Origin of the sequence: Ruegeria arenilitoris (genome assembly GCF_013031355.1) — a bacterium.
GTDB lineage: Bacteria > Pseudomonadota > Alphaproteobacteria > Rhodobacterales > Rhodobacteraceae > Ruegeria > Ruegeria arenilitoris_C.
This window is the reverse complement of record NZ_WPZO01000005.1, coordinates 287,248-344,918: the sequence shown is the minus strand read 5'-3', so window position 1 is coordinate 344,918 and position 57,671 is coordinate 287,248. Positions and strand designations below refer to the sequence as shown.

The window sequence follows — 57,671 nt, the reverse complement described above, 5'->3', positions numbered from 1 at the left end:
CGGACTGCATCCCGGACAGGATCGAACCCGAAATGATCCGGGCGATACCGTCCACATCGACCTCATCACGGGTCAGATCATCGGTCGAGGCGCCCATGACGGTACGGATCAAACGCGGTTGCCGCGCACCGGGGCCGCTGAGCGCAATCACGACGTTGGGGTCCAGGTGCCCGGTTTGGAACAACCGGCCAATCGCGATCACGTCCTGGTAGCCGATGGTCCAGACCTGCTTGTCTCCTGCCAGCGGCTCGAGGAAATGAATATGCGTGCCTGCCAGACCTGCAGGGTGCGGGCCGGAGAAGGCCGCGGCCTCAACGCCAGTCACATCTGCGCCTGGAATGGAATCACCGTCCTTTTGGCACAGATAGGTTTTGCCCTCGGTCAGCTTGGTGAGCACGCTCAGACCCGCGGCAAAAGCTTCACCAGCGTCGGCGATGATCACCGCCGCATCGGCTGCCAGCGGCTCACTGTCCATCGCGGTAACGAAAATCGCTGCCGGTTTGCTGCCCGGCACCGGCATCTTCGAATAAGGCCGCGTGCGGAAGGCCGTCCACAGACCCGCTGCGCACAGCTTTTCGGTCACACCTTCGGCGCTGTCCGCGTTGCCGATGCCCGAGAAGTCGATACCGCTGTCGTTGGGGTCCGAAACCTCGATCACGACGCTCTGCAATACACGCCGGGCACCACGGTTGATGGCTACGACTTTACCGCCAAGCGGGGCGACCATCATCGCCTCGGGTGCGTCTTTGTGACAGAACAGCGGTGTACCGCGCTGGACCTCGTCACCTTCCTGAACCAGCATACGCGGCTTCAGTCCAAGGTAGTCGCCCCCCAACACCCCGACGGTGTTAAATTCTGGTCCCGGATGGATGGTTTGTTCCGGCGCGCCCTGCACCGGCAACTCCAACCCTTTTTTCAGTTTGAAAGTTTGCATGTCGCTACTGTCTTCCAAGCCTCTTTACCTGCGCCAGCCTTGCCGACACCTTTTCAGGGTCAGACAATAACGCGGGATTTCTAAACAGTCGTCGCAAAAGCGTCGAAATGCGTCCGAATTCCGCGGGCGTAATTCTGATTGGGGGTCCTTTACGCGGGGATGATGCTAAAAGCAAACCTGTTACCGCCAAAACTGCACTTTGAATGGCACTTTCCTGTGAAGACTTACGTTTTGTCGCAGCTCAATTTGCGTGTCGCACCCGGAATGCTTCCAGTGTAAGCACATCCAATGGAACAGACGAGCGATCTTGAGATTTTTCTGGTGGCCACCCCGGGGCTTGAGGCGCCTTTGCACGCCGAAGCCGTCGAAAAGGGATTCGCGGCTGCCAATATCGTGCCCGGCGGTGTCAGTTGCCGAGGAGGTTGGCCCGAGGTCTGGCGCGCGAACCTGTGCCTGCGCGGGGCCAACAAGGTTCTGGTCCGTTTGGGCAGCTTTCCTGCGGTCCACCTGGCGCAGCTCGACAAGCGGGCCCGCAAGTTTCCGTGGTCAGATGTGCTGCGCCCCGATATTCCGGTCAAGGTCGAGGCCACCAGTCGCAAGTCGCGTATCTATCACGCGGGCGCAGCCCGTCAGAGGATCGAGCAGGCGATCACGGGCACGTTGGGCGCTCCGATTTCCTCGGGCGCGGGTCTGCGGGTTTTGCTGCGCATCGAAAAGGACATCTGTACCTTGTCCGTCGATACTTCGGGCGAACCGCTGCACAAGCGCGGCCATAAGCCAGCCGTTGCCAAGGCGCCGATGCGCGAAACGATGGCGGCGATGTTCCTGCGGGAATGCGGCTTCGACGGGTCGGAACCCATTTTGGACCCGATGTGTGGTTCGGGTACATTCGTCATCGAAGCGGCCGAGATCGCTTTGGGGCTGAACCCCGGCCGGTCCCGCCATTTTGCCTTCGAAGACCTGCAGGGGTTCGATTCGGAAATCTGGGCTTCGATGCAACAGAACGATCCGCGGTTAGAAACAGACATTGTGTTTTACGGCTCCGACCGAAACACCGGCGCTGTCGACGCGGCCACCACCAATGCCGACCGTGCCGGAGTTGCCGTGCACACCCGGTTTCAGTGTAAGTCGGTCAGTGACATCAAACCTCCGGCGGGTCCCGCAGGCTTGGTCATCGTGAACCCGCCCTATGGCGCCAGGATCGGAGACGAAAAGCGTCTGCGCTCTCTGTACGGCAGCCTGGGAAAAGTTCTGATGTCACGGTTCAGCGGCTGGCGTGCAGGTATCGTGACCAGCAACCAGTCGCTTGCCCGCGCGACCCGCCTGCCATTGCTGGCCCCGGGCCCCGTCGTGGATCATGGTGGCACGAAAATCCGGCTCTACCGAACCGATCCCCTGCCCTGATGGGAATTCAGCGTCAATCGTCCCCCGGGAATTCCTGCAAAGGACTTAAGAATCCCTCTTGCACATCCAAATCCCCGGGTATAGATCACCCGCCACGGTCGGAGTGTAGCTCAGCCTGGTAGAGCACTGTCTTCGGGAGGCAGGGGTCGGAGGTTCGAATCCTCTCACTCCGACCAAAAAACAAGGCTGTCAAATGCAGAGATATTCTGCCTTTTGACCAGTTAACTTACCTTTCCGCCAACAAAAGTTACTTCTCGCAGTCCGAATTACTGCTACTTCAAACGGGCCTTTTGAAGTAATCGGTCCTTACCGGATGAGGTGGATAGTTCCTTCTTCGTCGGCATCGAACGCGCCAAGGTGCAGTTGTTATCGACTGCAAAGAGAGGAGCCATCCAATTACGACAAAGAAATGTAGGTCTGGATCTGGCCAAGCACGTTTTTCAGGTACACTGCGTTTTAGCCACCGAGCGTCGGATCCTTAATAAGGAAATCAAGCGCGCCAAGTCACTCGCATTTATTAGAGACGGTCCCACGCTGGGTGGCTGGCATTGGGGGTTTGCGGCTCAGCCCATCATTGGGGTCGTAAATTGCGAACGCACGGCCACGATGTTTAGCATCTTAAATCCGACGGCGCGCAGTTGCGCGCACTATGCAAAGCCCGGCTTCCGGCGCAGATCACATTTCTGTCGTTGGCTGTCAAATACACAACCCAAGTCAAGCTTACATCCAGAAACACGAAAACCCACGCTTATGCGTGGGCCTCGGAAAGAGGGCAATACAAGCTTGCGTCTCATGATCCATGTGGAGTGAGGCAGATTAAAAATCAAGTGTGGGGACACCCAAGCGATACCAATCTGGCGAGGTCGACATACCGGGACGGATAATGCCGTTGAGGACGGCCCAAACCTGCCGTTCACTCGCCGCGCTGGTGTCGCACTGCGGCCCGCCGTTCCTAAAATTCGCTGAAACTGCGCGATCTGGACGGGTGAAAGTCTGCACATTGATCCCACAGGGTCGGTCGAGAGTGAAGGGTGGATTCCATTGCTTCGAGTTCTCAGGTAATACGTACTGATGGATATTGTCGTCATTACGACCATCATCACTTCTCTTTTTGTTGTAATCGGCGTGGCGGAGCCACTGGCTGCTCGATTGCGCTTGCCTTTCAGCGTAATTCTCGCCGTCCTGGGGATAGTAATCGGGCTTGGCGCGACATTCTTTCTCAACACAGACCTGACGGACGTGCTTAACCCGGGGGCGCAGGCGATAATTGATCTGCCGATCCGGTCCAACGTATTCCTCTATGTTTTCCTGCCAACGTTGCTCTTTCAGGCGACACTCGGCATGAACCTGCGCAGGATGCTGGACGACTGGATGCCTATCCTGATGATGGCCGTTGTGGCAGTGATTGTGGCAACACTTTCCATTGGCTATGCTCTCAGTTGGGCAAGTACGCTACCGCTGGCCGCCTGCCTGTTGATCGGTGCTATTGTGTCGACAACTGATCCCTCGGCGGTTGTCAGCATATTTCGATCAATCTCTGCTCCGCGCAGGTTGTCACGAATTATTGAGGGCGAAAGCCTTCTTAACGATGCTGCTGCGATTGCTCTTTTCGGGCTATTCATCAGCTTTGTCATGCTCGGAAGACCCGATCCCTTACTAAGTGAGGCCGTGGGGCAATTTCCGCTGTTGATCGTAGGTGGAGTACTCACCGGTTGGCTCATGGCGCGCATGGCGGTTTGGCTGATGGCTTTTGTAGACCGCTGGGAAATGGCGCAGATTTCAATTTCCGTTGCGCTACCCTATCTCGCCTATATCGTTGCAGAACAAAGCATCGGTGCTTCTGGTGTCATCGCGGTTGTGGCAGCAGGCCTTACTCTCAACCTTACGGGCCCCGGTCGATTGTCCCCGGTCGCTTGGACAAACCTGCAAGAAGTATGGGATCTTCTGGCTCATTGGGCAGGAGCGCTGATCTTTATTCTTGCAGCGTTGCTTATACCAAGATTGTTAGAAGGTGCGCAGCCGTCTGACTTTGGCCTGTTGGCTGTGGTGGTTCTTGCCGCAACACTCGCGCGGGCGGCGGTTCTGTTCGGGTTGTTGCCATTGCTCACGACAATTGGGCTGTCGCCAGCTGTTGAACGCCCGTATCGCACAGCGATGCTGTGGGGTGGGCTGCGGGGTGCAGTGACCTTGGCGCTGGCGCTGGCCGTCACAGAAAGCACGCATATCCCGCTCGAGACCAAGCGTTTGGTCGGCATCCTGGCCACAGGCTTTACGCTGTTTACACTGATTGTTCAGGGAACAACCTTGCGCTCGGTGATCACAAAACTGGGGCTCGACAAGCTCTCTCCGCTTGATGCGGCACTGTCACGCCAAGTGGTCGCAGTCGCCTTGCAATCGGTTCGCGAGGACGTGTCCCGCACCGCAGAAAACTACGATTTGACCCACGATATCGTCAGAAACGAAGCCAAACAATTTAGCGAACGCCTCGACGAGGCCGTGAAGGCCGCCGAAGACAGCGCGCAGATCCTTGATCGTGACCGGATCACGCTGGGCCTTATTGCACTGGCCGGTGCAGAGCGGGATTCCGTGTTGGCCCGAATGCGAGAACGCACCATGTCATCGGTTCTGAGTGAGAAGATTCTGTCTGATGCTGATCGGCTCATTGAAGGCGCACGAACCGGAGGTCGGATTGGCTATCAGCGTGCGGCAAATCGGTCTGTCGTTTATGGTAAGTCTTTCCGGATCGCTGTGTTTCTGCACAACCGGCTTCGAATCTCGTTTCCACTCACGCGTATCACAACGGATCGGTTTGAAAGACTGCTCATGCAACGTCTGATCCTGCGGGATCTCGACGGGTTTGTCCGTGGCCGCATACGCCGGATCCACGGCAGAAGGGTTGCGGAATTGCTTGATGATCTGTTGGCGCGCCGATCCGAGGCGGTTGAGACAGCGCTTGACGGATTGCGGCTACAGTATCCCGGCTACGCCGAAAAGCTTGAGCGGCGGTTCATCCGACGGACGGCGCTGCGACTGGAAGAGCGTGAATACGCGGTCATGCACGAAGACGGCCTAGTGGGCGAAGAGCTCTTTTCGGTACTGATGCAGGAAGTGGCGGCCCGACGTGCCTTGTCTGAAGGGCGTCCGGTACTGGATATAGCCCTCAAAGGACGAGATCTGGTCCGGCAGTTCCCGCTGTTCTCTGACCTCGACAAAGCTTCGCTAAGGAAACTCAGCAGAGCGCTGCGTACCCGTTATGCCAATGCAGGTGAAACCATCATTACTCAAGATGAATTCGCCCGGAGCGTATTTTTCATTGCTTCCGGGGCAGTCGAGGTGGAGCTCGGCAGACATACTACGCGGTTAGGCCGTGGTGAAATGTTTGGGCAATTGGCCATGCTATTGAAACGGCCCCGTCGCGTAAATGTTCGGGCGTTGGCACCTTCGACATTGCTTGAGCTCGACGAGGCGCGATTCCGGCGACTACTCCGACGAAGCGAAGCCATGCGGAATTCTGTCAAGATCAGCGCAAAAAACCGCATGATAGACCCTGCGGTGCTAGACTTGGATCAGCGTGCAGGACCTTCTGAACAAGGTTAATTGTCTTGAAAGACCATCAACTGGAAAGGAGCCGTGAAAACAACGGTGTTGTCTCATGGGCACCGGTCGGGTTCTGTTTTGTCAAACGTCTACTCCTATCAGAGGTTTGTTCACTCGAAAAACCGTCACTACTCTCAACATCCCGGACAATCGCCCCAGTTTCCTAACTCCAAATTTAAGAGCATCAGTCACGAAGTGCGACTGTATGAGGAGAATGGGTACGCGATCTTTGAAAGATCGGCCCTTAGCTGCCGTTGATCGGTGGGTTTCGTCGCTGCGGCGCGGCCCGATAAAGGAGACATTCGATATACGAGCGAAGCGGGGCGACGAACGGAGCCCGAAGAGTGGAATTTGCGGCCATATGCATTTGGGGTCCGGAGGACAGCAGTCAGCCCAAAGCAGACATGGTCTGCGCCGCTGCAAGAGCAGAAGCTCCAGGAAGGCTGGGCGGGGAGAGGTCATTCGCTGGGCTGATCACAAAGGGCAGCTATGGGCCATTCAACCCAACCGTTTCTTGAACCTCAGAGTTGCCGCCAACAACCCGAATACCGCAAAGCCAATCATCCAGAGGATTTCCCATCGCAACTCATAGAGCGAAGCATCACGCAGCACCACGCCCCGGATCATATCCATAAAATGGGTCGCCGGCAGGATCTGAGCGATGATCTGGACCGGTTGCGGCATGCCGTCAAAGGGAAACATGAAGCCGGACATTAGGATCGATGGCAGCAGGACAAAGATAGTCATCTGCATCGACTGAAGTTGGTTCTGGGCGAGTGTCGAGATCACGAGCCCAAGCGACAGGCTGGCAATGATGAACAGCAACGTCACCACCAACAAAACGCCCAGCCCGCCATTGATCGGGACATCGAACAGGACGTGCCCAAGGCCAAGGATAATTGCGACCTGTATCAGGCCCAGAAAGATGTAGGGGATGATCTTGCCAACCATGAGCTCGATCGACCGGATTGGCGTGTTGATCAGCATCTCCATATTGCCCCGCTCGCGTTCGCGGACGATGGCGGCCGAGGTGAACAGGATCATCGTCATAGTCAGAATGACCCCGACAAGGCCCGGCACGATATTCACCGCAGATCGCTGTTCAGGGTTGAAATAGAGCGTGACTTCGAACGTGGGCACTTGCCGGTTTGGAGGCTGTTTCAACAATTCGGTCAAGGGCATCGTTCGCAGAGATTTGATCGCGCTGGCGACCATCGTGTCTGAACCATCGACGATCCAATGGGCAACAGGTCGGCTGCTGGTCTGATCCGTTGCGTTGGGCAGACCCAGCCCTACGGACGGGCTGCGAGCAAGGCGTTGGCTGACGTCCTGAGGGATGATCAGCGCGGCACGCACGCGGGATTCGGTGATTGCGCGCTCGGCCTCTTGCGGGGTGGTCAGCTCTTCGGTGATGGTAACAACCTGCGTGGCCTGAACGATCTGCGCCAGCGTACGCGACAGTTCGGTTCTGGACTGATCCACCAGCGCGACGGGCACGTGTCGCAGGTTTGTGTTGATCGCGTAGCCAAACAGCAGCAGCTGGATCAGCGGGATCATGATGACCATGGCAAAGGTCATCCTGTCCCGCCGCAGTTGGAGCAGTTCTTTCTTCAGGACAGCAGCGGTGCGGCGCACAGAGATCACTGTTCCGGTCCCCGCGTTGCACTAACAAACACATCTTCCAGATTTGGGCGTTGTGGTGTCAGAGACAGGTCCGGAAATGCGTTCAGATAGGTTCGTAGCATGTCAACTGGTTGAGGTTCAGACTTGTCCACCAGCACGCGCAGGCGTGACCCAACTTGTGCAGTCGACAGGATTTCGGGTTTGCCATCCAGCGCGTGTTTGACCTTTCTCAGATCCGGCCCTTCAACTTCGACAACATCGGCCTGCAAATCATCCATCAACTGGCGCGGAGACCCGTCTGCCTTTTTTACACCGTGCTGGAGGATGGCCAACCGATGACAGCGCTCTGCCTCGTCCATGAAATGGGTCGATACGATCATCGTCGCACCTTGATCTACCAGATCAAACAGCTGCTCCCAAAACGTTCGACGGGTTTCAGGATCAACAGCTGATGTTGGCTCGTCCAGAAACAGCAGTTTAGGGCGATGCATGACCGTTGCCGCGAGGGCGAGTTTCTGTCGTTGTCCGCCGCTCATGCTGCCACTGAGCTGATGTGCGTTGGTCGTCAGGTCGTAGGTATGCAGCAGCTCGTCGATCCGGCCTGCGGCCGATTTCGCTGGAATGCCATAGATTTCCGCCGCGAACCGGAGGTTTTCCAGCACTGTCAGGTCACGGTAATACGAGAAGATTTGAGTCATATACCCGATCTCGTTTTTAAGCGGCTCTGCCGCCTCGGGCATCGACCGACCCAAAACCGAGATCGCCCCACTGCTGGGGGTCAGCAAGCCGGTCAGCATGCGCATCGTCGTGGTCTTGCCGCAGCCATTGGGGCCGAGAAACCCGTAAATCTGGCCGGTTCTGATCTCAAGGTCCAGATTGTTGACTGCGGTGTTTTCCCCAAACCGGCGGGTCAGACCCTGCGTCGAGACGACGACATCGCTCATGGCATGGGGACCTGCACTGGCACACCGGCGGGCAGGTCCGGTGTTGCAGTGGGCAGGTCAATCTCAGCCAGATAGACAAGCCGGGTGCGGTCATCCTGGTTCAACCCGTAATAGGGCGTGAAGGACGCGTCGTCGCTGATCCAGCGGATCACGCCGTCCAACGGATCGGCCAGCCCGTCAACGTGCACGTCCAGCGTATCGCCAGGTCTTAGATTGACGCGATGCGGCTCGGGAACGTAGACGCGCGCATAGGGGGTTTGGCCCGTAACCATCACGGCCACCGGGCTACCGGATGTTACTCGTTCGCCCAAATTCCACGGCAGGGAATCCAGCACGCCGTCTCGGGTGGCCGTTACCGTCAAGTCGTCCAGAACGGTTTGCTCGGCGGCAACCAACGCTTCGGCGGCCCGTACGTTGGCTTCGGCAACCGCCAGGTCTTCGGGTCTGGTGCCGTTCTGCAACTCCTTCAGAGATTCCTGAGCGCTGGCCAGTTCAGCCCGTGCGGAATCGCGCAGGGCCAGATCATTTGCCACTTGCGCTTCAGTCACAACCGAGTTCTCGACCAGTCTGGCGTTTCGGTCATAGATCGCCTCTGCATCTGCAAGGCGGGCAACAGCGCCCGCAACCTTGGCCTCGGCTATCGCAATTTCCTCCTCTCGCGGCCCCACCTGCAGTTTCAGAAGCGTGGCCTGCGCCTTTTCCAGTTCAGCCTGCGCCAGTGCCAGCTTTGCCCTTTGCAATGTAGGATCAAGCTGGACCAACGTGTCGCCTGCCTTGACCACGGCTCCCTCGGCAACCGGTAGATCGACGACGATTTCATTGGCTGTCGCGGTCAAGGCCACCCGGTCGCGCGCCAATACGCCCAAGGCCACGCTGGTGTCGGATCCAGAGCACCGGTCCAGAAAAGCGGGCAGTACAGCCGCCAGTATCAAAGGTATGGGGATCGTCAAATTCAACAGGGCCTCCCTCCTGTGATTGGCCTTTGAACGCGTTGGACAATAGTCAAAGCATACAATCAGGAAATCTGATTTATGTATACGGTCAGCCGCCACTCAAAGCAGCACGGGTTCACTTGGGCAGTCGCGCGAGCCACTTCTCCAGCTTTTCCCCGATCAGATGGGGGTTATCTTCCTGAAGGAAATGAATGCCCTTTCCAATATCCACCACTTCGAGATTCTGGATGGTTTGGCGACACCATTCGACCTCTTTTGACCCGATGGTGCCTCCGGGTACGGCGTGGAACATCAGCATCGGGGTTCGGGTTTCACCCAGCCAGCGACTATAGGCAGTGACAATGTCGTGCACATCCGTGGGCGTACCATCGATCGGAATTTCACAAGGCCACACTCGAACCGGCTTGCGGCTGCGCGCGGTGGGAAAAGGCGCGCGATAGTGCTCCATTTCTTGCGGTGTCAGATCACGCACGATGGCGCTTGGCAGGATTTTCTCGACGAACATGTTCAGCCCCGAGATCATCATCCAACCCAGACCTGGCGTCCGCATCATCCGAAACCCCGCGCGGAAGTCTGGCGGGAATCCGGCCCAGGTCATCGGGCGGATGACACCCTCCATGAAGACGATGCCACGTATGTTCTCGGGATGTCGGTGCGCATAGTAGAACCCCAATGCCGAGCCCCAGTCGTGAATGACGAGCGTCACATTCTTCAGTCCCAGCGCTTTGATGAAACCGTCCACGAAAGGGACGTGATCGACAAAGCGGTAGGGAATATCCGGCTTGCCCGACTTGCCCATGCCGATCAGGTCCATCGCGATGGCGCGGCCCTGACGAGCAGCATAGGGGATGATGTTGCGCCACAAGTAGGACGAGGTCGGATTGCCGTGAAGAAACAGAACCGGCGCGCCTTCGCCTTCGTCGACATAGTGGATGCGCTGGCCGTTCACCTCGACATATTTCGAGTCAAACGGGAAATCGGGTGAAATCACCTGATCGGTATTCATTGAGCGGGCCTTTCTTCAGTGCAGGTTTCTTCGATCAAACCCAGCGCCGTATCATACCATGCGGGTCTGGATGCCCAGCCGGCAATCGCGGCAACGGGGCTCGATGGCGGGCGGGACAGGCTGCCGACGGGAACGACCAGAAACTTGCCGTTCTGCGTCTCAAAGGGCAACGTCGTACCGCAGACACGGCAAAACACCCGGCGGACTTGGGAATTGGGCACATCAAAGGATGTCAGCATGTCCTTACCTTGCAGCCATTTGATCTGGTCGGGTGTTGTGAAGGCATTCGCAACATGGGCTGACCCCGAGGCCTTCTGACAAAGGCTGCAATAGCACAGTTTGAAGGCGGCCATGTTGTCCTGAACGCGATAGCGCACCGCGCCGCAGATGCATTGGCCGTTAATGTCATTTGTCAGGTCCATCGGAGGGCCCACATCAGCCGCGATAGGCAAAGTACGCACGGACCGAGGCGGTAAAGGTCAAGCCCATGCTGAGGATCGCGATGATAAAGCCGATGACCGCCGTCGCTGGGATCGAGACCAGAAAATCAACGATAATCGCTGCGCGGATACCGATCATACTGCGCTGGAGGATAGATGCGACGATGAAGGCAAAAGTCACCATGTACCCCAGCATCGTATAAAGCATCAGGTTGGCGGCTTGCGGGCCGACCAACTCTCCGACCTGCAGTCCGTAGAATTTGAACGCGGTGAAAAAACCAAAGGCCAGCGGGATTTTCAGCGCGTTCAGAATGAAGATCATGCGTAGAGTGACGGGCTTCGAGGCCCCGGATGTTGGGTCGATGGCGGTCATGTCAGGTCTCCGTTTCAGTTGGGGGTCACACGGGATTTGCTGCCGAGCACCCGCAATGCTATCCATGTGGATAGGAACTTATTACTATCCACATGGATAGAAAAGGCAAGGAGAAATCTGTGGCGCGAAAACGCAAGACGGATCACGATAGTGCGGTGGCGGGTGCCCTCGACCTGTTTTGGCGGCGGGGGTACCACGGTGCGAGCACCCGGGAACTGGAGCAGGAGACAGGGCTGACGCGGTTCACGCTGCAGACCACCTATGGTGGAAAAGAAAAGTTTTTCCTAAAGACCCTGGATACTTATCTGGACAATGCCGAGACCCGGCACTTTCCTGACCCGGATACCTATTCGCTGGATGATCTGGCGAATTGGATCAGAGGCATCGCCTCAGATGAACGGATGCCGAAGATCGAAGACGCCGGTTGCCTCGCCTTCAACTCGATCAGTTCATTTGACCGTTCTGACCCTGAGGTGAACGCCAGAATCGAAAGATACCTGACCACTTTGGAAGGGCGATTTGTGGCAATCCTCAACCGCGCCAGATCACAGGGCGCGGTGCACGCCGAAGTAGATCCAGTAAGTGGAGCAAAGCTGCTGATCGGACTATTGCTGGGGCTTCACACGATCATGAAAGCCCGGACATCAGACCAGTTTCCTTTGCGCTATGCCGAAGCGGCGGCTGGGTTGATTGAAGGATGGAAAAATCGGTAGGTGATAAAATATGCGGGCGTGACTGGAACTTTCAAAACGTTTGATTGAAATAAAGCCCTATATGCCCTTCAGGTGATTGCTATCCAAATTTCAGGCTGGTTGTTTCGATGTGGGTCGAAGTGTTGAGCACTTCGGCCTCGCGGCCTGCTATATAGGCGGATCGCGGAGCAGTTCGGTGTGAAATCTGGCCAAACTCATGTGTTGTGCGCGGTCTGGCTGTCCGCAGGAGCCTGCGCTCGGTCGAACATGCCATAATCCCGCATCACAGTGGCGATGCGCAGGCGGTAATCATTGAAGACCCCGCCGCGCCCTTTCGTCTGCGCTGCCCTATGGGTGCTAAGGTTGCGCCAGCGGGTGATTGCATCCTCGTCTTCGAAGAAGGACAAAGACAGAATCTTGCGCGGATCAGTCAGGCTCTGAAACCGCTCTACCGAGATAAAGCCGTCAATCTCTTCCAGCATCGGGCGCATCTCGGCGGCGATGTCGAGGTACTCACCTTGGCGGCCTTCCTGTGGTTCGACTTCGAAAATTACCGCGATCATTGGTGCTCTCCCATCCCGTGAGGTGTCGAAACAAGCTTCAGGAAGGTCCGGTCCTCGCGAAGCAGAAACTTCTCCTGTTGGGCGAATTCGTAGTTTTCGCGTCCGAGCGGATCTGCGGCCAGACGGGCGCGGTATTCCTCGTAAGCAGCGAGGCTCCTAATATTATAAATACCGTAGGCAAGGGTCGCGGACCCCTCGTGTGGTGCGAAATAGCCAATCAGATCGGCGCCGCAGCGCGGGATCGCCTGGCCCCAATTGCGAGCGTATTCCTCGAATAGTGCCTTCTTTGTCGGGTCAATCTGGTATCGGATAACACAGGTTAGCATAGCAGTTTCCTTATCGTGTGCTCTCTCATGTTTTAAACATTTGCTCCACAAGAATGCTTCGATTATGGTCGAACTATGAAAGAAGGTCCCGACATTGCCCACATCGCCGCTTTGATCGGCGATCCCGCCCGCGCCAACATGCTGACTGCACTAATGAGCGGCAAAGCCCTCACGGTCAGCGAGTTGGCAGAAGAAGCCGGAGTGACGATCCAGACGGCCAGCTCGCACCTGTCCAAACTCGATGGAGGCGGCTTGCTGCGGCCTCGTAAGCAGGGACGACACAAGTATTTCGAACTCGCCAGTGACGAGGTGGCGCAAGTACTGGAGGGCCTGATGGGACTTGCGGCGGGTTCGGGTTATTTGCGAAAGCGGACCGGGCCGAAAGATGCGGAGCTGCGAAACGCGCGTGTTTGCTACAATCATCTGGCCGGAGATATGGGCACACAGATGTTCGACAGTCTTATGGCGCAGGGACATCTCAATTTGAACGGCGAAGAGCTGGAGCTCACCAAAACGGGCACCGCCTTTGCCAAAGATTTTGAGATCGACATTGAGGCTCTGTGCAAGGCGCGCGCGCCGGTCTGTCTGGAATGCCTGGACTGGAGCGAACGCAGGTCACATCTGGCTGGTAGCCTCGGACGTGCATTTCTAAGCCGTTTCGAGGAACTATCCTGGGCGAAGCGAGATCAAAACACCCGTATTGTAAAGTTTTCGTGCAATGGCACGGAAGCGTTCAACAAGCTCTTTTCCCTAGACTGAAAACCGGTTCGCTTTTCATGGGTGAACATTCCGCCGGGTCAAGGTGGAGGCGCAGCGTGAATTCATCATCCGGATTTGCGGCAGGTCGTATACATGGCGGCAACTTCCGCCGTGCCACAGAAGAACTTTGATACGCGCAGAGAAATTCAGTTGTTTTGTGCCCGCAGCATGGCATGGGATTTCTTTTATGGGCCTAAGGCGGACAATTGATGCATTGCAGCGTTGCCCTGGTCGCCCCAGATCCAGCCGCCTTGAGCGCCTTTACCCGCCGTCTGCCAAGCAAATCATTGCTGTGGTGCGATCCAGCAGACCAGCACCTCACTTCAGGCGCAGAATTTAGAGCTGGTTGAGTTTGCACCTTGTGCAGCGAACCCGCCACTCATTTCGAGATATTGAATGGCGGGTTCTGGTTTTTGGTCATGACCAGGGATGAGCGTCACCCGTGTTGCGAAGTGTCCCACCAATGAGGTTGCATGAACTGCGGGATCGCCGCTGTCTTGCCACTCAGTTTCTTTACGGATCCTTTTGTCAGCTCAAGCGCCATCCACGCCTCTGGTGCCGTCATCAGGTCCGGGTATGGCGTCTGCTTGTCCGTCGGTACAAATCCATATCTAGGGTAAAACGTCGGGACCCCCAGCACGAACACCGCATCCGCCCCGACGGAACTGAGATGTTCAATGCTCGCCTCCATGATCTCTTTCCCCACGCCGTGGCCCTGATACGTTGGCAGCACCCCGCAAGGTGCCAGCAGGTAACATTTTGCGTCAGGGTGATCTAGGAAGTTAAACGGCGTGAAAAGCACGTTGCCTACGATCTTCCCGTCGCGTTTGGCGCTGATAGATATCGTGTCCGCGAGGCCGAGGAAGACTTCGGCAAGCCAAGCGATGTCGTCGCCTTCCTCTTTCCCAAATGCCAGCCGGTGGACGTCTACAATGGCGGCCGTTTCTGTGTGGTTCATGGTTCTTTCCTATCTTTGGTTCATTTGGGCGCGCACGGATTTGATCCCCAACGCGGAGGCGCGATAGGGGTTGCCGTTTTTTGAACGGATAAAGCGCTTTTTAAGCAAGCGTTGGAAAACACTCAGGGTGCAGTCGGACAGCACATAGCCGTCACGCGTATAACAAGTGACGTCATGGACTTTTCCGTTTTCCAGGCGTTCGAAGTGGATCGACCCGCCAAGGGCGAGTTCGTGCAAAACACGTTGCTCGTGCTTTGAAATATTCATTGGGATGTCTCGATTTTACGAAAGCACAACAAAAAGGACACTCAGCATCGCGCGTGAGTGTGCCTATCAATGTTGGTGTTCCTGAATTTGGTTCGCCAGGAACGGGCGTTAGGCCCGGGTCTCTTTCATAAAATCTCCGTTGTGTGAGGCGCAACGCCTCATACGTTTGGCGCACATAGGCCTTCTAGCGAGACGGGTCAATATATCTTAAGTTCCGAGTGCCCTATTTTGAGCAGTCGTGCGCACCGCCTCTCGCACGCGCCAGCACCCAATCGATACCTCGTAAAAAGTCGTCGATTGTTATCGGGTTGTCTTCGCCGCTTGACGCGGAGAGGACAAATCCATGCGTGTAGTCGATGAGAAGATGCAAAAGCACATCATTTTTGTCACCACCATCAAGTTCTTGCGTACAGGCCCGCAGCCTATCAGTGATTTCCAAGAGGTCTTTGCTGATGAGAGTGACATCTTCCAGAACTGCGCGCAGTAGGTTGGCATTCGGCAAGGCCCGAAGATAGTAGGCACTTAGTATGCTCCGCGCTTTCGCGCTTGCTCCTTCTTCAACGGTGCCTTGAAGTGTATTCGCAAAGGCCAGTTCAACCAAGTCGGCCAGCAGCTTTCGCTTGCTGCCAGAATGGTAAGTGACCGCCATCGGTGTGACCTTTAGCTTATCCGCCAGTACCCGAAACGAAAGCGCGCCCGCGCCCTGTTTTTGAACAATGGGTAACGCAGTTTGCAGGATAAGCTGTTTTGACAGACGTTCTTTTGATTTTTTAGGTCGCCCGACGGTCGGTGTGTTGGTCATGCATTTTTCACTTTGTAAACCAGATCGACCATACCTGATGGAAAGGGTTTGGCGGAGATCAGTTCAAGATCAACGTCGCCATCTGTCTCTCCAAAAATACGGATGCCATCACCCAGAAGAATTGGGATCAAGGTAATCTTCATATCTTGGACAAGCCCGGCTTCAAAGAACGACCGGATGATCGCACCACCATCGACATACACGCGTTTGTAACCGCGCTGGTGAAACACCTCCCACAACTCTTCTGGACTTGCAGTCGAGAATTCTACTTTGTCATGCAAATGTTCAGGTATGTCCTGTTTCGTCATGGATCGACTGAGCACAACAACAGGTTTTGCGTAAGGCCATTCGCCAAATCCAAGTACAGTTCGCAACGATCCCGTTCCCATGACAAGGGCATCTACACTGTCCATAAACTCGGAGAACCCGTGGTCTTCATTTTCAGCAGACTGTTTATTCAACCAATCGAGCGAATGGTCTTTTCTGGCAACGAAACCGTCGAGGCTCATGGCCATCATGATGTGTCCGGTCGGCATGGCATTCTCCGTTTCAAAATATTTATACATCGTATAATTAATTAGAGCAAATCTCGCGGTTTGATCGCAACAGATGCGACGCTTTAGCGAAGTATGTGGACATTTACCCACCCAATGACCCAGTTGAAACGTCCTTTAATTCGGCCTTGGAAGCGGTGCAGCATTGGACTGCAGGGTTCCTTTCGGGGGCGACAATGACGGCCTGAGGCAGACCTTGGGCACAATCCTCCAACGCCGCTATCGCCCGGCTTTCTGACATTCGCTGTGCTGGCAATATGTATAGGCTGCCGAATTCGCCATTCGCGGAAGTAGTAGACATAGCGATGGCGTCCGTATTGATAGCATTTGGGTTTTCTCGGGCGCGGAATAATCTGAGAGACCGAGGTTTGGTCGAGGGCTTTGGGATCTGAGTGGCGCGGTGTAGACTCTTGAAATTGTTGCTTTGAGGACACGAGCATGTCGGTAGCCGGACCACCGCTGTCCGCACCAGCGGATTTAACAGACCTGTTTCGCCGTGGGTTAGCGGCAGATCCCAAGGCAATTGCACTTTATGCATTGGACGGGGGTTTGACCTGGCAGGAGTTGGATGCCGCTTGTACGCGGTTGGCGTTGCAATATCTGAACCTGGGGCTCGAACCGGGGGACCGAGTGGCGTCCATTATGCCAAACCGCGCGGCGCTGATAATCCACTACCTGGCTTGCATGCGGGCTGGTCTTGTGGCGATGCCGCTCAACTATCGCTATTCAGCCTCGGATATCGACTATGCACTGGGGTTGGCGACACCGGCGGCACTGTTGGTACATGGCGAGCGGGTAAAGGATGTAACCGCGGTCCCTGGCGTAGCGCGATTGCCCAAAGGCGTGATTGTCTATGCAGGGGAAGTGGACGGAGCACTCGCCTTTGACGATCTGCTGAACGCCGAGGGTGAAGGAACACTGCCAAAGGTTCGGGCTGAGGCTCCGGCTTTCATATTCTTCACCTCAGGCACCACGGGCAAGCCAAAGGGCGTCACACACAGTCATGCTAGCATGGGATACATGGTGGCAAGCAATGCGCAGGGGCTAGGGTTGGGGCCCGAGGATGTGGTGTTGCCGGCGTCTTGGATTTCGCACACCGCCGGATTGCGACTGACATTTGCAGGGCTTTGGTCGGGCGCCAAGACAAGTATTGCGCGGCAATTTACACCGGACGAGCTTTTGGGGCTCTTGAGGCGGACGCGCCCAACGGTGGCGCAGATTTTACCAGCGCCTTTGGCGGCTTTGGTCACGGGGCACGGGGCGGTGCGCGAAGACTTTCGCTCGCTAAAGACGATGATGGCTGGTGGGGACAAGCCCTCGCAGACGCTGGTTGAAGCGTTCGGCGCGCTGGCTGGTGTGCCGATTGGGGCGTTTTATGGAATGACGGAAATGGGTACGTCGCATTCCAATACTCATGGTGGCTCCGAGAAACTGGGCGCAGTTGGATTAAACAATCCGGGCTATGTCTCGGTGCTTCGCGACGAAGCCGGTGAGGAGGTGCCCTTAGGGGTGGACGGTCGGCATTGGGTAAAAAGCCCGACCATGATGACAGGGTATTGGAAGGATCCCGAGGCGACAGAGGCGGCGTTTCGGGATGGCTGGCTCGATACAGGCGATTTGATGCGGCAGGATGGGGATGACTATTTCTGGTTCCGGGGGCGTCGGAAACAGGTCATTGTACATGACGGTTCGAACATCAGCCCGGCAGAGGTCGAAGATGCGTTGACAGCACACCCCGCAGTCGCGGCAGCAGTTGCGGTTGGGGTCCGAGATGAAATGCATGGAGAAGATGTTTGGGCCTTTGTGAGCTTGGTTGAAGGCGCACCCCCGGTGCGCGCTGGAGAGATCATCGCCTTTGCGCGAGAGCAGATTGGATACAAGGCACCGGACGTTGTTCGGGAAGTTGACGCACTACCGTTAACCATGGGCGGCAAGCTTGACCGGATGGCGTTGAAACGACTAGCGGCGGAAGAAAGCGGTGCTGCGCACATAGTGTGACGGCGCAGCCGGTCGGATACGATTGCGAGCCGCTTGCCATGGGAAGGTAGGTGACGGCCGCAGGCGCCGAGCGAAGAGAGGCATCCGTTCTGTCCTCCTCAATCTTCGAACAGTCGCTAACCAATTGAACTCAGGGCGCAAGGGCAGATCGGTTGGGATTGCACAACTAATCGCATTGGGGCACGGTGGCCGTTCAACCCGAAAGGATATTCATGTCCGCGGCAAAACCTATAAACCCGTGGCTCATATTGCTGGGCCTTGCGCTCGGTGTCAGCATATCCAACGCTTTTGGCCGCTTTGCATACGGTCTCATTCTGCCGTCTATGAAAAGCAGCCTTGGCTGGAGTCTCACTCAATCCGGTTGGCTCAATACGGCCAATTCGATTGGCTACATAGTGGGTTCGATTCTAACACTTATACTGATCCGGCATTTTTCACCGTCGCGGTTGTTCGCAGTCGGCACTGTGGCGACCGCTTTGTGTCTTTTGGCGACCGGGTTTGATGAGAGCCTCGTGGTGCAAACCGCATGTCGCACCTTGGTGGGAATGTTCGGTGCTCTTTCCTTTGTGTCAGGCGGCGTACTGGCGGCATCGCTGTTCCAGAGCGACGCGCGAAAGAATGCGTTGGCCATCGCCCTGTACTTTGGCGGAGGCGGTGGATTTGGTATTGCATTGTGTGGCGCGACCCTTCCGAGCATGTTGGACGTGTTCGGGCCGCAATATTGGGACTGGGCGTGGATCGGAGTCGGGTTGGCAGCCCTGATCATTTGCCCATTTTCGATTTGGGCCTCAACCAGACTGAACGAAACCGAGCACGACGCGGTACTGCCATCCATCCCCCCGGTGCGCAGAATGCTTGGCGAACTCGGCGGGTATGCGCTGTTCGGGTTGGGTTACATTGTCTACGTCACTTTCATCTCTGTCTGGATGAAGGAGCAGCATTCTAGTGTCCTGTTGACCACCGCAACGTGGATGATTCTTGGGTTCAGTATCATGGCGTCTCCTTTTGTTTGGCGCGGGGTGCTGGCTCGTTATTCGTCCGGAATGCCCTTGGCTCTGATCCTAAGCGGAGTCGCATTGGGTTCGGCACTGCCGATCCTGGTTTCATCTGGATATGGGTTGATTTTGTCGGCACTCGTATTCGGACTATCAGTCTTTATGCCACCTACTGCGGTAACCAACTTTGTCCGCCAGAATGTGGAACAGCAGGATTGGGGTGCAACCATTAGCTTTTTTACCGTGGTCTTCGCCATCTCACAGGCATTGGGGCCGATTGGGGCCGGTGTCATCGGGGACATAACCGGAGAAATAGGAGACAGCCTGATCGTGGCCTCGGCGGTTTTGCTGGTGGGCGCCCTTTGCGCTGCGATGCAAAAACCGCTCAGGCGTGAGGCGGCGCAAAGGTCATAATCCGAACCACAATCAGATGCCGTATCTCACTCCCTATAACAGACCCAGTGGATTCTGAATTTCCAAAGACAAGCCTCCGGCCACTCCAACGCGGGTCTGCTTCAAGAAATCTCCTGATATTGCGGGGTCCAAAACTTCGCATCTATTGCCGCCTTCAGCTCGTCACTTGTGGATTTAGGCGCAACGCCATCCAGCTGTGCCTGTTGACCAACGGCAAATGCGATTGCTTTGCTGACCTGGCGAATATCCTCAACATCGGGCAGCAAGCTGGCGGTGCGATCGGATTTAGCGGGCGACAATGCCGCCAACGCCTCAGCGGCGGCCATGAACATTCCGTTAGTGACACGACGTGCGCCTGCCGCCAACACACCCAGCCCCATGCCTGGGAAAATGTAGGAGTTATTGCATTGCGCGACATGGTGTGTCTTTCCGTTGTAAACAACCGGCTCAAACGGGCTTCCGGTGGCGACCATTGCACGACCATCTGACCAATGGAAAATATCTGCAGGCACGGCCTCAATTCGCGATGTCGGGTTCGAAAGCGGCAACACGACAGGATGTTCCGCGTGAGAAGCCATCGCACGAATGATCTCCTCTGAGAACAAGCCTGCCTGCCCGCTGACACCAACTAGAATGTTGGGTTTGGCATGATTTATCACATCCAGCAGCGAAATCTCACCATCGGACCAGCTTCCGACTTTGTCGATGGGTTGTACGATTTGCTTCTGGAACGGCAGAAGGTCTGTCATTGCATCGGTTAACAACCCGGCCCGATCCACCATGTAGATGCGCCCGCGTGCCTCAGTGTCGGATAGTCCTTGTCGGACCATGAGCTGAACCAGTTGTTCGGCTATACCCACCCCTGCAGAACCCGCTCCGAGGAACGCGATTGTTGCGTTCTTTAACGGAATATCGGTGACGTTGGATGCAGCCAGCAAAGTGCCTGCCGTTACTGCCGCCGTGCCCTGAATATCATCATTGAAAGTACAGAGTTGATCGCGATATCGCGCCAGCAGTGGTGCCGCATGTTGCTGTGCAAAATCCTCGAACTGCAGTAACACATCCGGCCACTTGCGCTTTACCGCCTGCACAAAAAGTTCGACAAACTCAAAGTACTCGTCCCCGCTGATGCGCTCATTCCGCCATCCGATATAGAGGGGATCTTCCAATCGTTCCTGATTGTTGGTGCCGACGTCCAAAACCACCGGAAGCGTCACAGACGGGCTTATTCCGCCCGCAGCGGTATAAAGCGAAAGCTTTCCAATCGGGATTCCCATGCCGCCCGCGCCTTGATCGCCCAAACCCAAAATCCGCTCTCCGTCTGTGACGACTATAGCTTCGACAGAGGGCAGGATGGCATTCTCAAGTATGTCATCAATCCGGTCGCGCTCGGGGTATGAAATGATCAATCCGCGTGGGTGGTCGTAAATTTCACTGAACCGCTTGCAGGCATCCCCCACCACGGGTGTGTAAATTATCGGCATCATCTCGGACAAATGCCGCACCAATAAAGCGTAAAACAGAACCTCGTTGTCATCCTGCAGACCGCGCAGATAGACATGCTTGTCCAGCGGTGTCTCCTCACGTTCAAAGGCGGCATAAGCCCTGTCTATCTGAGTTTCGAGAGTTTCGATGTGTGGCGGTAGAAGACCCGTCAATCCGAGTTCTTCTCGTTCGCGCAATGAAAAGGCAGTCCCTTTGTTCAAAAGTGGGTTCGTCAAGTATTGCAAATTTGCAGGACTGGAATCGACCATAAGCTATCCTTTCGGATCGGCACGCACAGGTTGCACGCATCTGTCCGGTAAGATCAGCATTGTACGACGACAAATGCAACGAGCTTGCTATGCGAATACATCCGTCCGCACTGGGTCAGCATGCTCGCAGGCGACAGCCTTCCCGATTGTTTCCGGCCCTTACCGGACATTGTTCAACTTGGCGCCCTACTGCGGAGAGGTCCGCCAAACCGGACCTTTGCTGCGAGCGAAGTATCCGAATTAGAGCGAACCTTCAGGTTGCAGACAAAATACCCCCTTCGCCGCGTTTACCTCAATGTCCGACCAGCCCCACCTAGACGCTGATACCTCAACCCGGATGGATCAGCTTCGAGCCTGCTTCAACGATCCGAATACCATCGCGCCCTTGTCTGACTGTGTCGAACAGAAGGCCTGCAGCCTCAATCTTATCCGCGTTCCGTTCGAGGAAATCGAGGTGCTTTGCCATATGTGTTTTGCGAATTTCAGGATCGACGACTCGGGGTCGAGCTTGAGAACGCGTATGCGATAACAGAAGCCACTTAAGCGAAGTGCCTTTAGACCGCTTTCCAGGTCGACCTATAGCAAGATTTGATCACGCTCTTATCCGCCGCGATGGATATTTCTCCAATCAGGACGATTATCGATTTCGAGTTGATTAGAAAAGTGGGTCGCGTTGTGACATTCGTCTCGAGTGCGCATTAGTCGGTTAACATAGCCGAAAGCTCACCTGCTCCCTTTTGCAGTATGTGCAGAAAGGACATTAGGCTGTTGATATCGTGGCGTTGAGTTGGGGCGTGAACGGAAAGTGTGCCCACTAACCTGCCCTGCCCGTCTCGAACGGGCACAGCAAGGGCCGTCATTCCGGCCATAAATTCCTCATCATCTGTAGAATAACCGCTCTCAGAAATGCGTCGGATTTCCGCTCGCAATGCCTTTGGATCAGTCAGGGACCGTTCGGTCTGCGGTTGCAGGTTTCCCGCAGAAAGAAATCCATCCAGCGTTTTCTGCCGCAGTGTGGACAGGTACATTTTGCCACTGGCGGTGCAATGGAAAGGAACTTGAGTACCGATCGGCAGCTGAATTCGCAGTGGCCACTTCGTTTCCACCCGATCAAGGTAGATCATCCCTTCCCTGTCCGGAATGGCCAGATTGCAAGTCTCACCAACTTTTTCGGCGACGCTGCGCAAGATTGCCAGACGTGCAGTGCGGAGGTGCTCGGAGGACATCGTATTGACCGACAACAACCGCAGCCGATGTCCGGGGCCATACGAGCGACCATCCAGATCGCGCTGCAGGAAGCCTTCGGCCTCTGCGGTTTGCAGCAGGCGGTGGACGGTCGGCTTGGCCAGACCCAACGTCTCAATCAGGTCCGATGGTTTAACGGCAACCCCGCGCCGCGCCACCTCCTCAAGGATGAGAAGAAGGCGCAAGTTGGTCGGGATCTGAGTTTCTTTGTCTTGTGTTTCCGTCTCGGCCATCCTGCAACAGTCTAGTTATTTGGCAGTAGGATCAAGGCCAGATCGGGCACAAGCGACACCAAAATCCACACCGACAGCAACGCCACCAGATAGGGCACCGTATACCGCAGCAGCCGGAAATAGGGCACACCGGTCACACCCGAGGCCACGTAGAGGTTCAACCCGTAGGGCGGGGTAATGAACCCGATGGACGCCCCCACAAGGAAGATCACTGAGAAATGGATCGGATCAATTCCAACCGAAGCCGCAATCGGTGCCAAAATCGGGGCCAGGATGATCGTTACAGGCAGGCTTTCCAGAACCATTCCTGAGAAAAAGACGATTACCATCGAGGTAAACAGAACCGCATGGTAGCCCCCCATTGAGGTCACGAAATCCCCGATAGTTTGCTGCGCACCTAGCAGTGAAAGGATCTGCTGCATGACCACTGAAATTGCGATTAGCGGTGCGAGGATACCGGTGATCTGAGCCGAGCGGATCACGATTGAGGGGATCTCGGGGATCGTAAACCCTTCGACCACGAACATTTCGGCGAAACTTTTTTCGGTTGGCGGAATGTCGTTCCGGGCCCCCATCAAGCGGTTGATCGGATAGCTGACCAATCCAGCAATTACGCAGAAGCCGACCGTCACACCCGCCGCTTCGGTCGGAGAGAATTTGCCTGTATAGATGCCCCAAAGCACCAGCCCAATGGCGAAGAAGCCGAGCCACGCTCCGAACGCCGTTTTCAGCACCCGGTTCAGTTGCAGCGGAATCAGGTGTCCCCAGCCATTCATTCGACAGATAATCCAGCAAGCGAACTGCATCCCCATGACCATCAGAGCGCCTGGCAAAATACCGGCGACGAACAGTTCAGATATCGGCAGGTTCATCAGGAAACCGTAGACGATGAAAATAATCGACGGCGGAATGATGATCCCCACCGTACCGCCCGCCGCCGCGGTGGCGGCGCTGAATCGTTCGTCATAGCCACCTTTGACCATCTCCGGATGCAGCATCGAGCCAATAGTCGCCGTTGTCGCCGAGTTCGACCCCGAGATCGCCGCGAACAATCCGCAAGCGCCAAGCGATGCCATCGCCAGCCCGCCGCGTATCCAGCCCAGACAGGCATATGCAAAATCGCTGAGCCGCCTTGCGATACCTGACTTGTTGATCAGGTCGCCGGTCAGGATGAACAATGGCATCGCCAGCAGGGCAAAACCTTTGTTGAACACGTTCAAAAGCTCGGCGCCCATATTGTCCAGCGTCAGGCCAAGAACGAAGGAACAGCCGATGACCCAATAGCCAATCACCAGCAGAACCGGCACGCCCAGCATGAACAGAAAAGTGACCCCAAGCGAGATCAGTGTGACCATGGTTCCGTCTGTCATCAGTCTGCTCCGATCACGGCCTGCTGGATCAGCGGCTCACCAGTTTTCCAGTTGTGCAGATCATCTGCGAGGTTCTGAAACACACGCCCGACCATCAGAAAGAAAGACAGAGGCGCAGCCAGAAGGAACCACCATTGCATGATGTTGTCGGTCCCCAGAACGATCTGAAAATTCGACGCCGACAGCGCCACCAACCGGGTTGTGGTCACGATGACGATTACCGCAAAGATGAACCACAGCACTGCATCGAGGATCAGGCAAGCCAGTTGACCGCCACGCGGCATGGCCGTGCGGAACTCACTGAAGCTCAGATGCGTGCGCAGGCGGACATTGTAGGACGCGCCGAACCACGCCATGACCATGAACAACAGCGGCGGAATGGTGGTTGACCACGGCTCTTGGTCGTTGAACACGAACCGGTCTATCACGCCCCAAAAGATGATCAGGGCAATCGCGAGGTAGGAATACACCATCACCGACCGTTCCAGATGGCGTTCGACAAAGGGGACTGCCCGATAGATCAGCATGATCACGAACCCGCCAATTGCCGAGACCACGGCCCCGAACACCCAAGTGGCATCAGATTCCAATGCAGATTGAATCTCGAACGAATCCTGACTGAGAAAGGCGCTGATAATCGCGCCTATATCTGCCCAAAACGTCATGTACCCCGTCCTCCCAGTCGGTGTGTTGTGGAACCGGCCCGTTTGGGGCCGGTTCGCTAAAGCTTATCAGGCTTGGCCCATCCACCAACGGCGTGGCTCGACATTCTCCGGCAAGGTGTCTGCCGGGATCTCGCGCGCGATGTCGTAGATTTCCTGATAGGTATCGATGCCGCCTGCCCATTTGTTCAGACGCTCGCGCCACTGCTCCCACGGCTCAGGGTTGTAGTTCGGGGCGCACATCTCTTCGGCCAGTTTGATCTGATCGTCGGCCAGGAAGGCGGGACGCACGCCGTTTTCGGCAAAGATCGTGTTCGGCAGTTGCGGATCCGAGAACCCTACGGTGTTCAGCAGCGCCGCCTCGTTTGCGCCCTGAATCAAAGCCTGTGTGAAATACGAAGACTCCATCACCGCGTTCTGCAATTCTCCGCTGAGGCTGTCGAACACCTTGGCCGACATCGACGTATGTTCGGTTCCGCAGAAGAATTTCAGATTGACCGACTGCGACACCACAGGCGACATGTTGGCGTAAGCCACGGCCGAAGCCCAGGTTTCGGCCCCGTCGATCAGACCGGTTTTCAGAGCGTCCAGCGTTTCCTCCCACGCAACCGGTACCGGGTTCAGGTTCAGCAGCTGCATCGCAATCCGCCCCAGCTGCGTGCCCGTCACGCGGTTTTTGGTTCCGAACAGCTCTTCCAGCTTGGTCACGGTCGGCTTGTCGGCAAATGTCGATCCCATTTGCAGGCCGCGCAGTTCGCAATGCGTGAACAGGAATTTCAACCCGTGCCGTTTTTCCAAGGGATCACGCAGGATGCGCTGGCTCGCAGGGCTATAGAAGAAGTGATACTGCGCCGCGCGGCTGGGGAACATGTAAGCATAGTCCAGAACGTTCAGATAAGGCGCGCCACCGGCCGAGTTCTGAGTCGAGGCGGCATAGATATCGACGATCCCCTGCTGGGTCTTCTCGACACAACTCAGCTGCCCGCAGATCTGGTTGTCACCGATGAATTCGATGCGAATTTCGCCATCCGTGCGCTCTTCCAGATCGCGCGCGAACTCGATTGCACCGGCGCGTTCGATCAGCAGGTTGCGAGTGTTGAAGCCTGACGCGCCAAATTTCAGCGTGTGTTTCGGCTCTTTCGAAAAGCGCTTTTCATAGGTTGATTCTGCAGCCTGAGCCAGATTCGCCAGGCTCATCGCCCCCCCGAACCCACCTGCCGCCAGTAGTGTCGAACTCATGCCATAGCGCCCGGCAACACGGAAAAAATCCCGCCGCGAAATACCACTTAGTTTCCGACCGATCTCCATTGCTTACCTCCCTGATTGCAAATATTGAGACGTTTTGTATCAAAAAAGGCTAGTATAATTCTTGCATCTTGCATAGAGTTTTTTCGACGGCGTGAGGAGGAGGCAGTCATGGAAGTGGATTATGCGGTTGTTGGTGCGGGGTCTTCGGGCTGTGTCATTGCCAACCGGCTGAGCGCCAACCCCAACACGACCGTTGCTCTGCTCGAGGCTGGTGGCCGCGATACCAACCCGTGGATTCACATCCCTGTTGGCTATTTCAAAACCATGCATAACCCCTCGGTCGACTGGTGCTATCGCACCGAACCTGATCCGGGGCTGAACGGGCGATCCATCGACTGGCCGCGCGGCAAGGTGCTGGGCGGGTCGTCTTCACTGAACGGATTGCTCTATGTCCGTGGACAGAAAGAGGACTACGACCGCTGGCGACAAATGGGCAACGAGGGCTGGGGATGGGACGATGTCCTGCCCCTGTTCAAACGCTGCGAGGATCAGGAGCGGGGCGAGGATGAATTTCACGGTGTCGGCGGGCCTTTGTCCGTGTCGAATATGCGCATCCAACGCCCCATCTGCGACGCGTGGGTGGCCGCGGCGCAGGCCGCTGGCTATCCGTTCAACCCGGATTACAACGGGGCAGACCAAGAGGGCGTGGGCTACTTCCAATTGACCACCCGCAACGGCCGCCGGTGCAGCGCTGCCGTGGCCTATCTAAAGCCCATCCGGGGGCGTCAGAACCTGAACATAATCACCAACGCACTGGTCACGCGCGTGGTTCTTGAGGGGAAGAAGGCAACCGGTCTGATTTACCGGGATCGCTCTGGTGCCGAACAAACCCTAACGGTCCGTCGCGAAATCATCCTGTCCGGCGGAGCGATAAACTCGCCCCAGATCCTGATGCTATCCGGAATCGGAGACCCGGACCATCTGAAGGAAAACGCTATCGCACCGCTGCACGCCCTGCCCGGCGTCGGCAAGGGCCTGCAGGATCACTTGCAGGCACGGCTGGTGTTCAAATGCAACGAACCGACGCTGAATGATGAAGTCCGAAGCCTGTTCAATCAGGCACGCATCGCCTTAAAATACGCGTTGTTCCGTGCGGGCCCTATGACGATGGCCGCCAGCCTAGCCACCGGATTCATGAAAACCCGACCGGATGTAGAGACGCCCGACATTCAGTTCCACGTTCAGCCCTGGTCCGCGGACAGCCCCGGCGAGGGCGTTCATCCGTTTTCAGCATTCACCATGTCGGTCTGCCAACTGCGTCCGGAAAGTCGAGGAGAGATTCGTTTGAACGGTCCGGATCCGTCCAAACATGTCAAAATAATCCCGAACTACCTGTCCACTGAAACGGATTGCCGAACCATCGTCGATGGCGTGAACATCGCGCGCAGAATTGCCAAACAGAATCCCCTGGCCTCGAAGATTTCAGAGGAGTTTCGTCCAACGGCAGAACTGAATTGCGACGATTATGATGGCACACTGGACTGGGTAAGATCTAACACCGCGTCAATCTATCATCCTACCGGCACTTGCGCGATGGGAAGCTCTGAGGCGTCAGTTGTAGATGCAAAACTAAAGGTACGCGGCATAGACAACCTGCGCGTGGCCGATTGCTCGATCATGCCGGAAATTGTCAGTGGCAACACCAATGCGCCGGCGATCATGATCGGAGAACGGGCGAGCGATTTGATAAGAGCGGATGCCTAACACAACAGCAGTTTCACCATTACGCCAAGTAGAACGCCACAGACTATTCTACTACTCGATCACTGCTGCCATTCTCCGCGTTAGGCATCGATGGGGGGGCTACAACAGTCATAAAAACTGACGATACCGCCAGTCTCCGCCCAAAACAGCCCCCAGCCCTTACCTGATCAAGAGCTTTCGGGCACACGAACCCAGACTTCAACGCGACGATTGCTGGCCCGGCCTTCATTGGTGTCATTGCAGTCAAGCGGCATCTGCTCACCAAAACTCAGTGCCTGAATGTTAAACCGGCTCAGCCCATCAGCAGCAAATTCATTTGCTAGCACCTCTTTCACAGCCTCTGCACGTTGTTGCGCAAGCCGCGTATTGTGCCCCGCATCACCCACGCTATCGGCAAAACCGACAAGCAGAAGCTCCAGCCCGTCAAATTCGCTGTTGCGCAGTCGGTTTGCCAGGTCGCGGATGTTCAGCACAGACTCCGCGTCCAGATTACTGGAGGCATTGTCAAAGCGGAACGTGATGGAGAGACGGTCCGCACGGCGCAACTCGCGCATCATTGACGAAAACTCATCCCCGCTGAAATCCGGTTCCATGGCAGCGGCGTGGATCAGGGCTATACCCATGTCCTGAATCTTCATGCGCTGAAGCTGGGCACTGGCGAATCCTGTATCCTCAAGCACAGATTGTGCGGCATCCGTCTTCGTCCATTGAAGGAAATCACCGGCAACCGGATGCAGATTCTCTTCTGCAGCATAGGCAAGGACAGGGCGCGACAGTGGATAATTTTTGATTTTCAAATCGAAATTGGACGGTTCAGACATAAGCCCACAGGCTTTACGGATGGACATCATATCGGCCCCATCACGCTGTACCTGTACGCGATCAAGGAGACCAAGCGCCGAGCGATCTGCGCGGACGGAGTCGATTAACTCCTGAGCATTGGGATGAAATACTGTATCCGCGGCCAGAGGGCCATCGGGACTGCCTGAGACCTTCTGATAAAAGAGCGCCGGTTTGTCCCCTTCCAGCAGATGCAGCGTAACAGGCGAATTGCCCCCGCCCAGGTTTTCCCAAGACCGCAGATCACCGGACAGAATGCCCGCGATTTCTTCAATGCTCAGGTCGCGGACAGGGTTTTTGTCGCCGGCAATCAGAACGCGACTGTCCAGTGCAAGCATAAATTCCCGCTCTGTACCTGCAGCTGCGTTGATCCGTTGGTCTGTGATCATGATGTCCGGAGCGAAGACGGGATCAGACGCACTGGAAGGCTGCATGTCTATCTCGGCGACCACGGAACCATCCTCACCGCTCAGAAGAGTGACAACAGAACGACCGGGGGATTGCTCGTCAATCAGATAGCGAAGCCCACGCTCGCGTGCATATTCGCTCAGCAGTGCAGGCATCATGAAGTCAACAGCATTGGTCCCGCCAAGCAAAGCGATCTTCGGATCATAGAGATTCAAATCCGGGCAGGCGGCGCCAACGCAGTCTACCCGGTCCGTGGAAAGTTGAAAGCTACCGAGCGGGGTTTCAACGACATAGTAGCTGTCGCTGTAGTCGACCAATTCCCCGACAACTTCTGTGTCATCGCTCCGCGAGACCAACGTCACCCTTGTGTCGACAACCTCTTCTTCCAGTTCGGCTTCTGCGATAGCCCCGTCAGCTCCGGGACAGCCCGCACCGGAACATTTAAGCATCGCAGCATAAAGTGTCAGTTTCCCCAACTCTGTCTGCAGGACATAGGTAGCCCCGTCATACTCCAGAATTACGCCGCGAACACTCGTGCCACCATCATGGGTGGTGAGTTCAACTTCATTTGCCGGTTGCGCGTTTGCCCCAAGAGCAAAAGCAGATGCGAACATGCTGACGGCCACAAACACTTGTCTGGAATTGTGCGCCAGGAATGATTTTGAGGTCCAGGAAGCATGAGACATCTGATTTTACTCCAAAATTCGCCTGTTGGATTCGCCGAAAGATCGGGTGGCTGAGGATTGGGCTGCACCCGCAGCAGCCCCCGATGGATGCCTTCAGCTCGAAGAGGATTGCGTGGTGTAAAGGGCAACTGCCTCATTCATGCGCTGCAGCAGCGGCTCACTGTCGCGAGCAAGAACGGACAGATCGCGGTCTGACAGCACTTCGCCGTTCACCGCACGTTCGAGCAGGCCTTTAACCGGATTCCACAGCTCTTCGACTTCGCGCAGCTTTCGGGCGATTTCCGGTGTGGGCGGGGCAATGACGCCGATATCCTCGAAACCGTCCTGCAGCGCGGACAACGAGGTATCAAAGAGTTCAACCGTGTCGGCCAAACGCGCCGCCTGCTCAGCCGGATCTTCCGCCGCCTGCATCAGGCAGGCCTCTTTCACTGCCTTTTGGGTCAGCATGCGCTGACGCCCGGCGATATCAACGGTGATCGCCAGATTCAGAGAAACCGACTCCGTTTCAGAGGCATAGGCCCGTGCCATTTTATAGACAGCGATGTTCATGAACTTCAGCACCCGCAGGCTTGCGCCATCGAGCTCATCCAGCTCTGCATTGGCAATAGTGGCGTTGTCTATGCCGGTTTCAATGATCGCCTTGTAAGCGGCCCAATGTGAATCAATCGCCTCAAGCGCCCCGATGACTGTGTCATTGTTTTCAGCATCCAGACCCAGATCTGAATCCCCGTTGCGCAATCCCTGGTCCGATTGCAAAAACAGATCATAGGCTTGGGTCATCTGGTCAAAAGACGTGGTGAATCCCACATCCCGCGCCATCAGGCAGGCGGCTTTTGTTATCCGCTGGGTCAACATGCGCTGACGGCCTGCAATATTCACACGATGTGTAACCTGATCCACATTTGTGCTGTCCTGTGCAGTCGAGGTCTGAGGCGCAACTGTTGCGCAGACCAAGAGGGTTGCGGTCAGAACCATTCTGATCATTCTTTTGTCCTTTTGTGCTGAGAATTGCCTGTCTCAGGTCGTTTTGTGTGGGTCATCTGTACATGATGACGGCTTCGTTCATCGTGCGCAGAAGAGGCTCTGTTTTCCTCGCAAGAGCTGCAAGATCCCGGTCCGTCAGTTGTTCTTTGGCAACCGCGCGATCGAGGATCTCTTTCACTGGCCCCCAAAGGTCGGACACTTCTCGTAGTTTCCGGGAAAGCTCTGGGTTGGACGGAGGAATAACGCCTGCGGCAGGAAAGCCATCCAGAAGGGCCACGAGTGAGTGGTCAAATAAGTCCACTGTCTCCGCCAGCCGCGCGGCCTGCACAGCGGGGTCAGTTGCGACGCGCATCAGGCAGGCTTCTTTCACAGCCTTCTGTGTCAACATTCGCTGACGCCCGGCAACATCGATTGTCATCGCAAGGCCCAGCGGAACCTCCGGGGTTGCGGACGCATAGGCCTGCGCGGTGGTGTAAACCGCTGCATTCATAAACTCGAGCACGTTGAGACTGGCGTTGTCGAGGACTTCGAGATCCGCACTTTCGATTGCTGCGTTTTCGATCCCGACATCAACGATGTCCCGATAGATTGTCCAATGCGGATCGATCTCTTCAAGCGCCTCGAGAACAGAGCTGAATTCTTCCGGGGCCAGCCCGAATTCCGGGTCCCCTTTACGCAACGCGCTATCTGAACGAATGAACAAGCTGTGTGCTTGGGTCAGTTGGTCATAAGCCGTGGTTGTGCTTATGTCCTGAGCCATCAGGCAAGCCGCTTTCGCCATCCGCTGCGACAACATCCGCTGACGTCCCGCGATGTTGATCCGGTTTGCCGCCTGTGCCGCAGAAACTGCCGACACGTCCGTGGATTGCGCAAACACACTTGTCGGAGCAACCAGCACCAAGGCGATCGCAAGCACGTTTCTTAACATCATAGGGTCTCCGGGATTGCCGGTTAGGGTCTCGACTCAACCCATCATCTTGTGATGAGCGGGGTTTCTGGGTTGAGCGAGTTATACAGCCCTAGGATGATTCACCTTGACCTAGATCATTAAATAGTGGTGAACCCAGTAATCGGTTTACCTTTTTTAATCTTTGCCGGTTCCGTTGCAAAGCTTTGGGCGTGCTAGGGTCAGGATCAATGACCAGTAAATGACGGTTGCTGCGACCGCGATTGCTGATAGCAGTACCGTTGGGGATCTGTGGCACCTGATCGGTTTGTCGCGTGACTTCCGCCTGGGAATGCGGGGCTTTTTCCCTTTGTCTATAGAGGCTTCGCAGAACCAGTCCGCATCATATCCCCGATCTCCCAGTAACCAATCAACCGCTGTCCGCCCAATTGCCTGCTTCAGGGCGAGCTGCATGACGAAAGCAGGGGCCGCGTCTAACGCAATTGCCATGCCGAAACGCGATCGAGCGCCGCCTTGGAGTGACCCTGCTTGATCATCGTGATCATGTTCGGGCTTACGTATCCCACCTACGCCTCGACCTCGGTCTGGCTCGGTTTCAGGTCTAGCACCCTAGTTTCGACAGATTTAGCCTTCCGGGTTTCTTGATACGGATTCTTGGTCATCGCTTTTCAAAAGTGACGCAGCACGTGCTGCATGTCTTTTCTATAGCGAGGCTGACAATGGGAAATTGCGGCGAGGAAAAACAAACCGCTAAAGTGATTAGCCGTATGGGGGCGACCCATTCTAACGCGATCTATCTATCCGGGCGGAAAGACAGCTGTCTTTTTTACCGTTCCATAGACAAAGCTGGTGTCGATCGAGGCTATCCCACCGATCGGATGAATTCGGTGGCGAATAAACTCCTCGTAAGCCTCAAGATCCGACACCAAAACCCGCAACTGATAGTCCATTGCCCCGGTGAGCACGTGGCATTCAAGAACTTCATCGATCATCCGAACACGCTTTTCGAAGCTCTGAACGTCCGTTTCATTGTGCCGCTCCAACCGAATACGCACAAAGACGGTAATGGCCATCCCATACGCGGCTGCGTCAACGTCGGCGCTGTATCCCTTTATCACTCCGTTGGCTTCAAGGTTTTTGACCCGGCGCAAACACGGTGACGGAGACAAATTCACCTCGTCGGCAAGATTCTGGTTCGTCATGCGCCCGTCGCGCTGCAGCGCTCGAATGATCTGCCTGTCCTTAGCGTCCATTTCATCCTCAGTCTTAGCAGAATCTGCCAATTTTAGTGCTCGAGTTGGTATAATTCGCAACCATTGGCCCAAAGTAAAGGCGCAAACTGACTTCAACATGAATCAGGAGCTTGCAATGACTCGTTCAACCGGATTTGCCACGCGCGCCATTCACCACGCATATAACCCTCTGGAAAATGAAGGCGCTCTGACACCACCGCTACATTTGACGTCCACGTTTACCTTTGAAACCGCAGAAGCTGGCGGAGAGATGTTCGCCGGTGAGCGTGAAGGTCATATCTATAGTCGTATTTCAAACCCCACATGCGACCTTCTTGAACAACGCATTGCCGTGCTTGAAGGGGCTGAGGCCGGGCTAGCTCTCTCAAGCGGCATGGGGGCAATTACGGCAGTGCTTTGGACCCTGCTATCGCCGGGTGACGAAGTCATCGTGGACAAAACACTCTATGGCTGCACCTTTGCCTTCATGCGTCACGGTTTGGCAAAATGGGGAGTCACGATCACGCACGTCGACATGACAGACCCTGAGAACCTGAAAGCGACCATTTCTGACAAAACCCGCGTTGTCTATTTCGAAACTCCGGCCAATCCGAACATGCGCTTAGTGGACATCGCCGCGAGCGCCGAAATTGCGCACTCGGTCGGTGCAACAGTCGTCGTCGACAATACCTATGCCAGCCCGTATTTGACCCGCCCGATCGAGCACGGGGCAGATATCGTTCTGCACTCCGCCACCAAATATCTCGGTGGGCATGGCGATGTGGTTGCCGGTCTGGTTGTCGGGTCCGCCGAACAGATTGCTGAGATCCGCTTTGTTGGGATGAAGGACATGACCGGCGCGGTAATGGCCCCTTTCAACGCGATGCTGATCCTGCGTGGTCTGAAGACACTGAACCTGCGTCTGGATCGCCACTGTGCGACCGCCAAGGTCGTCGCAGACTTCCTCGAAGCACATCCCGCTGTCGGCGAAGTTTATTTTCCCGGTCTTGAGAGTTTCGCCCAGCATGATGTTGCGCAGCGTCAGATGTCCCAACCCGGCGCCATGATAGCGTTTGAAATCAAGTCCGGCCTGTCAGGCGGGATTGAGTTCATGAACCGCTTGAACATGATCCAGCGTGCGGTGTCCTTGGGCGACGCGGAAACCCTGATCCAGCACCCCGCATCCATGACCCATTCGACGTATACCCCGGAAGAGCGGGCCGAGCATGGGATCAGCGATGGCCTGATCCGTCTGTCCGTCGGGCTGGAGGATGTCGAAGATATCCTTGCAGACCTGGAGCAAGCCTTGCCCTACCCTGCCCGCAGCGCCGCCTGAATCCGGAGACCGCCATGCACATTGATCCCACCCAACTGAAGATCGTCGAACAGCGCCTGCTGTGGTTGTCGCATTGGATGATCCATCATGCCAACCATGTCCGACCAAAGGTGGATGGGATCAAGATCGGCGGTCATCAGGCGTCGTCTGCCTCGATGGTATCGATCATGACTGCGCTCTATTTCTCGGCCTTGCGCCCCGAAGACCGGGTTGCAGTCAAACCTCATGCTTCGCCGATTTTTCACGCGATGCAGTATCTCATGGGCAATCAAACGCGCGAGAAGATGGAGAATTTCCGCGGATTCGGGGGTGTGCAAAGTTATCCCAGCCGGACCAAGGATATCGACGACGTTGATTTCTCGACCGGGTCGGTGGGTCTGGGTGTCGCGATCACCTCGTTTGCCTCGATCATTCAGGATTACATCAAGGCCAAAAGCTGGGGCTCCGACGCCCCGATGGGGCGCATGGTGGCCCTGGTAGGCGATGCCGAACTGGATGAAGGCAACGTCTATGAGGCATTACAGGAAGGCTGGAAGAACGACCTGCGAAACACGTGGTGGATCATCGATTACAACCGACAGTCACTGGACGGTATCGTCCGGGAAGGACTGTTTGAACGGATCGAGAAAATCTTCGATGCGTTCGGTTGGGATGTCGTGCGTGTTAAATATGGGGTTCTGCAACGCGCGGCCTTTGAAGAGCCCGGCGGCAACCGCCTGCGTGATTGGATCGACGCTTGCCCCAACCAGGACTACTCCGCTTTGACGTTCATGGGTGGTGCGAACTGGCGACAGCGGCTCATGGACGATCTGGGGGATCAGGGGGATGTGACCGCTCTGATCGAACGACGCACGGACGCGGAACTTGCGGCCCTGATGGAAAACCTTGGCGGCAACTGCGTCGAGACAATGGCCCACACATTTGCAGCCATCGATCATGATCGCCCAACGTGCTTCCTGGCCTACACCGTTAAAGGATGGGGCACCCCCATTGCCGGCCACAAGGACAATCATGGCGGGCTGATGAACAATAACCAATTTGCCGCGTGGCAGTCACATATGGGTGTGCCGAACGGCGAAGAATGGGAGCCGCTTGCGACAGTGCAGGACCCAAAAGCGCTCAAGGATTTTCTGGCCAGCACCCCGTTCTTTGCCAAAGGCCCGCGCCGCTATTTTGATGACAAGCTGGATGTGCCGTCGATCGAGATCGACACCAGTCGCGAGACCTCGACCCAGATGGCGTTTGGCAAGATCCTTGATGATCTGTCAAAAGGCGACAGCCCACTGGCCGAGCGCATAGTGACGACCTCCCCAGATGTGACAGGTACGACAAGCCTCGGTCCCTGGGTGAACAGGCGCAAACTGTTTGCCCGTTCCGAACAATCCGACGCCTTCATTGAGCACCGGATCCCTTCGACGGCGAAATGGGAATTCACGCCGGAAGGACAGCATATCGAACTTGGTATCGCCGAAATGAACCTGATGTTGCTTCTGGGTGCTGCAGGGCTGTCCCATTCCCTGTTCGGCAAGCGGTTGATCCCGATTGGCACCGTCTATGACCCCTTTGTAAGCCGCGGTCTCGATGCGCTAAACTACGCCTGCTATCAGGACGCGCGCTTCATGCTGGTCGGCACACCATCGGGCGTTACATTGGCCCCCGAAGGTGGAGCCCACCAATCCGTTGGAACACCGCTCATCGGGATGAGCCAGGACGGGTTGGCCGCTTTTGAACCCGCCTTTGCCGACGAGCTGGCAGTGATTTTGAAATGGGCCTTCGACTACTTGCAGCGCGATGGCGAAGGGCAGCCGGACGAGCGCACATGGCTGCGCGATGAAACCGGAGGGTCCGTCTATCTGCGCCTGACCACCAACCCGATTGAACAGCCTGGAAAACGTGTCGACGATGAGTTCCGCCAAGGTGCCATCGATGGGGCTTATTGGTTAAGAAAACCAGGACCCAATTGCGAAGTTGTAATCGCCTATCAAGGCGCCGTCGCACCAGAGGCAATCAAAGCCGCTGGTATGATTGGCGAGGGCCGTCGCGATATCGGTGTTTTGGCCGTGACATCGGCAGATCGCCTGAATGCCGGTTGGACTGCCGCTCAACGAGCGCGTTCTCGCGGCAATCAAGCGGCACGCTCTCACATCGAAACCCTGATGTCCGACCTTCCACCCCACTGCAAGCTGGTCACCGTTATTGATGGCCATCCTGCAACTCTTTCCTGGCTGGGAGCTGTGCTTGGACATCAGACCATCCCCATGGGCGTCGAGCATTTTGGTCAGACCGGAACAATCGGCGATCTTTATCGCCACCACTGCATTGATGCAGACGCTATCCTGGAGAAAGTGAATGGCCTGACCCATGGCAGGACTCTGCACCGTGCATAGATGGGCGGGACTTGGGCAATGTAACCCGTGAGGGAAACCCACCAAGGTTACGCAGTTTAGAAGAAATACATGCAGCAATTTCCATCAACTGCTCTCAATCTGGTTGCTGACCCGGGATATTCGGGAGTTTGATGCAGGCAAGCGACAGATAGCTTTGATACGGAATTGCTGACATTTGTTGACCTACCGCAATCGATCCGAAGAGGAAATTCCCTCTCATCAATATGGTTTTGCAACGCCAAAGCTATTTAGTTCTGTTAGTTACTCGCTTCATCTATCTCCACAATATCAGGTTTGGCATTCACCCCTTCCAACATCTTTACCACTTCGGCTTTCCAACCGGCTTTGATCTTCAAAGCCAATTGAGACGGTGGTCGGTGGTTAGGTTCAAGAATCGCGTATTCATATCTGAGCGGTTTTTCGAAAGGTAAAAAAGCGATCTTTCCGTTGGAGAGGTTTAGCTCTCTTTCAGTCGCAACGGTTAACGGATCCACGATTGAATAACACTGACCTGAGCTCACAAAGGGTATCAACGGTAGAAAATACTGACAGGTCACCGTTGGATTGTAGGTGGCGGATACATCCTGAAACTCTCGCCGAATTTTGTTTTGGAACGGATGCGCATCATGCAATCCCCCCATCGGGACCCCGTCCAGGTCGGAAATGGATATGATCTTGCGAGAGTTAAGCGGGCTGTCACGATCGACGGCACAAAAACAATCTGCCCGGATCAGTTCGGCGGAATACTGTGGCTCTTTCCCAGCCGATTGTTCAAAATCCGCAAAGCCGAAATCTATGTTCTGCGTCCCCGCGAGCTCCATGATCTGAGGCGAACTGCGCGTTGACAGTGTGATGCGTATCTCGGGGTTTTCACCGACTGACTGGCTTATGAAGCGAGGGAACAAGAAGGCGGACGGGCCCGGCATCGTAGCGACGTTTAGGCTGCCGGAATGCCCCTTGATCAGCCCCTCCATAGTGCTGGAAATCGTCGCAAGGCGGTCCAGAATACCTGTGGTTTCAGCCAAAAGGTAATGCGCCTCGGGAACAGGCACCAATCGCCGCCCTTTTCGCTCGAACAGTGTCAGGCCAAGGCTTTTTTCGAGGTTCTTCAAGGCCAGGCTGATCGCGGGCTGGGTCCGGTTCAGCTTTTTTGCAGTTTGAGAGATAGAGCCGGTCTCCATCACCTCGCGAAAAACGGTGAGCTGCGTAAGGTTCATGATAAATATATAAGCTAAACCTTAGTTTTGTGAAATATAACAAATTTGTTTTTATGAAATTTGTCATTACGCTGACAGGATCGAAATTCGGCCATACCGAATCCGACGATCCAAAAAGGGAGATGATAATGAAATTTGTGAAAAGCTTGGCTGGTCTTGCATTGGCGGGCGCACTGGCCGCGCCCGCGCTGGCACAGGATCCGACCTTTTTCCGTATTGGTACCGGTGGTGCAGGCGGAACCTACTTCCCCATCGGCGGCACCATTGCTAACGGTATCTCTGCCCCTCCGGGCTCGCGCCCGTGTGAAGAAGGCGGACAGTGCGGCGTTCCGGGCCTGATCGCCATTGCGCAATCGACCACCGCGTCGGTTTTCAACAACGCTGCCGTGCAAAATGGTGAGCTCGAGGCTGGTCTGGCTGCGGCGGACGTCACCCGCTCGATGTACCTGGGTGAAGGTAAGTTCGAGGGCAAGCCGCACCCCAAACTGCGCATTGTGGCCAATCTGTTCCCCGAAGACCTGCACCTTGTTCTGCCGGCCGGTGCTACGATCAATGATCTAAGCGATCTTGAAGGCAAGCGTGTTGGCATCGCGCAGGCCGGTTCGGGCACGCAGGTTGCCGTTCTGCAGATGCTGGATGCTTGGGGCGTGAACCGTGACAACATGGACGAGGCCGAACTGAACAACAGCCAGAGCGCCGAGCGTCTGGCCGACGGTCAGCTGGACGCCTATTTCTATGCCGCCGGTTGGCCGGTTGCCGCGATGGTTCAGCTGTCCTCGACCAAAGGCATGAACCTACATTCCTTCTCGGACGAAGATCTGGCGAAGATCAACGAGATCATCCCGGCCTATATCCCCTCGGTCATTCCGGGTGGTGTCTATGAAGGGATCGACGCCGAAACCAAGACCCCTGCGGTCAGTGCGATGCTGGTTGTGTCCTCGGACCTGTCGGACGATCTGGTATATGAGCTGACCAAAGCCCTGTGGAACGACAACACCCGCAAGCTGCTGGATAACGGCCATGCCAAGGGCAAGCAGATCACGCCTGACACGGCTCTGGACGGTGTCGAGGCGTTGGGTGTTCCGCTGCACCCTGGGGCAGAGAAGTTCTACAAAGAAGCAGGTCTTCTCTAATCCACCACTCACTGAACTGACCTGCAGATGTGATGCCCCAAAAGGGGCATCACATTCTCAAAGTGCACCAAAGAAACAGGGAGGCCATCATGTCCGAGACCCAGCAACTTGATGACCACGAACTGACGGCCGAAGAACTGGCCGCCATTGAGGAACAATTCGACGAAGGCGCCGCTGTACGGCAAGTTACGCCCACCGCGGGAAAGGTATTGCGCGTCGTCGCCCTGATCTTTGCGTTTTACGAATTTTTCACGGCCGGGTTTGGTCTGCCTGCTGACCACTGGCACATGGGCATCTATCTGGCTCTGCTGTTCATCCTGGTCTATGCAACAATCCCGATCATCGGGGCCAAAAGCCTCTATGCGCTAAAGGTCAGCCGGTTCCGTATTGGCAACATCCCGCTTTATGATCTGGTCTTCATGGCCCTGGGGATCATCGCGGCGCTGTATGTCGGCCTCGCCTGGCGTGGCATTCCGTTTCTGGGGATCGAAGAACAGACCTTTCGAATGGGCAACCCCAACACCTATGACGTGGTTTTGGGCGTGATCATCATCCTGTTGGTGCTGGACATCGCGCGCCGCACTTTGGGATGGGTGCTGCCACTGATCATCTGTGTCTTCATCTCATACGCTCTGCTTGGGCCTTATTTCCCCGGTCTGCTTCAGCATCCCGGTGTGAATTTCAAAACCTTCGTATCGTCGATGTACTTCCCGCAGGAGGGCATCTATGGCGTCACTCTTTGGGTTGTTTCGACCATCGTGTTCCATTTCGTGTTGTTTGGCGTGATAGCGCAACGCACGGGGTTGGGACAGCTTTTCATCGACAACGCAACGATTTTGGCGGGCCGCTATACCGGCGGTCCGGCAAAAGTGTCGGTGGTATCCTCGGCCTTCTTCGGCACGATTTCGGGCTCTTCGGTGGCCAACACCGTTTCGACCGGCGCGCTGACAATTCCCAACATGAAGCGCCTTGGATACCCCGGCCATTTTGCAGGCGGGGTTGAGGCCGCGTCGTCAGCCGGTGGCCAGATCACACCGCCGATCATGGGGGCTGCGGCCTTTATCATGGCAGAGTTCCTCGAGGTGCCCTACACGACCATCGTGATCGCGGCGATCTTCCCGGCGATCCTGCACTATGTGGGTGTCTTCGCGGTCGTGCACCTGATGGCGCGCAAGCTGAACCTGCAGGGTCTGGCGAAAGAACAACTGCCGCAACTCAAGGCCGTATGGGCCGAAGGCTGGGCCAACATCGTGCCGTTGATAGGCCTGCTTGTCGTGCTGTTCACTGGTTACACGCCGTTCATGTCCGCCTTCTGCGGCATCTCGCTTGCGGTGATCGCCGGTATGTCGCGCATCAAACAACCGCCGACGCTGATCTATGCTGCGGCCTTCTTGGCCTTTGTGTTGTGGAAGTTCTCGGATGGCGGGTTCGACCTGACAATGACCGCCATCCTTTGCGCTCTGTCAGTAATCGCGACACTCAACCCGCAGAAACGCATCGAAGTGCCTGAGATGCTGCAGGCGGTCGAACTGGGTGTGAAATACTCTCTGGCAGTGGGCGCCGCCGCCGCTGCGGTTGGCATCGTGGTCGGTGTGATCAACACAACCGGCATTGGCTTCCGTATCGGGTTCATGGTCACTCAGGGCGCAGGCAATCTGGCCTCAGACCTTTATAACATGATTTCGTTCGGCAGCTTCCAGCTGTTTGCTATGGAAGACCTGCAGTTGTTCATCTCGCTGGTCTTCATTGCCGTCGTCTGCATTCTGATGGGCGCAGGCATCCCGACCACGGCGCTTTACATCATGTTGGTTTCTGTGGCGCAGCCCGCGCTGGCGCAGTTGGGCGTTCCGCCGATCGCAAGCCATCTGTTCGTGCTGTATTACGGCGTGGTGTCCGAGATCACACCTCCAGTCTGCACCTCGGCTTATGCGGCAGCAGCCATTGCGAACTCGAACCCGTTCCGAACCGGTCTGTCCGCCTTTACGCTAGGGCTGGGCAAGGTGATCGCACCGATGGCCTTTGTCTACGCCCCGGTTCTGCTGTTCGTGTCCTCAACCGGGTTCAATCTGTGGGAGTTCACCTACACCGCGACCAGTTGTATCGCCGGGGTCATCGCCCTGTCCGCAGCTGTAGTCGGTTACTGGCTGAAACCGCTGAACCTGCTATCGCGTATTCTGATGGCAATCGCGGGCGTAATCTTCGTCGCGCCAAGCCTGACCGCTGACCTGATCGCGCTGGCCGTGGCATCGCCAGTTATCGTCACCCAGTTGATCGCGCGCAATCGCAGCCAGTCGCCGGCCTGATACGATGACAGAGCAAGTCACCATCATCGGCGCAGGGATCGTCGGCATCTGTTGCGCGCTGTCTCTACAAGAGCGGGGCATACCGGTCCGCCTTGTAGACCGGGGTGACCCGGGGCAGGAAACCTCGTTCGGCAATGCGGGCGTGGTGTCACCCTGGTCGATCATTCCGCAGGCGGTCCCGGGCATTTGGAAGAAACTCCCCCAAATGCTGCTGGACCCGAAAAGTGCACTTTCGGTCAGGGCGTCATTCTGGCCGAAGATGATCCCGTGGGGGTTGCGCTTTCTGGGTAAGTCCGGCGAAAAGTCTGTGCGCGAGGTTTCGGATGCGATGGAAATTTTGTGTCGCCCGTCCATTGATCTGTACCGTCGACATCTCCAAGGCACTGGGCACGAACAGCTGATCGCCGACAGCTACTACATCCACGCGTTCCGCAACCCTGGCCAAGCCAACATGGACGAGCTTGGTTATCAAATCCGCCGGGAAAAAGGTGGCGAGTTGGAACGTGTCGATGGTGCTGAACTGCGGCGCTTGGAACCTGCATTGTCAGAGGAGTTCAAAGCGGCGATCGTGATCAAAGGCCAAGCGCGCGCAACTTCTCCGGGACGTTTGGGTGCTGTTCTGGCCGAAAAAGCGCGTGCGCAAGGGGCCGAATTTGTGCGTGCCGAAGTCAGCAATCTGATCCGTGCTGAGGATGGCGCCTGGCAAATTTCCACATCGCAAGACCCGTTGAATGCGCACCATGTCGTCCTTGCGGCCGGAGTGTGGTCTGCCGACCTGCTGAAACCACTGGGACTACCCGTGCCCCTTGTGGCCGAGCGGGGTTACCATGTTGAGTTCCCAAACCCTTCAGCTGTGCTGAACAATTCGGTCATGGATGTGGATGCAAAGGTCGTCGCAAGTTCGATGCAGGGCGGCCTGCGGGTTGCTGGCACGGCTGAATTCGGCAGCGTCGATGCCCCTGCCGACCCACGAAAAGAACAGATTCTGACCGATCAGGCCAAATCCTTGGTGCCGGATCTGAACACAGGCGAAGCGCAGTTTTGGATGGGCCGACGTCCTTCTTTCCCTGACAGCTTGCCCGCGATTGGGCGGCTTACTGGCAAAGACGGGCTCTACACTGCGTTTGGGCATTCCCACTACGGCCTGATGATGGCGCCGAAGACAGGGGAACTTGTGGCGGACCTCGTGTCTGGTCGCAGCCCAAATATCAACCTGGATCCATTCTCGCTGGCCCGCTTCTAAATCTCCAATTCGAAAGGACCTAAGCACCATGCCAATTTATGAAGGCGGTCAGAACATCTGCGGGGCCTCAATTGGGGTTTTGTGCCTTGAAAGCTATTTCCCAAAACCGCCGGGGCATATCAAGAATCCGTCCAGCCTGCCATTTCCGATTCTGTACGAAATGATCGACGGCATCACCGTCCCGACTCTGCTGAACAACCCGACGCCTGAGTTGCTCGCTCCGTTTATTGAGGGCGCCCAACGGCTTGAGGCTGAGGGCGTTCGGGCCATAACAGGAAGTTGTGGTTTTCTGGCCTTGTTTCAAAAGGAACTGGCCGCAGCCGTTTCCGTGCCTGTCTTTGCGTCCAGTCTGATCCAAGTGCCTTTGGCATTTCACATGACCGGGGCAAGCGCGCCGGTGGGTGTACTGACAGCCGATGCGTCAGCACTGACACCGAGGCATTTCGAAGGTGTCGGAGCGGCTGATATTCCCGTCGCGGTGCAAGGGTTGGAGGACACCAGCGAATTCGCTGAAGTGATCTTGCGGAATACGCGGACCCGCATGGATACCGATCTGATCGAGGCCGAAGTGCTTGAGGCCGCACGGCGCCTGAAACATCAATCACCGGAAATACGGTCGTTGGTATTGGAATGTACCGACTTGCCGCCATATGCCGCGCGACTTCAGCAAGAACTGCAACTACCGGTCTTCGATTTGACGACACTGGCGCAGATGGCGCATACCGTTGCGACGCGCGAAACCTATGCCGGCATCATGCCTTGGACATAAGGTTTCAGCCGTATTACGCGGGACATGGGAGAACCAAGTGTCCGTTGACCTTGCCATACTGATGGTCGCCATAGGCCTTGGCGCAATGTTGCAAGTCGGCGTTGGTATCGGGTTTAGCATTATTGCGGGCCCGCCAATGATGATCCTGCTTGGTACGTCGACAGCAGTTCCCGTGCTGCTGCTGTTGAATACCGTCGTTTCGGCAGTCGCGACAGATCGACATGTGCTCAAGACCGACCGTCAGACAATTCGCACGGCAATCATCAGTTGCCTCGCCGGAGTGGTTGCAGGTCTCGCCGTTTACCCCTGGCTGAGCGAGGTGTTTGTCCTGGCCCTGACGGCCAGCCTGTTGCTGATCGGGTTTCTTACGACCTTGCTACCTTTGCGCCACTCAATTGGAACAGCAGGTTTTTCCATTGTCTCAGGATCGTCTGGGCTGGCGACCGTTTGGGCGGCGACGCCGGGCCCACTTATGGTATTTGGATTGATTGCAAAGGGACGCTCAGCGAAAGAGATCGCAAAGTTAGTTCAACCCATTGCGCTAGTGGCGTACGGCATCGCGTTCCTGTTGCATAGCCTGTCCGAGACGCAAGCGTTCACTTATGGGCCGCAATTGTGGGGCTTCGTCGCGCTTACCCTGATCGGCAGCTTCCTCGGTCGCGCCGTAGGCCCGTACTTGCCACAATCGCTCGTCACAACAGCTATCCGCGTGGTTTCTTTGATAGCCTGCGGTGTTCTCTTTCATCGCGCATTTACGATCGCGTAAAACCGAAGGGCCGACGATGACACAAAAAAGCAGTCTGGACAGTTTTCCAAGAGCCCAACTCATGACGGGCCCAACCCCCTTGGAGCGGTTGGATAGATTGTCTTCGGAGTTGGGCATAGATCTCTGGCTGAAGCGCGATGATCTGACAGGGCTTGGGTTCGGTGGGAATAAAACGCGGCAGCTTGAGTTCTACTTAGGGGATGCCCTTAAGCAAGGTGCCGATACCATTCTGATCACTGGTGCAGTTCAGTCCAATTTTGTTCGATCTGCTGCAGCCGCTGCTGCCAAATTGGGTATGCAATCCGTGCTACAACTGGAAGAGCGTGTGCCGGATATGGGCGAAGAGTATTACAGCTCCGGGAATGTGCTGCTGGCAAAGATCTCGGGCGCCGAACACATGAGCTATCCCGAAGGCGAGGATGAAGCCGGAGCAGATGCAGCGTTGCACGCGCGCGCCGACGAATTGAAGTCTCAGGGACGCAAGCCATATGTCATTCATCTGGGATTGAACCATCCACCCCTGGGCGCCTTGGGCTATGTCGTTGCGGGACAAGAACTGTGTCATCAGATGCCGGATTTCGACGCGGTCGTTGTTCCTTCGGGAAGTGGAGCGACACATGGAGGTCTGTTGGCCGGAGTAGTCTTGGAAGAAAATGCCTCGACAGTCTTTGGAGTCTGCGTGCGCAGGGATCGCAACAAGCAAAAGGCCCGGATGAATACCGTTCTGCAGAAACTGGCGGATTTGCTGGAAATCGATGCAGCACCTTTGCAAGACGGGATCAACGTACTGGATGAAGCACTGCCTCCGGGCTACGGGAAACTAAGTGGCATGACCCGTACGGCCTTAGAGAAAATGGCGCGCACCGAAGGAATTTTCCTTGATCCTGTCTATTCAGCGAAAACCTTCGCAGGGTTGTTGCACTTGGTGAACACAGGAGAAATTCAACCCGGGCAGAAAGTTGTCATGCTGCATACGGGTGGGTTGCCTGCACTCTTCGGATACCAAAACGAGCTGGTAAACGATCTACCCTGAAACCACCTAAAACCACCGTAAAATCCACTAACAGAAAAGACTCGAAACATGACCATCACTCGGATCGAAACCGGCCAGCGCATGAGCCGGATCGTCAAACATAACGGCGTTGCCTACCTATGCGGCCAGACATCGGATGCACCAACAGTAGCTGAACAAACACGCGACATCCTGGCTAAGGTCGAAGACCTCTTGACCAAAGCCGGCAGCGACAAGACCCGTATTCTGAAATGCGAAATCTGGCTGGCTGACATGGCAGACTTTGCCGAGATGAATGCCGTTTGGGATGCCTGGGTGACCGAAGGCCACGCTCCAGCCCGTGCCTGCGGAGAGTCCAAGCTTGCCCGTAGTGTATTGAAAGTAGAAATGATTGTGACGGCAGCCTGTGACTGAATCGCTATCGGGAGAATGAACAAGATTAGTGAGGTGCCCAACAACAGGCGGCCATATCGACCCTGTCTCGACCATTTGTTTAGTCGACGCTATCAAAGCAAGCCGAAATCTACGAACAACCAAGTAAGGACCATTGCCGCCAAGGTGAATACTGCTTCCGGAAACATCGGCAGCAGTACCTTGCGCCAAGTTGCCTCTGTCGCCCGCCTTATCGATTGAGCAAGTGCATCGCGAGCCAACACGGAGAGCTCTGCGTCCGAGGGATATTGAATTCAGCCATCGGCTTCTTCTTCTGAAACTCTTGTCAAAAAACCAATGGCGTAGTCACAAGTTTTCAGCGAAGTCACTTTGGCAAGGTAAACGGCTGCCTTCAGGCGGCAGACCCCAGCGAAATTTGATAGCTACTTGCTTTCGAGGTCGGGTAGCTGTCTCGCGTCGTAGGAGAGGCAAACTATCTTGACGGTGAAGGCAGAAATTCAAAGGCCAACAAAATAGTTGGATGCGACTACAACAGCTTAATCACTCCTGAAAAGCTAAACTTCCCAGCCTCTGACACAGGGCGCTCGTGTTCTGGATTGTCGGAAGCTCTTGCATTAATTTGGACGACTCTGCGCTATCCAAAAGGAAACTGGCAACGCTTGATCGCGAAATGGTATGCGACAGCCCATAACGATCTGCTAATTTGATCGACCCAATCTTTTCTGCAGAGGTCAAAGTAACTGGCCTGACAATCGTCCAGTTCAAATTGGTGGCTTACAAGCTGATCACGCGCCACTCACACGGCGTCGTTCCGCCCGTTGTGGAATATTCTCGTACCGAAAACGGCAGGCAGTTCGCCCAGCAAGCGGTCGGTTTGGTTGATTGGATTGAATGAAACATCGCGGACATTGTTGGTGAAGGGTGACCACTCCTTCAAATCTGCCTTTTCTGGCCGATTCCAAGCTGCGTCCGGGATCGAAATAAAGGTAGACTATACGGGGATTGCGTCGAAGATGGGCGTCCATCGACGGTTCAAACGCCCCGAAGTAACATCGTGAACGATGTCATCAGCAATACCGTAACGCGCTTTTGGGGCGCCGAGCCTGGCGCTAACTCATAGGGCGCGTTTTGGGGGTTCCGAACCACCCTCCGACCTGCGCCTCGTAAGCCAGCGCGGCGCGGAAAACAGTCGGGTCATCGAAGGTTCGGCCAACAATCTGAAGACCGGTCGGAACCCCGGTCGTTGCAAAGCCGCTGGGGACGGCAAGGACCGGGCAATGGTGCAGCATGTTGAAATGATGCGTCAGAATCCACCCGTATTCCGGATCGACCTGAACACCGTCGATTTCGAAATCTCTCGCGGTTGCGTCGTGGTCTGCCGTGACCGCGGGTATCGTTGTGGTCGGACAGAGGAACAGATCGAACCGCTCCATCAACGCGCCAAAGAACTGATACATGTCGTGCTGGGTTTCCCAGGATCGGGACACATCGTCCAACGTGGTGGCCTCGACGCCTTTTGCGGCGGCCAGAGTGTAATCGTTCAGTTGATCGGCGTGAGTCTTTGCCGCCCAGGACGCCTGCCTGAGATAATGCATCGTGTTGTACCAATGGGTGGCGGCCGCGTCGCAGGTCCGGGTCCAGGGGACATCGACGTCAGTGATTTCGGCACCCAAAGCGCGAAAGTGCTCCAACGCGGTAAGAGTATTGCGGCGCACCTCCGGATCGACGGGACAGTAACCAAGATCCATCGAAAAGGCGATTTTGACACCGTCCAGCCTGCCAGGCTCACGCGATAGGACAACGGTTTCCCGCAGGCTGTCATGGTCGCGCGGATGCGCGCCCGACACCACGTCCTGCACCAGAGCCAGATCTGCAATCGAGCGGGCCAGCGGACCACAATGATTGTAGCGGTCAAAATTGGCAGGCGGACCGTCCGGGTTTCGCCCGTGGGGCGGCTTGAACCCCACCACCCCGCAACAGCTGGCCGGAATGCGGATAGACCCGCCGATATCGGTGCCGGTTGCGATCGGCGCAAAACCTGCCGCCAGCCCTGCCCCGGACCCGCCCGACGATCCGCCAGTGCCATAGTCGGGGTTGAACGGGTTGACCGTATCGCCCCACGCGAGGCTGCGGCAGACGCCCGAGATGCAAAACTCTGGCACCGTTGTGCGGGCCAGAATGATCGCACCAGCATCCTGCAGGCGTTCGATCATCGGGTCCGACATCTCGTCCGGTGCAGCATCCATGTGCAGCAGTGATCCGTGCGTCGTGCGCTTGCCTTTTACCCGTTGTGCATCTTTCACCAGTACCGGAACGCCCAACAACGCGCCTTTGGCCGAGCCATCCTCATAAGCCGCGTCGGCTGCGAGAGCCTGTTGCCGCGCCTCGTCGAAATAGGTGTCGGCCAGAGCGTTGATCACCGGATTGACCTGCTCGATCCGTTCGATCAATGCCTGCAGCAGGGTGCTGGGTTTCAGTCGGCCCATGCGAAACGCCGCAAGCGCTTCGGTCGCTGACATGTAGCACAGGTCGAGGTCGGCGGTTGGTTCGGGCGCTGCGGTTTCCATGCGGCTTACCTTGTTGTCAGACTGCGTTGTCCAGTTTCACGCCAAGGCGCGCCTGGATCTGCTGGCTGAACCCTTGTGTGATGCGGTCGGCAATCATGGCGATGATGGCCATGCCGATCCCTGCGGTCATGCCAACCCCGAAATCACCGTCGCCCAGGCCGATATAGATCTGCTGTCCCAGATCATCCGTGCCCACCAGCGCGGTAATCACCAGCATCGAAATGCCGAACATGATCGTCTGGTTCAGCCCCAGCATGATCGACGGTACCGCCAGCGGCAGCTTTACTTGCCACAGCAACTGACGAGGCGTTGTACCGATGGCCGTCGCTGCCTCGATCACGTCATGGGGCAGGTTGCGCAAACCGTGCTCGGTGTAGCGGATCGCGGGAACGATGGCATAGACGATGATGGCCAGCAGCGCGGTAAATTCTCCGATTTTGAACACCATAACAAAGGGGATGAGGATCACGAACAGCGGCATTGTTTGCAGCGTGTCGATCACCGGCCGCACAATGCGCGATACGGTATCATTCTCGGATGCCCAGATGCCGATGGCGCTGCCAAACAGGAAGGACAGCAGCACCCCGACCCCACAAAGGTAAAGCGAGATGACCGAAGGTTCCCATATCCCGGTCAGCAAAAGGAAGGCGACCCCGGCCAGCGCCCAAAGGGCGAGGTTCGCGCCACCGGCCTGCCAGGCCAGTGCGATGATGATTGCGCACAGCGCGACCCACGCCAGACCGGTTAGGCCCGAATACAGGACCAGAGCAAACAGGATCACCCAGAGTGCTGGCAGTACCCGTCCTTTGAAGGCCAAATAGCCCGCTACCGCCGCAACGATCAGTGCGTATCCAACAGTCACAGCCGGGGTCATGGCGAAGCCCCAGGTGAACGGGCTGACGGCCTTCACCAAACCAATCTTGATCGGCAGCATTAGGTAGAACAGCGCCGCCCGCTTGATTGCTTCAAGCACGGTTCGGAACTCGACGAAGACCCATTCCAGACCTGCGTTCATGGCCGGGGCCGGGTTCAGAACCCATGCCTCGGGCCAGTCCTTGAGCGGCGAAAATACCAGAGCCAGCAGCCAAGCCGCGCCAAACAGAACGGCGCAGGTTATCCAGCCTGTCGCTTTGCGTTGCGTCGAATTAGACTGTACAGCAAATCCCCATGTGATCCGGTCCAGGACCATCGCCATCAGCGCGATCACGATCCCGGCCAGCAGGCTTTCTCCGAACTGAGCCTTGCGCATGGTCGACAGCACTTCCCAACCGATATCGTTGGTGCCTCCGATGATCGAGGCAATGATGACCATCGACAGGGACGCCATCGTTGTTTGGTTCACCCCCAGCAGGACTTGCCGCTGCGCCGTTGGCACCCGCACGCGCCAGAACAGTTGCGACGGCGTGGCGCCACTCATCAGGCCGGACTCGATCACCTCATCCGGGACACCGCGCAAACCGACGATGGTGTTACGCACCATTGGCGGGAAGGCAAACAGGATTGAGGCGACTAGACCCACAGTCGTACCAAAGCCGAACAGCAGCAGGATGGGCAGAAGATAAGCAAAGGCGGGCACCGTTTGCATCAGGTCGAGGACCGGCATGATGATCCGATAGGCCCGCTCGGACATGAAGCCCCATGTTCCCAGCGCAAAGCCCAAGGCAACCGCCATCGGGATCGACACACACACCAGAGCAAATGAGTTCATCGACTGTGTCCAGAACCCGAATGTGACCATGTAAAGCAGGCTGATCGCGGTAAAGATCGCCAACCCTTTGCCCCCGGCGCGCAAGGCCAGAAAGACCCACAGGACAAACCAGGCCGCCCATGGCACCGCGTGCAGAACCGTCTTTGCCAACAGGATTGGCCAGTCCAGCAGCCAGGAAATGGCCTTGAAGAACCAGCCGAACGTCACAACGAACCACCGCATCGCGGTGTTCATCGGATCGGTCACCGGCAAAACCAGCGCATCGGGATAGGTCACCAGCGGCCCGAGGCTTTTGGCGAAAACCACACAAATCGCCACCAACACCGTGACCGCAAGCCAGACCACAAGCGATCTGTTCGAAGCTGCATCCATCGCGTCAGTCCTTGACCGCAGAGGCGTCCGAGACACCGCTGGCCAATGCGGCAATCACGTTCTGGCTGGTCATGTGCACCAGCGCGTTGTCGTCACGACGCACGGCGACACCGCTGTCGTGTGAGGCAAGATAGGGCAGTAGATCGGCCACATTGGTCGAGGCGGGAACCTCTTTGATCCCGGCGGGCGGCGAGTTGTCCGAGGCCACATCGCCTGCGGTCAGGATCAACTCCCACGGGACGTCATTAGTGAACTCGCGGACGTAGTCATCAACCGGGTTCAGGATTAGATCCACCGGACGGCCGATCTGGACAACCGCGCCATCCTTCATGATCGCCATCCGGTCGGCGATGCGCAGTGCCTCAAGGAAATCATGAGTGATAAAGACGATGGATTTGTGCAGTTCTTGCTGCAGCCGCAGGAATTCATCCTGCATTTGGCGACGGATCAGCGGGTCCAGCGCGCTGAAGGGTTCATCGAGGAACCAGACCTCGGGCTCCACCGCCAGCGACCGGGCGATACCGACACGTTGTTGCTGTCCACCGGACAATTGGCTGGGGAAACTACTTTCCCGCCCTTCCAGACCCACCAGCGATATCACCCGCTCGGCCCGCTCCAGACGTTCCCTGTCGTCCAGTCCCTGCAGTTTCAGCGGAAACGCCACGTTCTCCAGAACATTCAGATGCGGCATCAGGCCAAAGCTCTGGAACACCATCCCCATCTTGTGACGGCGAATGTCGATCAGCTCTTTCGAGGACACTTTCAGAAGGTCCTCACCATCCAGCAGGATCTCTCCGGCGGTGGGTTCGACCAGACGGGACAGGCAGCGCACGATGGTGGATTTGCCCGAGCCCGACAGGCCCATAATCACGAAAATCTCGCCCGGCATGACGTCAAAACTGACATCGGTCGAGGCAACGATACCGCCGCCGTCCCGAATGCGTTGCGCAAGCACTTTGGCCTCGTCGGGCCCCTGCCCGGCGACGTCGACGTTGCTCAGATGCTGATCCGCCCCTTTGCCGTAGAGCTTCCAGACATGTTTGCAGGACAGTTTCGGGGTGGTGGTCGGGGAAGATGTGGTCATTTCGGCAGCCTTGAAAAAGGTGGAGCACGCGAAAACATGCTCCACCGGAGTCAGTGGTGTTTATTGCTTTGCGGCTTCAACCCAAGGCTGCCAGACGTCCTGGTTTGCACCCATCCACTCGGCCACAACCTCTTTCACTTCGCGCCCGTTCTGGTCGACTTCCAGAATCAGGGCGTTCTGCACGTCATTGGTCAGGCTCATCAGCTCGACCATTTTCATCGCGTCCGGATAGGTCGAGGCGAAATCCTTAGCGACGATCTTGTCGACGGTCGCCTGCTGGAAGCCACAGGCCTCACCGCGTTTCTGGCTGGTCTCATCACAGGTGCCGTGTGGCGTGTCCCATTCGACCCATTCAACCTCGGTATCCGCAAACACCCAATGCGGCTGCCACATCATCATCAGAATTGGCTGTTGGGCGGCAACGGCACTTTTAAGCTCGGCCAGCATCGCGCCTTCCGAACCACCGGGCACTGGTTTGAACGGCAGGTCGATCAGTTCAACCAGATCGGCAGAACGGGTCCCCCAGTCCGCCGGATAGGTGATCAGGCGGCCATCGGGGAATGTGTCCGCAGCGGCAAAGGCCTGCGCGCAGTCATACAGCGCCTCATAAGCAGGCAGACCCGGGCACAGATCGGCCATGTACGGCGGATAAATCCAGCCTTCCTGCGGCTCGAGACCCAGTCCGCCGACAACGATGATGTCCCCGGCTTCAACGGCCTTGGGATAGATATCGCCCACGTTGTTGGTCCACAGCTCGGGCTGATAATGCAGGCTGCCTTCGGCAATCGCAGCCAGCTGCGGCACGGCACCGGCGGTGACATATTCGACCTCGTGGCCCAGCTCTTCGAACAGCGCGCCGGCGAAATGGGCCGATATGTGCTGGCCGGTCCATTCGTTGACGGCAATCTTGATCGGTTCGGCCAATGCCGCGCCTGTTGTTAACATAAGCGTGGCAGAGGCCAGCAAAGCGGGCCTCAGTTTACGTGAGAAATTCATGGTTAACCTCCGTTGGTGCGTTGGCCGTTTTCGACCTTTAGTGTCCGTTTCAAAAAAATAGTACGATTGCAGGTAATTTGGTGCATCGGACCGTTTTTTGTCAACAGTGTTTGTTTTTTGCCTTCCCGAATGATACTTTCGCATGCATTACGCTGAGCATGAAAGCGATCCTAACATGAGAAAGCAGACCATCAAGAACATGCGTCGCAAGCAATTGACCGAGGCGGCGTTTGAAATTCTCAAAACTCATGGAATTGCGGGGACGACCTTTGACAAGGTCGCCAAAGAGGCGGGATTGTCCAAAGGTGTCGTTCAACACTATTTCCCCGGCAAAGAGGCTTTGTTCGAGGCCGTTTTGCGCGAATCCAATGCCGAGGCCCGCCGCTGTGTGACCGCGTTGTTCGCGCATAGTGCCACACCGGCTGAACGGCTTTACGCGATTATTTACGGCAATTTCGCCCCGACGCTTTTTCAGCACGAAATCTGCAACGCCTGGGTTTGCCTGTGCGCAGAGGTGCCGCAAAACGCCCGGTATTTACGCATACAAAATGTCATCCATTCCCGAATGCGCAGCAACCTGATGAGCGCCCTGCGCCATATGGTTGAACCGGCCTTGGCCGAACAGATCGCTTTCAACCTGACAGCACTGATCGACGGGATCTGGATGCGGGCGGCCTTGCAGGCACAGCCGATGTCCTCGACCGAAGCCCTTTCTCATATGGAATTTGCCCTAAGCCAGTTGTTCCACGATACGGCTGTCGACAGAACAGACCTACAGAGCGCGCGTGAAAAGATCGCGCAGGTCAGCGGGATCCTGTTCAAAATATGAGGAAAACCCTGTCGGGGCGCCCGAGACGAAGAATCTGGGTTTTCAGAACGCTTAACTTGGCCGCACCGCGACAAGAACGACGTCAAGCTCATCCTCAAGAGCCTGCAACTTTTTCAGATCATCTTGCGGCAGGTTGGCCGTATCTGCGTCAACAGCGGCAAGCGCGACAACTGGACGTCCAATTTCCTGTTCAAGCGCCCGAACTGCGTTGAGTTTGTCGGCCTCAAGCGTTGCAAGTGGATAAAGCATGGCAATCTCCTGTCTACTGATGCTTGGAGTATAGCCGATTTTTTCGTTTTTCGAGCATTGTTTAACTGCGCGTCACTTACCGGCAAACACAGAAACCAAGCGCGTGACAAGCGGTGGGCCAAAAAAGGCCACAAGAAAATCCAATCGATTCTTCAATGAGTGAATGGTGCGGGTGGAGGGACTTGAACCCCCACGCCTTGCGGCGCCAGAACCTAAATCTGGTGCGTCTACCAATTTCGCCACACCCGCAGTACCGGCCCTGAGTGCCGGATTGACGTGTTCAATAACAAAGCCTGTGGTCGAGTGCGAGAGGGAAATTCACCTGTTCGCAATATTATTGATCACGAACCGGCAGCGATCGAAGCTGGCAATTTTGCAGCAACCACGGTGTCGCGTCAGGCGCCCGCACAGCGGCCGGGGTCGGTGCCCTTTTTTCAGACCGACACCTCTCTGCCCTTTGGCGCCAATTAGTATGGCGCAATTTAATTTAGATCACAGGCAAATCCACTGCTTTTAAGCACACACATTAACGAAATAGTCAGGCACATGTTTAACGCGCTTACGTTGAGTAAGGTGAGACTTCAATAGAATCACCCAATGACCTGGCGATCAGCACATAGGCCGGTTGGCTCATTAGAATCAGAACACTCTCAGCGGCCATCAATTAAAATCATGAAAATACAGGCCTCTACAGCCAAGAAGTTGAACAAAGCAGGGCGTCCTGAAGGCATGCGCCCAAAGCTACAGTGATCTTAGAATCCGACTGTACGCCTATGGGTTGAAACCATGCGCAGGGTCACGACCATATTTGCGCCACATTTCAACCGCCAAAAAATCTTATTCGCGTCAAAATAACACCGCCTTGCCAGTAATTGATGGAGAGCGGGAATTAATGAGTCTTTTCTGCCTTCGGGCGCCGTAAGAGTTTTTTGCTCAACTCGAACACAAGGGTCTTAGCCGTGACCAACATGATGAACTCTGCCGCTGCTGAGCAAGACGCCGTTGGTCTTGCACGTGAAAGCTTCCTTGGTGAACTGAAGTCCTTGAATCGGGACCACCCGAATACAGGCTTTGGCGTTTCGTTGCGCACGCATTCGGGGGGGCACTACCTGCTTGCCAATTCTCGTATGCCGCTGCCCAAGACCAAATCCCAGGGTTTTCCAACCGGGCGCCGTCTGGCCCTGCTGGAAAACAGTGAACAGTTCAGCGCGATCGAAGTGCTTGCCGATTCCAGCGCCTACGAAGAAATCACACCGGGAGACGAAGCCGCGATTCTGGGCAACGCTCTGAACCTGATCGCCCGGATCGACATCCTGACCAGCTCTCCTGAAGGTCAGGATCAACCCCGCATTGCCGCCACAGGAACCGGAGGCTAACAATGGCCCGTAACGATCACCTTCTGTCCGTGGGAAACGAAGCGCTGACGCCGATGACCTCGGCGATGACGGCGCTGACGACGCAGATCGACCAGCTGACAGAGGTGGCGGACGCGCGATCTTCGGCGCGGCTTGCGACGCTCAAGACTCGGATGGAGAATTTCACGGCCAGTGTGACGTTGGTCGGGCAGGTCAAGGCTGGCAAATCCTCGATCGTAAACATTCTGGCCGGGCGCCCTGCCCTGTTGCCCTCGGATGTGAACCCGTGGACCTCGGTGGTGACCACGCTGAATATCAACACCCGCACCGAAGGCGACAAGAAGGCCAAATTCACCTTCTTTGAGCAAGAAGAGTGGGACAACCTGATGGTCGGAGGCGGCCGCTTGGGCGAACTGGCCAACCGGGCCGGCGCCGATGACGAGATGGAAGATATCCGCCGCCAGATCGGCGAGATGAAGGCTAAGTCCGAAGCGCGTCTGGGCCAGCATTTCGACCTGATTCTGGGGCAAAGCCACCAGTATGACTATTTCGACGACGAACTGATCCAGCGCTATGTCTGCCTGGGTGACGAAGACGACCCGGATATCAACCCGAAGACCGGGCGTTTTGCCGATGTCACCAAGTCGGCGGAATTGTACATGGACATTCCGCAATATCCGATCTCGCTGAAGCTGTGCGACACGCCCGGCGTGAACGATACCTTCATGGTGCGCGAGCAGATCACCCTGCGCAGCCTGCGTGGATCCGAGGTTTGTGTTGTGGTGCTGGCCGCCAGCCAGGCCCTGACCACGATGGACATGGCGCTGATGCGGATCATCGCGCAGTTCGAAAACCGCCAGATTATCCTGTTCGTGAACCGGATCGACGAACTGTCCGACCCGGTCAATCAGGTCCCCGAGATCCGCGACCGGATTCAGGAAACGCTGAAGCAGAACAGTATCGACACCAACACCAGCGTTGTGTTCGGCAGCGCGATCTGGGCCGAGGCTGCCCTGACCGGCAACCCGGATATCCTGTCGGAAGAATCGCGCGAAGCTCTCAACACCTTCTACCTGGCTGCAGGATTTGGAGATCAGGCCCCCTCGCTTGATAAAATCTGGGCGCTGTCCGGCCTGCCGGACCTTTTGCTGGCCATGAACGAGCGCATCGCCGAAGGTGCGGGCAACCGTCTGTTGGATCGTGTGCGCCACCGGGCGCGCAACATCGCCAGTCAAATTCGCGCTACCGCCGTGGCAAAAAACCTGTCCGAAGGGCAAGGGGTCGTTCGCGATCTGGACGGCGTAGCACCCGAGGAAGCCATCGCCAAAGTTGCTGCAGAATACGAGAAAAAGGCCGCCGAACTGACGACCTCATTGCGCGACAAGGTGCTCGAGCGCCTGAAGTCGGCTGAAGAGAACTTTGTCAAACGCGCCACGGATTCCTTGATTTCGCATCTGGAACAGAATGGCGAGCAAGGCACTTGGCAATATGACCCGGCTGGTCTACGCACCCTGCAAAAGGCCGCCTATTTCAGCTTTTCCCGCGCCATGCGCAAAGACGCCGGGGCGCTTTACAGTGCCGCAGCGGCGGATGTCGAGGCGCTGTATCAAAAGCTGCTGGGCAACCATCTGGGTGAGTTCAGCATCGAGGCGCCCATCGTGCCCCGCGTGCCGCCGCCATTGGGTATTGGCCGTACGATCGCGCTGGATTTGCAAAGCACATGGTGGCGCCGCTGGTGGCAACGCCGCAAAGGGTTCGAAGCCTACGCCGCTGACTACACGCGCCTGATCGCGTCCGAGGCGAACTCGATCACCAAAGACCTTGAGGAAAACCAGATCGCGGCCGTTCTGGAAAATGTGCGGGCCGGCTTGTCCGACTTCCTGCGCGAGCAGAAAGAGACCCTGCTGAACATTTCGGCCTCGGCCGAGCAGGATCCGAACCAGGCGGCCCTGATGGCGGGCATGACCCCCAAGAAATCGCGCGACGATATCCTGGGTGACATCCTGAAAGATCTTAGTAACGAGGCAGCATAAGTAGCGACATGGCAAAAGATACACAAACCCGCTTCGTCTCTCCTAAGGCTTGGGAACGCATCGAGCAGTGGTCCCGGCGCAAACCAATCTTTGCGCTGATGGGAGAATTCAGCGCCGGGAAATCGACACTGATGAACTTCCTGTTGCGCTCGCAAGCGCTGCCGACACAGGTCACTGCCACCCAGCTGCCGCCGGTCTGGTTCAGCTGGGGCAAGAAGTCGGCCTATGTGCAACGTCACGATGGAACCCGCGAGAACATCACTCTGGATCAGCTGGAATCTGTCGGTGTCAACGACGTCCAGTTTGTGCGCATCTTCCTTGAGGCCGATATTCTGGAAGCTGTGGACCTGATCGACACACCCGGCATCTCTGACCCGAAGATTTCAAACGACGTGTGGCGCCGTGCGGTTGGGCAGGCCAATGGGGTCTTGTGGTGCACCCATGCAACACAGGCATGGCGCGAAACCGAACGGGCCACTTGGGTGTCTCTGCCGGAACGGCTTCAGCATAACTCTCTGCTGCTGGTAACCCGTGCCGATGTGCTGGGCCCGAAAGACCGCCAAAAGGTTCTGCGCCGGGTCAACCGCGAAGCGGGTCACCTGTTCAATCGCTCGATCCTGTTCTCGGCCCGTGACGCGATCATTGCCCGGGACAAAAGTGGCGATGCCGAACAGTGGGCACGCAGTGGCGGCGGCAAGATGGTCGATAGCTTCCTGCAGATCACTGAACAGATCATGGACGACCGCGCCGACATGCTGACGCGCTATCAGATTGACAACAGCTTGGCCGGGGACGCACCCATACAACCGATCCGTCCGAAGCGGATGGTGGAAAAGGCCGAAGAACCCGCCCCGTTGAAGCTGGTGAACCCCGTTCCCGCGGCCACCAAGGAAGATGAAGTTGTCACCAGCTTCCCCGTCCGCCCGGCCCGTGTAGAGCGCCGCACCGAGGATACCGGCCGCGAAGAACGTATTGACGCGGCTG

Annotated in this window: 51 protein-coding genes, 2 tRNA genes and 1 pseudogene (2 of these 54 only partly in view); 22 read left to right on the top strand and 32 right to left on the bottom strand. The window is 56.4% G+C overall.

Annotated features, from left to right (window positions below; all coding sequences use genetic code 11):
• Positions 1-934, bottom strand: partial view of a Na(+)-translocating NADH-quinone reductase subunit A gene (locus GOX63_RS14510; RefSeq protein ID WP_170546178.1) — the 5' portion only. 410 nt of this gene lie to the left of the window's left edge; only the first 934 of its 1,344 coding nucleotides appear in the window; its start codon is at positions 932-934; the stop codon falls past the left edge of the window.
• Positions 935-1,222: 288 nt separating this feature from the next.
• On the opposite strand from GOX63_RS14510, the gene GOX63_RS14505 reads away from it, so the two are divergent.
• The 3 genes from GOX63_RS14505 to GOX63_RS14495 all read left to right on the top strand — a co-directional run bounded on the left by GOX63_RS14505 (position 1,223) and on the right by GOX63_RS14495 (position 5,935).
• A complete protein-coding gene (locus GOX63_RS14505; protein ID WP_170326476.1) occupies positions 1,223-2,338 on the top strand; it encodes a THUMP domain-containing class I SAM-dependent RNA methyltransferase in 1,116 nt (371 codons plus the stop codon).
• Between the two features lie 99 nt (positions 2,339-2,437).
• Positions 2,438-2,514: transfer RNA gene (locus GOX63_RS14500), tRNA-Pro, on the top strand.
• 895 nt (positions 2,515-3,409) lie between these two features.
• Positions 3,410-5,935, top strand: a complete 2,526-nt coding sequence (locus GOX63_RS14495; protein ID WP_170546175.1) for a cation:proton antiporter — start codon at positions 3,410-3,412, stop codon at positions 5,933-5,935.
• 498 nt (positions 5,936-6,433) lie between these two features.
• Here GOX63_RS14495 and GOX63_RS14490 read toward each other — a convergent pair whose 3' ends face one another.
• From GOX63_RS14490 to GOX63_RS14465, 6 genes are all read right to left on the bottom strand, one after another.
• The gene (locus tag GOX63_RS14490) at positions 6,434-7,579 is read right to left on the bottom strand and encodes an ABC transporter permease (RefSeq protein ID WP_170546172.1); all 1,146 of its coding nucleotides are present in this window, start codon (positions 7,577-7,579) and stop codon (positions 6,434-6,436) included.
• Positions 7,576-8,502, bottom strand: a complete 927-nt coding sequence (locus tag GOX63_RS14485) for an ABC transporter ATP-binding protein (protein WP_170546169.1) — start codon at positions 8,500-8,502, stop codon at positions 7,576-7,578. The genes GOX63_RS14490 and GOX63_RS14485 overlap by 4 nt, the downstream gene beginning before the upstream one ends.
• Complete coding sequence (locus tag GOX63_RS14480) at positions 8,499-9,458, bottom strand: HlyD family secretion protein (protein ID WP_254435962.1); 960 nt, start codon at positions 9,456-9,458, stop codon at positions 8,499-8,501. Before GOX63_RS14480 ends, GOX63_RS14485 begins: the two co-directional genes overlap by 4 nt.
• Positions 9,459-9,570: 112 nt before the next feature.
• Positions 9,571-10,461, bottom strand: coding sequence for a haloalkane dehalogenase (locus GOX63_RS14475; RefSeq protein WP_170546167.1), 891 nt, complete (start codon positions 10,459-10,461; stop codon positions 9,571-9,573).
• Positions 10,458-10,883 carry a GFA family protein gene (locus GOX63_RS14470; protein WP_170326481.1) on the bottom strand — a complete coding sequence of 142 codons (426 nt, stop codon included), beginning with the start codon at positions 10,881-10,883 and terminating at the stop codon, positions 10,458-10,460. The genes GOX63_RS14475 and GOX63_RS14470 overlap by 4 nt, the downstream gene beginning before the upstream one ends.
• A 13-nt stretch (positions 10,884-10,896) precedes the next feature.
• Positions 10,897-11,274: a hypothetical protein gene (locus tag GOX63_RS14465; protein ID WP_170326482.1), complete on the bottom strand. Its 378-nt coding sequence runs from the start codon at positions 11,272-11,274 to the stop codon at positions 10,897-10,899.
• A gap of 119 nt (positions 11,275-11,393) precedes the next feature.
• Between GOX63_RS14465 and GOX63_RS14460 the strand changes: the two genes are divergently transcribed.
• A complete protein-coding gene (locus tag GOX63_RS14460; protein WP_170326483.1) occupies positions 11,394-11,987 on the top strand; it encodes a TetR/AcrR family transcriptional regulator in 594 nt (197 codons plus the stop codon).
• 194 nt (positions 11,988-12,181) lie between these two features.
• On the opposite strand, the gene GOX63_RS14455 is transcribed toward GOX63_RS14460, so the two are convergent.
• Together GOX63_RS14455 and GOX63_RS14450 are read right to left on the bottom strand one after the other, a co-directional pair.
• Positions 12,182-12,529, bottom strand: a complete 348-nt coding sequence (locus GOX63_RS14455) for an antibiotic biosynthesis monooxygenase family protein (RefSeq protein WP_170326484.1) — start codon at positions 12,527-12,529, stop codon at positions 12,182-12,184.
• Positions 12,526-12,855, bottom strand: coding sequence for an NIPSNAP family protein (locus tag GOX63_RS14450; protein WP_170546164.1), 330 nt, complete (start codon positions 12,853-12,855; stop codon positions 12,526-12,528). Before GOX63_RS14450 ends, GOX63_RS14455 begins: the two co-directional genes overlap by 4 nt.
• 75 nt (positions 12,856-12,930) lie before the next feature.
• Here GOX63_RS14450 and GOX63_RS14445 point away from each other — a divergent pair, with 75 nt between their 5' ends.
• Positions 12,931-13,614: an ArsR/SmtB family transcription factor gene (locus tag GOX63_RS14445; protein WP_170326486.1), complete on the top strand. Its 684-nt coding sequence runs from the start codon at positions 12,931-12,933 to the stop codon at positions 13,612-13,614.
• A 436-nt stretch (positions 13,615-14,050) separates the two neighbouring features.
• Here the strand turns inward: GOX63_RS14445 and GOX63_RS14440 are convergent, their stop codons facing one another.
• The 4 genes from GOX63_RS14440 to GOX63_RS14425 all read right to left on the bottom strand — a co-directional run bounded on the left by GOX63_RS14440 (position 14,051) and on the right by GOX63_RS14425 (position 16,177).
• A complete protein-coding gene (locus GOX63_RS14440; protein ID WP_170326487.1) occupies positions 14,051-14,572 on the bottom strand; it encodes a GNAT family N-acetyltransferase in 522 nt (173 codons plus the stop codon).
• Between the two features lie 9 nt (positions 14,573-14,581).
• On the bottom strand, positions 14,582-14,839 hold the full coding sequence (locus tag GOX63_RS14435) for a YjhX family toxin (RefSeq protein WP_170326488.1): 258 nt from the start codon (positions 14,837-14,839) through the stop codon (positions 14,582-14,584).
• Between the two features lie 223 nt (positions 14,840-15,062).
• Positions 15,063-15,641, bottom strand: a complete 579-nt coding sequence (locus GOX63_RS14430) for a TetR/AcrR family transcriptional regulator (RefSeq protein WP_170326489.1) — start codon at positions 15,639-15,641, stop codon at positions 15,063-15,065.
• Positions 15,638-16,177, bottom strand: a complete 540-nt coding sequence (locus tag GOX63_RS14425; RefSeq protein WP_170326490.1) for a dihydrofolate reductase family protein — start codon at positions 16,175-16,177, stop codon at positions 15,638-15,640. Before GOX63_RS14425 ends, GOX63_RS14430 begins: the two co-directional genes overlap by 4 nt.
• A 456-nt stretch (positions 16,178-16,633) precedes the next feature.
• Between GOX63_RS14425 and GOX63_RS14420 the strand changes: the two genes are divergently transcribed.
• On the top strand, positions 16,634-18,193 hold the full coding sequence (locus tag GOX63_RS14420) for a class I adenylate-forming enzyme family protein (RefSeq protein WP_170326491.1): 1,560 nt from the start codon (positions 16,634-16,636) through the stop codon (positions 18,191-18,193).
• Between the two features lie 212 nt (positions 18,194-18,405).
• Positions 18,406-19,602, top strand: coding sequence for a YbfB/YjiJ family MFS transporter (locus GOX63_RS14415; RefSeq protein ID WP_170326492.1), 1,197 nt, complete (start codon positions 18,406-18,408; stop codon positions 19,600-19,602).
• Positions 19,603-19,703: 101 nt separating this feature from the next.
• On the opposite strand, the gene GOX63_RS14410 is transcribed toward GOX63_RS14415, so the two are convergent.
• The 6 genes from GOX63_RS14410 to GOX63_RS14385 form a co-directional block, all read right to left on the bottom strand.
• Positions 19,704-21,356: an NAD-dependent malic enzyme gene (locus tag GOX63_RS14410; RefSeq protein WP_170546161.1), complete on the bottom strand. Its 1,653-nt coding sequence runs from the start codon at positions 21,354-21,356 to the stop codon at positions 19,704-19,706.
• A 328-nt stretch (positions 21,357-21,684) separates the two neighbouring features.
• A complete protein-coding gene (locus GOX63_RS14405; RefSeq protein WP_170326494.1) occupies positions 21,685-21,822 on the bottom strand; it encodes a hypothetical protein in 138 nt (45 codons plus the stop codon).
• Between the two features lie 232 nt (positions 21,823-22,054).
• Positions 22,055-22,834: an IclR family transcriptional regulator gene (locus tag GOX63_RS14400; RefSeq protein ID WP_170326495.1), complete on the bottom strand. Its 780-nt coding sequence runs from the start codon at positions 22,832-22,834 to the stop codon at positions 22,055-22,057.
• Between the two features lie 11 nt (positions 22,835-22,845).
• Positions 22,846-24,204, bottom strand: a complete 1,359-nt coding sequence (locus GOX63_RS14395; protein ID WP_170326496.1) for a TRAP transporter large permease — start codon at positions 24,202-24,204, stop codon at positions 22,846-22,848.
• Entirely contained in the window at positions 24,204-24,869 is a 666-nt protein-coding gene (locus tag GOX63_RS14390; protein ID WP_170326497.1) for a TRAP transporter small permease, read from the bottom strand. Before GOX63_RS14390 ends, GOX63_RS14395 begins: the two co-directional genes overlap by 1 nt.
• A 66-nt stretch (positions 24,870-24,935) precedes the next feature.
• Positions 24,936-26,174: a TRAP transporter substrate-binding protein gene (locus GOX63_RS14385; protein ID WP_170326498.1), complete on the bottom strand. Its 1,239-nt coding sequence runs from the start codon at positions 26,172-26,174 to the stop codon at positions 24,936-24,938.
• Between the two features lie 108 nt (positions 26,175-26,282).
• Between GOX63_RS14385 and GOX63_RS14380 the strand changes: the two genes are divergently transcribed.
• Positions 26,283-27,878, top strand: a complete 1,596-nt coding sequence (locus tag GOX63_RS14380; RefSeq protein WP_170326499.1) for a GMC family oxidoreductase — start codon at positions 26,283-26,285, stop codon at positions 27,876-27,878.
• Positions 27,879-28,045: 167 nt separating this feature from the next.
• Here GOX63_RS14380 and GOX63_RS14375 read toward each other — a convergent pair whose 3' ends face one another.
• The 5 genes and pseudogenes from GOX63_RS14375 to GOX63_RS14360 all read right to left on the bottom strand — a co-directional run bounded on the left by GOX63_RS14375 (position 28,046) and on the right by GOX63_RS14360 (position 32,956).
• Entirely contained in the window at positions 28,046-29,812 is a 1,767-nt protein-coding gene (locus GOX63_RS14375; protein ID WP_170546158.1) for a phosphate ABC transporter substrate-binding/OmpA family protein, read from the bottom strand.
• A gap of 93 nt (positions 29,813-29,905) precedes the next feature.
• Positions 29,906-30,796: a type IV pili methyl-accepting chemotaxis transducer N-terminal domain-containing protein gene (locus GOX63_RS14370; protein WP_170326501.1), complete on the bottom strand. Its 891-nt coding sequence runs from the start codon at positions 30,794-30,796 to the stop codon at positions 29,906-29,908.
• Positions 30,797-30,848: 52 nt separating this feature from the next.
• On the bottom strand, positions 30,849-31,712 hold the full coding sequence (locus GOX63_RS14365; protein ID WP_170546156.1) for a type IV pili methyl-accepting chemotaxis transducer N-terminal domain-containing protein: 864 nt from the start codon (positions 31,710-31,712) through the stop codon (positions 30,849-30,851).
• Between the two features lie 168 nt (positions 31,713-31,880).
• Positions 31,881-32,117 (bottom strand): annotated as a pseudogene (locus GOX63_RS23820) (hypothetical protein); the annotation flags it as partial.
• Between the two features lie 383 nt (positions 32,118-32,500).
• A complete protein-coding gene (locus tag GOX63_RS14360) occupies positions 32,501-32,956 on the bottom strand; it encodes an Lrp/AsnC family transcriptional regulator (protein ID WP_170326503.1) in 456 nt (151 codons plus the stop codon).
• Between the two features lie 115 nt (positions 32,957-33,071).
• Between GOX63_RS14360 and GOX63_RS14355 the strand changes: the two genes are divergently transcribed.
• Positions 33,072-34,271, top strand: a complete 1,200-nt coding sequence (locus tag GOX63_RS14355; protein WP_170546153.1) for a methionine gamma-lyase — start codon at positions 33,072-33,074, stop codon at positions 34,269-34,271.
• Between the two features lie 14 nt (positions 34,272-34,285).
• Positions 34,286-36,658 carry a 1-deoxy-D-xylulose-5-phosphate synthase N-terminal domain-containing protein gene (locus GOX63_RS14350; RefSeq protein WP_170326505.1) on the top strand — a complete coding sequence of 791 codons (2,373 nt, stop codon included), beginning with the start codon at positions 34,286-34,288 and terminating at the stop codon, positions 36,656-36,658.
• Between the two features lie 257 nt (positions 36,659-36,915).
• On the opposite strand, the gene GOX63_RS14345 is transcribed toward GOX63_RS14350, so the two are convergent.
• Positions 36,916-37,875 carry a LysR family transcriptional regulator gene (locus GOX63_RS14345; protein WP_170326506.1) on the bottom strand — a complete coding sequence of 320 codons (960 nt, stop codon included), beginning with the start codon at positions 37,873-37,875 and terminating at the stop codon, positions 36,916-36,918.
• Positions 37,876-38,003: 128 nt separating this feature from the next.
• Here GOX63_RS14345 and GOX63_RS14340 point away from each other — a divergent pair, with 128 nt between their 5' ends.
• The 7 genes from GOX63_RS14340 to GOX63_RS14310 all read left to right on the top strand — a co-directional run bounded on the left by GOX63_RS14340 (position 38,004) and on the right by GOX63_RS14310 (position 45,515).
• On the top strand, positions 38,004-39,008 hold the full coding sequence (locus tag GOX63_RS14340; protein ID WP_170326507.1) for a TAXI family TRAP transporter solute-binding subunit: 1,005 nt from the start codon (positions 38,004-38,006) through the stop codon (positions 39,006-39,008).
• Between the two features lie 89 nt (positions 39,009-39,097).
• On the top strand, positions 39,098-41,311 hold the full coding sequence (locus GOX63_RS14335; RefSeq protein WP_170326508.1) for a TRAP transporter permease: 2,214 nt from the start codon (positions 39,098-39,100) through the stop codon (positions 41,309-41,311).
• Between the two features lie 4 nt (positions 41,312-41,315).
• On the top strand, positions 41,316-42,554 hold the full coding sequence (locus GOX63_RS14330; protein WP_170546150.1) for an NAD(P)/FAD-dependent oxidoreductase: 1,239 nt from the start codon (positions 41,316-41,318) through the stop codon (positions 42,552-42,554).
• Positions 42,555-42,582: 28 nt separating this feature from the next.
• Positions 42,583-43,323, top strand: a complete 741-nt coding sequence (locus tag GOX63_RS14325; RefSeq protein WP_170326510.1) for an aspartate/glutamate racemase family protein — start codon at positions 42,583-42,585, stop codon at positions 43,321-43,323.
• A gap of 37 nt (positions 43,324-43,360) precedes the next feature.
• The gene (locus GOX63_RS14320; RefSeq protein WP_170546146.1) at positions 43,361-44,089 is read left to right on the top strand and encodes a TSUP family transporter; all 729 of its coding nucleotides are present in this window, start codon (positions 43,361-43,363) and stop codon (positions 44,087-44,089) included.
• Positions 44,055-45,122: a D-cysteine desulfhydrase family protein gene (locus tag GOX63_RS14315; protein WP_367647206.1), complete on the top strand. Its 1,068-nt coding sequence runs from the start codon at positions 44,055-44,057 to the stop codon at positions 45,120-45,122. The genes GOX63_RS14320 and GOX63_RS14315 overlap by 35 nt, the downstream gene beginning before the upstream one ends.
• A gap of 48 nt (positions 45,123-45,170) precedes the next feature.
• Entirely contained in the window at positions 45,171-45,515 is a 345-nt protein-coding gene (locus GOX63_RS14310) for a RidA family protein (protein ID WP_170546143.1), read from the top strand.
• Positions 45,516-46,034: 519 nt separating this feature from the next.
• Here the strand turns inward: GOX63_RS14310 and GOX63_RS24125 are convergent.
• A complete protein-coding gene (locus tag GOX63_RS24125) occupies positions 46,035-46,229 on the bottom strand; it encodes a hypothetical protein (RefSeq protein WP_170546140.1) in 195 nt (64 codons plus the stop codon).
• Here GOX63_RS24125 and GOX63_RS14300 point away from each other — a divergent pair.
• Entirely contained in the window at positions 46,198-46,389 is a 192-nt protein-coding gene (locus GOX63_RS14300) for a winged helix-turn-helix transcriptional regulator (RefSeq protein WP_254435960.1), read from the top strand. The two genes, GOX63_RS24125 and GOX63_RS14300, sit on opposite strands and share 32 nt — an antisense overlap.
• Positions 46,390-46,603: 214 nt before the next feature.
• On the opposite strand, the gene GOX63_RS14295 is transcribed toward GOX63_RS14300, so the two are convergent.
• From GOX63_RS14295 to GOX63_RS14280, 4 genes are read right to left on the bottom strand one after another with little or no spacing between them, the layout of a single operon-like run.
• The gene (locus tag GOX63_RS14295) at positions 46,604-48,061 is read right to left on the bottom strand and encodes an amidase (RefSeq protein WP_170546134.1); all 1,458 of its coding nucleotides are present in this window, start codon (positions 48,059-48,061) and stop codon (positions 46,604-46,606) included.
• Between the two features lie 16 nt (positions 48,062-48,077).
• Complete coding sequence (locus GOX63_RS14290) at positions 48,078-50,141, bottom strand: ABC transporter permease (RefSeq protein WP_170326517.1); 2,064 nt, start codon at positions 50,139-50,141, stop codon at positions 48,078-48,080.
• A gap of 4 nt (positions 50,142-50,145) precedes the next feature.
• Positions 50,146-51,225, bottom strand: a complete 1,080-nt coding sequence (locus GOX63_RS14285; protein WP_170326518.1) for a quaternary amine ABC transporter ATP-binding protein — start codon at positions 51,223-51,225, stop codon at positions 50,146-50,148.
• A 60-nt stretch (positions 51,226-51,285) separates the two neighbouring features.
• Entirely contained in the window at positions 51,286-52,221 is a 936-nt protein-coding gene (locus tag GOX63_RS14280; RefSeq protein ID WP_170326519.1) for an ABC transporter substrate-binding protein, read from the bottom strand.
• Positions 52,222-52,396: 175 nt separating this feature from the next.
• Between GOX63_RS14280 and betI the strand changes: the two genes are divergently transcribed.
• Positions 52,397-53,050 carry a transcriptional regulator BetI gene (gene betI / locus GOX63_RS14275; RefSeq protein WP_170326520.1) on the top strand — a complete coding sequence of 218 codons (654 nt, stop codon included), beginning with the start codon at positions 52,397-52,399 and terminating at the stop codon, positions 53,048-53,050.
• Between the two features lie 51 nt (positions 53,051-53,101).
• On the opposite strand, the gene GOX63_RS14270 is transcribed toward betI, so the two are convergent.
• Positions 53,102-53,299 carry a hypothetical protein gene (locus GOX63_RS14270; protein ID WP_170326521.1) on the bottom strand — a complete coding sequence of 66 codons (198 nt, stop codon included), beginning with the start codon at positions 53,297-53,299 and terminating at the stop codon, positions 53,102-53,104.
• Between the two features lie 164 nt (positions 53,300-53,463).
• A tRNA-Leu gene (locus GOX63_RS14265) sits at positions 53,464-53,548 on the bottom strand.
• 719 nt (positions 53,549-54,267) lie between these two features.
• On the opposite strand from GOX63_RS14265, the gene GOX63_RS14260 reads away from it, so the two are divergent.
• The 3 genes in view from GOX63_RS14260 to GOX63_RS14250 are tightly spaced (at most 8 nt apart) and all read left to right on the top strand, a layout consistent with a single transcriptional unit that may run on beyond the window.
• Positions 54,268-54,675, top strand: coding sequence for a hypothetical protein (locus GOX63_RS14260; protein ID WP_174826803.1), 408 nt, complete (start codon positions 54,268-54,270; stop codon positions 54,673-54,675).
• Positions 54,676-54,677: 2 nt separating this feature from the next.
• Complete coding sequence (locus tag GOX63_RS14255; RefSeq protein WP_170326523.1) at positions 54,678-56,687, top strand: dynamin family protein; 2,010 nt, start codon at positions 54,678-54,680, stop codon at positions 56,685-56,687.
• Between the two features lie 8 nt (positions 56,688-56,695).
• Positions 56,696-57,671, top strand: the 5' portion of a protein-coding gene (locus GOX63_RS14250; RefSeq protein WP_170326524.1) for a dynamin family protein. 758 nt of this gene lie beyond the right edge of the window; the window shows 976 of its 1,734 coding nt (coding positions 1-976); its start codon is at positions 56,696-56,698; its stop codon lies beyond the right edge, outside the window.

Excerpts from the sequence above, each read along its gene's own strand:
- GOX63_RS14340 (WP_170326507.1), top strand. The coding sequence starts at position 38,004 with ATGAAATTTGTGAAAAGCTTGGCTGGTCTTGCATTGGCGGGCGCACTG.
- GOX63_RS14370 (WP_170326501.1), bottom strand. The coding sequence starts at position 30,796 with ATGATCAGAATGGTTCTGACCGCAACCCTCTTGGTCTGCGCAACAGTT.
- GOX63_RS14375 (WP_170546158.1), bottom strand. The coding sequence starts at position 29,812 with ATGTCTCATGCTTCCTGGACCTCAAAATCATTCCTGGCGCACAATTCC.
- GOX63_RS14355 (WP_170546153.1), top strand. The coding sequence starts at position 33,072 with ATGACTCGTTCAACCGGATTTGCCACGCGCGCCATTCACCACGCATAT.
- GOX63_RS14420 (WP_170326491.1), top strand. The coding sequence starts at position 16,634 with ATGTCGGTAGCCGGACCACCGCTGTCCGCACCAGCGGATTTAACAGAC.
- GOX63_RS14470 (WP_170326481.1), bottom strand. The coding sequence starts at position 10,883 with ATGGACCTGACAAATGACATTAACGGCCAATGCATCTGCGGCGCGGTG.
- GOX63_RS14435 (WP_170326488.1), bottom strand. The coding sequence starts at position 14,839 with ATGAATATTTCAAAGCACGAGCAACGTGTTTTGCACGAACTCGCCCTT.
- GOX63_RS14260 (WP_174826803.1), top strand. The coding sequence starts at position 54,268 with ATGATGAACTCTGCCGCTGCTGAGCAAGACGCCGTTGGTCTTGCACGT.
- GOX63_RS14270 (WP_170326521.1), bottom strand. The coding sequence starts at position 53,299 with ATGCTTTATCCACTTGCAACGCTTGAGGCCGACAAACTCAACGCAGTT.
- GOX63_RS14445 (WP_170326486.1), top strand. The coding sequence starts at position 12,931 with ATGAAAGAAGGTCCCGACATTGCCCACATCGCCGCTTTGATCGGCGAT.
- GOX63_RS14345 (WP_170326506.1), bottom strand. The coding sequence starts at position 37,875 with ATGAACCTTACGCAGCTCACCGTTTTTCGCGAGGTGATGGAGACCGGC.
- betI (WP_170326520.1), top strand. The coding sequence starts at position 52,397 with ATGAGAAAGCAGACCATCAAGAACATGCGTCGCAAGCAATTGACCGAG.
- GOX63_RS14295 (WP_170546134.1), bottom strand. The coding sequence starts at position 48,061 with ATGGAAACCGCAGCGCCCGAACCAACCGCCGACCTCGACCTGTGCTAC.
- GOX63_RS14465 (WP_170326482.1), bottom strand. The coding sequence starts at position 11,274 with ATGACCGCCATCGACCCAACATCCGGGGCCTCGAAGCCCGTCACTCTA.
- GOX63_RS14310 (WP_170546143.1), top strand. The coding sequence starts at position 45,171 with ATGACCATCACTCGGATCGAAACCGGCCAGCGCATGAGCCGGATCGTC.
- GOX63_RS14415 (WP_170326492.1), top strand. The coding sequence starts at position 18,406 with ATGTCCGCGGCAAAACCTATAAACCCGTGGCTCATATTGCTGGGCCTT.
- GOX63_RS14400 (WP_170326495.1), bottom strand. The coding sequence starts at position 22,834 with ATGGCCGAGACGGAAACACAAGACAAAGAAACTCAGATCCCGACCAAC.
- GOX63_RS14475 (WP_170546167.1), bottom strand. The coding sequence starts at position 10,461 with ATGAATACCGATCAGGTGATTTCACCCGATTTCCCGTTTGACTCGAAA.
- GOX63_RS14290 (WP_170326517.1), bottom strand. The coding sequence starts at position 50,141 with ATGGATGCAGCTTCGAACAGATCGCTTGTGGTCTGGCTTGCGGTCACG.
- GOX63_RS14495 (WP_170546175.1), top strand. The coding sequence starts at position 3,410 with ATGGATATTGTCGTCATTACGACCATCATCACTTCTCTTTTTGTTGTA.
- GOX63_RS14280 (WP_170326519.1), bottom strand. The coding sequence starts at position 52,221 with ATGAATTTCTCACGTAAACTGAGGCCCGCTTTGCTGGCCTCTGCCACG.
- GOX63_RS14485 (WP_170546169.1), bottom strand. The coding sequence starts at position 8,502 with ATGAGCGATGTCGTCGTCTCGACGCAGGGTCTGACCCGCCGGTTTGGG.
- GOX63_RS14360 (WP_170326503.1), bottom strand. The coding sequence starts at position 32,956 with ATGGACGCTAAGGACAGGCAGATCATTCGAGCGCTGCAGCGCGACGGG.
- GOX63_RS14395 (WP_170326496.1), bottom strand. The coding sequence starts at position 24,204 with ATGACAGACGGAACCATGGTCACACTGATCTCGCTTGGGGTCACTTTT.
- GOX63_RS14425 (WP_170326490.1), bottom strand. The coding sequence starts at position 16,177 with ATGCCGACCGGACACATCATGATGGCCATGAGCCTCGACGGTTTCGTT.
- GOX63_RS14410 (WP_170546161.1), bottom strand. The coding sequence starts at position 21,356 with ATGGTCGATTCCAGTCCTGCAAATTTGCAATACTTGACGAACCCACTT.
- GOX63_RS14455 (WP_170326484.1), bottom strand. The coding sequence starts at position 12,529 with ATGATCGCGGTAATTTTCGAAGTCGAACCACAGGAAGGCCGCCAAGGT.
- GOX63_RS14350 (WP_170326505.1), top strand. The coding sequence starts at position 34,286 with ATGCACATTGATCCCACCCAACTGAAGATCGTCGAACAGCGCCTGCTG.
- GOX63_RS14505 (WP_170326476.1), top strand. The coding sequence starts at position 1,223 with ATGGAACAGACGAGCGATCTTGAGATTTTTCTGGTGGCCACCCCGGGG.
- GOX63_RS14390 (WP_170326497.1), bottom strand. The coding sequence starts at position 24,869 with ATGACGTTTTGGGCAGATATAGGCGCGATTATCAGCGCCTTTCTCAGT.
- GOX63_RS14405 (WP_170326494.1), bottom strand. The coding sequence starts at position 21,822 with ATGGCAAAGCACCTCGATTTCCTCGAACGGAACGCGGATAAGATTGAG.
- GOX63_RS14385 (WP_170326498.1), bottom strand. The coding sequence starts at position 26,174 with ATGGAGATCGGTCGGAAACTAAGTGGTATTTCGCGGCGGGATTTTTTC.
- GOX63_RS14285 (WP_170326518.1), bottom strand. The coding sequence starts at position 51,225 with ATGACCACATCTTCCCCGACCACCACCCCGAAACTGTCCTGCAAACAT.
- GOX63_RS14380 (WP_170326499.1), top strand. The coding sequence starts at position 26,283 with ATGGAAGTGGATTATGCGGTTGTTGGTGCGGGGTCTTCGGGCTGTGTC.
- GOX63_RS14430 (WP_170326489.1), bottom strand. The coding sequence starts at position 15,641 with ATGACCAACACACCGACCGTCGGGCGACCTAAAAAATCAAAAGAACGT.
- GOX63_RS14335 (WP_170326508.1), top strand. The coding sequence starts at position 39,098 with ATGTCCGAGACCCAGCAACTTGATGACCACGAACTGACGGCCGAAGAA.
- GOX63_RS14255 (WP_170326523.1), top strand. The coding sequence starts at position 54,678 with ATGGCCCGTAACGATCACCTTCTGTCCGTGGGAAACGAAGCGCTGACG.
- GOX63_RS14325 (WP_170326510.1), top strand. The coding sequence starts at position 42,583 with ATGCCAATTTATGAAGGCGGTCAGAACATCTGCGGGGCCTCAATTGGG.
- GOX63_RS14330 (WP_170546150.1), top strand. The coding sequence starts at position 41,316 with ATGACAGAGCAAGTCACCATCATCGGCGCAGGGATCGTCGGCATCTGT.
- GOX63_RS14450 (WP_170546164.1), bottom strand. The coding sequence starts at position 12,855 with ATGCTAACCTGTGTTATCCGATACCAGATTGACCCGACAAAGAAGGCA.
- GOX63_RS14440 (WP_170326487.1), bottom strand. The coding sequence starts at position 14,572 with ATGAACCACACAGAAACGGCCGCCATTGTAGACGTCCACCGGCTGGCA.